The 57671-nt window shown below is 38.1% G+C and carries 56 protein-coding genes and 2 pseudogenes (2 of these 58 cut by a window edge); 51 read left to right on the top strand and 7 right to left on the bottom strand.

All coding sequences use genetic code 11. The annotated features are described in order from the left end of the window. The 14 genes from recN to Q5794_RS22780 all read left to right on the top strand — a co-directional run. A protein-coding gene (gene recN, locus Q5794_RS22845) for a DNA repair protein RecN (RefSeq protein ID WP_214984307.1) crosses the window boundary here: on the top strand, positions 1-1078 show its 3' portion. Its footprint begins 650 nt before the window's first position; the window shows 1078 of its 1728 coding nt (coding positions 651-1728); its start codon lies beyond the left edge, outside the window; the stop codon is at positions 1076-1078. 182 nt (positions 1079-1260) lie between these two features. Then, positions 1261-2541: a SpoIVB peptidase gene (gene spoIVB / locus Q5794_RS22840; protein WP_214984308.1), complete on the top strand. Its 1281-nt coding sequence runs from the start codon at positions 1261-1263 to the stop codon at positions 2539-2541. Positions 2542-2768: 227 nt separating this feature from the next. Beyond that, on the top strand, positions 2769-3557 hold the full coding sequence (spo0A, locus tag Q5794_RS22835; protein WP_098779129.1) for a sporulation transcription factor Spo0A: 789 nt from the start codon (positions 2769-2771) through the stop codon (positions 3555-3557). A 171-nt stretch (positions 3558-3728) separates the two neighbouring features. Next, a complete protein-coding gene (locus tag Q5794_RS22830) occupies positions 3729-4703 on the top strand; it encodes a tyrosine-type recombinase/integrase (RefSeq protein WP_374989246.1) in 975 nt (324 codons plus the stop codon). Positions 4704-5507: 804 nt separating this feature from the next. Further along, positions 5508-6407 (top strand): hypothetical protein, encoded by a 900-nt coding sequence (locus Q5794_RS22825; RefSeq protein ID WP_374988454.1) that lies wholly within the window; start codon positions 5508-5510, stop codon positions 6405-6407. A gap of 21 nt (positions 6408-6428) precedes the next feature. After that, positions 6429-6764 (top strand): hypothetical protein, encoded by a 336-nt coding sequence (locus tag Q5794_RS22820; protein WP_214984311.1) that lies wholly within the window; start codon positions 6429-6431, stop codon positions 6762-6764. A 798-nt stretch (positions 6765-7562) separates the two neighbouring features. After that, positions 7563-7907, top strand: a complete 345-nt coding sequence (locus tag Q5794_RS22815) for a DUF3846 domain-containing protein (RefSeq protein WP_214984312.1) — start codon at positions 7563-7565, stop codon at positions 7905-7907. A 1166-nt stretch (positions 7908-9073) separates the two neighbouring features. Beyond that, entirely contained in the window at positions 9074-9373 is a 300-nt protein-coding gene (locus tag Q5794_RS22810) for a helix-turn-helix domain-containing protein (RefSeq protein ID WP_214984313.1), read from the top strand. Beyond that, the gene (locus Q5794_RS22805; RefSeq protein WP_214984314.1) at positions 9354-9773 is read left to right on the top strand and encodes a phBC6A51 family helix-turn-helix protein; all 420 of its coding nucleotides are present in this window, start codon (positions 9354-9356) and stop codon (positions 9771-9773) included. Before Q5794_RS22810 ends, Q5794_RS22805 begins: the two co-directional genes overlap by 20 nt. Positions 9774-9801: 28 nt before the next feature. Continuing rightward, positions 9802-10422, top strand: a complete 621-nt coding sequence (locus Q5794_RS22800; RefSeq protein WP_374988453.1) for a hypothetical protein — start codon at positions 9802-9804, stop codon at positions 10420-10422. A 223-nt stretch (positions 10423-10645) separates the two neighbouring features. Then, on the top strand, positions 10646-11224 hold the full coding sequence (locus Q5794_RS22795) for a hypothetical protein (RefSeq protein ID WP_374988452.1): 579 nt from the start codon (positions 10646-10648) through the stop codon (positions 11222-11224). Positions 11225-11239: 15 nt separating this feature from the next. After that, a complete protein-coding gene (locus tag Q5794_RS22790) occupies positions 11240-11599 on the top strand; it encodes a hypothetical protein (protein WP_214984317.1) in 360 nt (119 codons plus the stop codon). An 11-nt stretch (positions 11600-11610) separates the two neighbouring features. Beyond that, a complete protein-coding gene (locus Q5794_RS22785) occupies positions 11611-11733 on the top strand; it encodes a hypothetical protein (protein WP_374988451.1) in 123 nt (40 codons plus the stop codon). 34 nt (positions 11734-11767) lie between these two features. Next, positions 11768-11974: a hypothetical protein gene (locus tag Q5794_RS22780; RefSeq protein WP_214984318.1), complete on the top strand. Its 207-nt coding sequence runs from the start codon at positions 11768-11770 to the stop codon at positions 11972-11974. Positions 11975-12059: 85 nt separating this feature from the next. Here Q5794_RS22780 and Q5794_RS22775 read toward each other — a convergent pair whose 3' ends face one another. Further along, a complete protein-coding gene (locus tag Q5794_RS22775) occupies positions 12060-12245 on the bottom strand; it encodes a hypothetical protein (protein ID WP_214984319.1) in 186 nt (61 codons plus the stop codon). 1868 nt (positions 12246-14113) lie between these two features. Between Q5794_RS22775 and Q5794_RS22770 the strand changes: the two genes are divergently transcribed. The 6 genes and pseudogenes from Q5794_RS22770 to Q5794_RS22745 form a co-directional block, all read left to right on the top strand. After that, the gene (locus tag Q5794_RS22770) at positions 14114-14470 is read left to right on the top strand and encodes a hypothetical protein (protein ID WP_214984320.1); all 357 of its coding nucleotides are present in this window, start codon (positions 14114-14116) and stop codon (positions 14468-14470) included. A gap of 270 nt (positions 14471-14740) precedes the next feature. Further along, entirely contained in the window at positions 14741-15421 is a 681-nt protein-coding gene (locus Q5794_RS22765) for a sigma-70 family RNA polymerase sigma factor (protein ID WP_374988450.1), read from the top strand. Between the two features lie 29 nt (positions 15422-15450). Continuing rightward, complete coding sequence (locus Q5794_RS22760) at positions 15451-15654, top strand: hypothetical protein (RefSeq protein ID WP_214984322.1); 204 nt, start codon at positions 15451-15453, stop codon at positions 15652-15654. Positions 15655-15720: 66 nt separating this feature from the next. Then, entirely contained in the window at positions 15721-16590 is an 870-nt protein-coding gene (locus Q5794_RS22755) for a hypothetical protein (protein WP_214984323.1), read from the top strand. Between the two features lie 152 nt (positions 16591-16742). Continuing rightward, a complete protein-coding gene (locus tag Q5794_RS22750) occupies positions 16743-17126 on the top strand; it encodes a DUF3883 domain-containing protein (protein ID WP_214984324.1) in 384 nt (127 codons plus the stop codon). A gap of 183 nt (positions 17127-17309) precedes the next feature. Further along, positions 17310-17402: pseudogene (locus Q5794_RS22745) on the top strand (sporulation transcription factor Spo0A); the annotation flags it as partial. 391 nt (positions 17403-17793) lie between these two features. On the opposite strand, the gene Q5794_RS22740 reads toward Q5794_RS22745, so the two are convergent. Together Q5794_RS22740 and Q5794_RS22735 are read right to left on the bottom strand one after the other, a co-directional pair. Continuing rightward, positions 17794-19125 carry a peptide MFS transporter gene (locus Q5794_RS22740; protein WP_025750490.1) on the bottom strand — a complete coding sequence of 444 codons (1332 nt, stop codon included), beginning with the start codon at positions 19123-19125 and terminating at the stop codon, positions 17794-17796. Positions 19126-19437: 312 nt separating this feature from the next. Beyond that, on the bottom strand, positions 19438-19590 hold the full coding sequence (locus Q5794_RS22735) for a YycC family protein (protein WP_013059130.1): 153 nt from the start codon (positions 19588-19590) through the stop codon (positions 19438-19440). 124 nt (positions 19591-19714) lie between these two features. Here Q5794_RS22735 and Q5794_RS22730 point away from each other — a divergent pair. Then, positions 19715-20442 (top strand): annotated as a pseudogene (locus Q5794_RS22730) (glycerophosphodiester phosphodiesterase). A gap of 12 nt (positions 20443-20454) precedes the next feature. On the opposite strand, the gene Q5794_RS22725 reads toward Q5794_RS22730, so the two are convergent. Then, a complete protein-coding gene (locus tag Q5794_RS22725; RefSeq protein ID WP_013059128.1) occupies positions 20455-20706 on the bottom strand; it encodes a DUF2627 domain-containing protein in 252 nt (83 codons plus the stop codon). A 175-nt stretch (positions 20707-20881) separates the two neighbouring features. On the opposite strand from Q5794_RS22725, the gene Q5794_RS22720 reads away from it, so the two are divergent. The 18 genes from Q5794_RS22720 to Q5794_RS22635 all read left to right on the top strand — a co-directional run bounded on the left by Q5794_RS22720 (position 20882) and on the right by Q5794_RS22635 (position 41437). After that, entirely contained in the window at positions 20882-22951 is a 2070-nt protein-coding gene (locus tag Q5794_RS22720; protein ID WP_374988449.1) for a sigma 54-interacting transcriptional regulator, read from the top strand. Between the two features lie 237 nt (positions 22952-23188). Next, complete coding sequence (yqiS, locus tag Q5794_RS22715; RefSeq protein ID WP_028410667.1) at positions 23189-24100, top strand: phosphate butyryltransferase; 912 nt, start codon at positions 23189-23191, stop codon at positions 24098-24100. A gap of 12 nt (positions 24101-24112) precedes the next feature. Next, positions 24113-25216 carry a branched-chain amino acid dehydrogenase gene (bcd, locus tag Q5794_RS22710; RefSeq protein WP_013059125.1) on the top strand — a complete coding sequence of 368 codons (1104 nt, stop codon included), beginning with the start codon at positions 24113-24115 and terminating at the stop codon, positions 25214-25216. Positions 25217-25312: 96 nt separating this feature from the next. Next, the gene (gene buk / locus Q5794_RS22705) at positions 25313-26392 is read left to right on the top strand and encodes a butyrate kinase (RefSeq protein WP_370511583.1); all 1080 of its coding nucleotides are present in this window, start codon (positions 25313-25315) and stop codon (positions 26390-26392) included. Positions 26393-26420: 28 nt separating this feature from the next. Next, positions 26421-27842, top strand: a complete 1422-nt coding sequence (gene lpdA, locus Q5794_RS22700) for a dihydrolipoyl dehydrogenase (RefSeq protein ID WP_214984327.1) — start codon at positions 26421-26423, stop codon at positions 27840-27842. Positions 27843-27862: 20 nt separating this feature from the next. Then, positions 27863-28855 (top strand): thiamine pyrophosphate-dependent dehydrogenase E1 component subunit alpha, encoded by a 993-nt coding sequence (locus tag Q5794_RS22695; protein WP_014458261.1) that lies wholly within the window; start codon positions 27863-27865, stop codon positions 28853-28855. 12 nt (positions 28856-28867) lie between these two features. Then, positions 28868-29851 carry an alpha-ketoacid dehydrogenase subunit beta gene (locus Q5794_RS22690; protein WP_013084975.1) on the top strand — a complete coding sequence of 328 codons (984 nt, stop codon included), beginning with the start codon at positions 28868-28870 and terminating at the stop codon, positions 29849-29851. Between the two features lie 15 nt (positions 29852-29866). Next, positions 29867-31126, top strand: coding sequence for a dihydrolipoamide acetyltransferase family protein (locus Q5794_RS22685; RefSeq protein WP_214984328.1), 1260 nt, complete (start codon positions 29867-29869; stop codon positions 31124-31126). A 260-nt stretch (positions 31127-31386) separates the two neighbouring features. Next, a complete protein-coding gene (locus Q5794_RS22680) occupies positions 31387-33426 on the top strand; it encodes an acyl-CoA mutase large subunit family protein (protein WP_374988448.1) in 2040 nt (679 codons plus the stop codon). Then, the gene (gene scpA / locus Q5794_RS22675; protein WP_214984330.1) at positions 33419-35569 is read left to right on the top strand and encodes a methylmalonyl-CoA mutase; all 2151 of its coding nucleotides are present in this window, start codon (positions 33419-33421) and stop codon (positions 35567-35569) included. The genes Q5794_RS22680 and scpA overlap by 8 nt, the downstream gene beginning before the upstream one ends. A 13-nt stretch (positions 35570-35582) precedes the next feature. Continuing rightward, a complete protein-coding gene (locus tag Q5794_RS22670) occupies positions 35583-35798 on the top strand; it encodes a hypothetical protein (protein ID WP_374988447.1) in 216 nt (71 codons plus the stop codon). After that, a complete protein-coding gene (meaB, locus tag Q5794_RS22665) occupies positions 35752-36582 on the top strand; it encodes a methylmalonyl Co-A mutase-associated GTPase MeaB (protein WP_374988446.1) in 831 nt (276 codons plus the stop codon). Before Q5794_RS22670 ends, meaB begins: the two co-directional genes overlap by 47 nt. A 193-nt stretch (positions 36583-36775) precedes the next feature. Then, the gene (locus Q5794_RS22660) at positions 36776-37213 is read left to right on the top strand and encodes a BrxA/BrxB family bacilliredoxin (RefSeq protein ID WP_013059116.1); all 438 of its coding nucleotides are present in this window, start codon (positions 36776-36778) and stop codon (positions 37211-37213) included. A 281-nt stretch (positions 37214-37494) separates the two neighbouring features. Further along, the gene (locus tag Q5794_RS22655) at positions 37495-38298 is read left to right on the top strand and encodes a transporter substrate-binding domain-containing protein (RefSeq protein ID WP_029320256.1); all 804 of its coding nucleotides are present in this window, start codon (positions 37495-37497) and stop codon (positions 38296-38298) included. Between the two features lie 31 nt (positions 38299-38329). Beyond that, a complete protein-coding gene (locus tag Q5794_RS22650; protein WP_013059114.1) occupies positions 38330-38989 on the top strand; it encodes an amino acid ABC transporter permease in 660 nt (219 codons plus the stop codon). Further along, positions 38982-39704: an amino acid ABC transporter ATP-binding protein gene (locus Q5794_RS22645; RefSeq protein WP_057243198.1), complete on the top strand. Its 723-nt coding sequence runs from the start codon at positions 38982-38984 to the stop codon at positions 39702-39704. Before Q5794_RS22650 ends, Q5794_RS22645 begins: the two co-directional genes overlap by 8 nt. A 159-nt stretch (positions 39705-39863) precedes the next feature. Continuing rightward, a complete protein-coding gene (locus Q5794_RS22640; protein WP_192996058.1) occupies positions 39864-40814 on the top strand; it encodes an aromatic acid exporter family protein in 951 nt (316 codons plus the stop codon). A 98-nt stretch (positions 40815-40912) separates the two neighbouring features. Further along, positions 40913-41437, top strand: coding sequence for a L,D-transpeptidase (locus Q5794_RS22635; protein WP_214984332.1), 525 nt, complete (start codon positions 40913-40915; stop codon positions 41435-41437). Positions 41438-41512: 75 nt separating this feature from the next. Here Q5794_RS22635 and prli42 read toward each other — a convergent pair whose 3' ends face one another. Beyond that, entirely contained in the window at positions 41513-41608 is a 96-nt protein-coding gene (gene prli42 / locus Q5794_RS22630) for a stressosome-associated protein Prli42 (RefSeq protein ID WP_149917156.1), read from the bottom strand. Positions 41609-41756: 148 nt separating this feature from the next. Here prli42 and mce point away from each other — a divergent pair, with 148 nt between their 5' ends. The 12 genes from mce to rnz all read left to right on the top strand — a co-directional run bounded on the left by mce (position 41757) and on the right by rnz (position 55926). Further along, complete coding sequence (mce, locus tag Q5794_RS22625; RefSeq protein ID WP_192996062.1) at positions 41757-42182, top strand: methylmalonyl-CoA epimerase; 426 nt, start codon at positions 41757-41759, stop codon at positions 42180-42182. Further along, a complete protein-coding gene (locus tag Q5794_RS22620; RefSeq protein ID WP_013084963.1) occupies positions 42175-43725 on the top strand; it encodes an acyl-CoA carboxylase subunit beta in 1551 nt (516 codons plus the stop codon). The genes mce and Q5794_RS22620 overlap by 8 nt, the downstream gene beginning before the upstream one ends. 25 nt (positions 43726-43750) lie before the next feature. Beyond that, positions 43751-44869: a tripeptidase T gene (locus Q5794_RS22615; RefSeq protein WP_025750472.1), complete on the top strand. Its 1119-nt coding sequence runs from the start codon at positions 43751-43753 to the stop codon at positions 44867-44869. 225 nt (positions 44870-45094) lie between these two features. Next, on the top strand, positions 45095-46456 hold the full coding sequence (locus tag Q5794_RS22610; protein ID WP_214984333.1) for an NAD(P)-dependent oxidoreductase: 1362 nt from the start codon (positions 45095-45097) through the stop codon (positions 46454-46456). A 21-nt stretch (positions 46457-46477) separates the two neighbouring features. Next, positions 46478-47758, top strand: a complete 1281-nt coding sequence (preA, locus tag Q5794_RS22605) for an NAD-dependent dihydropyrimidine dehydrogenase subunit PreA (RefSeq protein WP_374988445.1) — start codon at positions 46478-46480, stop codon at positions 47756-47758. A gap of 19 nt (positions 47759-47777) precedes the next feature. Further along, positions 47778-49196, top strand: a complete 1419-nt coding sequence (hydA, locus tag Q5794_RS22600; protein ID WP_374988444.1) for a dihydropyrimidinase — start codon at positions 47778-47780, stop codon at positions 49194-49196. A gap of 33 nt (positions 49197-49229) precedes the next feature. Then, positions 49230-49442: a hypothetical protein gene (locus tag Q5794_RS22595; RefSeq protein ID WP_214984335.1), complete on the top strand. Its 213-nt coding sequence runs from the start codon at positions 49230-49232 to the stop codon at positions 49440-49442. Between the two features lie 395 nt (positions 49443-49837). Continuing rightward, positions 49838-50029, top strand: a complete 192-nt coding sequence (locus Q5794_RS22590) for a hypothetical protein (RefSeq protein ID WP_013059103.1) — start codon at positions 49838-49840, stop codon at positions 50027-50029. Positions 50030-50168: 139 nt separating this feature from the next. Next, the gene (locus Q5794_RS22585; protein WP_214984337.1) at positions 50169-51800 is read left to right on the top strand and encodes a PucR family transcriptional regulator; all 1632 of its coding nucleotides are present in this window, start codon (positions 50169-50171) and stop codon (positions 51798-51800) included. 207 nt (positions 51801-52007) lie between these two features. Next, positions 52008-53477 (top strand): CoA-acylating methylmalonate-semialdehyde dehydrogenase, encoded by a 1470-nt coding sequence (locus Q5794_RS22580; RefSeq protein WP_050688178.1) that lies wholly within the window; start codon positions 52008-52010, stop codon positions 53475-53477. A gap of 92 nt (positions 53478-53569) precedes the next feature. After that, the gene (locus Q5794_RS22575; RefSeq protein WP_214984338.1) at positions 53570-54928 is read left to right on the top strand and encodes an aspartate aminotransferase family protein; all 1359 of its coding nucleotides are present in this window, start codon (positions 53570-53572) and stop codon (positions 54926-54928) included. Between the two features lie 68 nt (positions 54929-54996). Beyond that, complete coding sequence (rnz, locus tag Q5794_RS22570) at positions 54997-55926, top strand: ribonuclease Z (protein WP_214984339.1); 930 nt, start codon at positions 54997-54999, stop codon at positions 55924-55926. A gap of 27 nt (positions 55927-55953) precedes the next feature. Here the strand turns inward: rnz and namA are convergent, their stop codons facing one another. After that, positions 55954-56970, bottom strand: coding sequence for an NADPH dehydrogenase NamA (gene namA, locus Q5794_RS22565; protein WP_214984340.1), 1017 nt, complete (start codon positions 56968-56970; stop codon positions 55954-55956). Between the two features lie 136 nt (positions 56971-57106). Next, positions 57107-57671, bottom strand: partial view of a pyrroline-5-carboxylate reductase ProI gene (gene proI / locus Q5794_RS22560; RefSeq protein WP_013059097.1) — the 3' portion only. Its footprint extends 284 nt past the window's final position; 565 of the gene's 849 nt are visible here — the last part of the coding sequence; the start codon falls outside the window, past its right edge; its stop codon occupies positions 57107-57109.

Here is a 57671-nt window from a genome sequence, read left to right as displayed (position 1 = left end):
GCGTTTGAAGATTTCTAACTTTGAAAAGATCTATACGTCACTAAACGATGCGTACAATGCGCTGCACGGTGAACATCAAGGTTTAGATTGGGTCGGTGTAGCAATGAATCATACGGAGGATATTTCGTCACTGGAAAAAAACTATGCCGAAATTTCTGAGATCATTTCATCGAGCTTCTATCAGCTAGAAGACGCATCTTATAAAATTCGTCAGCAGCTTGATTTATTAGAATTTGATCCCAAACGCTTAGACTTTATTGAAGCGCGTTTAAATGAAATTAATCACTTAAAGCGTAAATACGGTCAAAGTGTAGATGAAATTCTAGAATATGCAGCGCAAATTGAAGATGAAATTGATCGTATTGAAAATCGAGATACGCATGTGAGCAAGATCAAAGAAGAGTTAAACAGTGTAGCACAGGATTTATTAGTAGAAGCTAATAACGTTTCAGCTATTCGAAAAAAACTTGCTCAAGAGTTAACGGACAGCATCCATCATGAGCTTCAAGAACTGTATATGGCTAAGACTGTATTTCAAATTAAATTCTCTGTTGTAAATGCAGGTAAAAATGACGTTGAATTAAATGGAGAAAGAATAAAATTCACCAAAGACGGCATTGACAACGTAGAATTTTATATTTCTACCAATCCTGGTGAACCTTTAAAGCCTCTTGCAAAAGTAGCATCAGGAGGAGAACTGTCAAGAATTATGCTGGCGTTAAAAAGCATCTTCTCTAAGCATCAAGGCGTGACGTCCATTATCTTTGATGAAGTTGATACAGGCGTAAGTGGAAGAGTAGCTCAATCGATCGGTGAAAAAATACATGCTATTTCTGTTGATTCACAAGTTCTCTGTATATCTCATCTGCCTCAGGTAGCAGCGATGGCAGATACTCATCTCTTTATTGCTAAAGAGATAAAAGGTGATCGTACAACGACGTCTGTTCTTCCATTAACCCTTGATGAAAAAGTAAAAGAAATTAGTCGAATGATTGCAGGAGCTGAAATTACAAGCTTAACGAGGGAACATGCCAAAGAGCTTTTAGATTTAGCGGATAAGATGAAGCACACCATTTAAAAAAACACCTTTTAACACGTAACAGTATGTGTTAAAGGTGTTTTTTTATACAAAATGGAGGAACTGAAAATGTTTCCTTGCACTTCTTTTCATTTTTCTCTGAACTTCTGTTATAAATGCGCTCTAAGAAGGCTAAATTAAATGTGTAGCCATTTAGGCGAGGAAGCGAGGAGAGTGAAAACATGCAAAATCGATACAGACATATAATTGGTGCGATTCTCCTTGTTTCGTTCATTTTTGTAGGATTTATTCCAGTTGTGCAACAATATATACACATTCCAAAACAAATCGTCTTATTTGAACAGCAAAAAGAAAAAATTAATGCGACATTACCGCTTAGCGTAGAAGCTTCATCACCTGTTTACGATGTAACAAGTAACAAGGCGAAGCTGACCATAGCAGGCAAACAGGTAGGCAAAGAAGAGTTGATGCTTCATTTGGCCGGTATTCCTGTAAAGCGTGTAGACGTGCAGGTATTATCTGATTTTAAAGTCATTCCAGGTGGACAATCAATCGGTGTGAAATTAAATTCAAAAGGTGTTCTTGTTGTAGGCTATCATCAGGTAGATACAGCAAAAGGTAAAAGATCGCCTGGCGAAATTGCGGGTATTCAAGTTGGAGATATGATTACGAAGATTAATGGTAAAACCATTGAAAAAATGAGTGATATTACACCGTTTATTCAGCAGGCAGGAAAAACGGGTGAACCATTAAATCTGCATATTTTAAGAGAAAAAAAGCAGTTTGACACTAAGCTGTATCCGTTAAAAGATAAGCAAGATTATGCTTACAGAATCGGTTTATACATCCGTGATTCGGCTGCAGGAATTGGCACAATGACTTTTTATGATCCAAAATCTAAAAAATACGGCGCTTTAGGCCATGTTATTTCGGATATGGATACAAAAAAGCCAATCGTAGTAGAAGATGGACAAATTGTCCGTTCGACCGTTACATCAATTGAAAAAGGTTCTAACGGCGTTCCCGGCGAAAAGCTAGCAAGGTTTTCTGAAGATAGACAAATCATTGGAAATATTACACGAAATAGTCCTTTTGGTATTTTTGGAAAATTGTCTTCAACGATGGAAAACGGAATAATGGATAAAGCAATGCCAATTGCCCTATCTCATCAAGTAAAAGAAGGACCGGCTAAAATTCTAACGGTAGTAGATGATGATCAAGTGGAAGAATTTGATATTGAAATTATGAGTACTATACCTCAAAAGTTTCCGGCTACTAAAGGAATGGTTATTAAAATTACAGATCCTAAATTGCTAAAGAAAACAGGTGGAATTGTTCAAGGAATGAGCGGTAGCCCGATTATTCAAAACGGTAAAGTCGTTGGAGCGGTTACCCATGTTTTTGTAAATGATCCTACCTCGGGTTACGGTGTCCATATTGAATGGATGCTTAACGAAGCAGGAATCGATATTTATAAAAATAATCGAAAAAAAGCGAGCTAATGTTGTCATTAGTTCGCTTTTTTTGATAAAAATTATTGTCGTAAATGTAAGAGAAAAACGTCGAAAAACAAAGAAAATAAGAGAAAATCGAATAAATTCTATTTAAAAGACTTTTTTCTAAAAAAATAAAGGAAATAATGTTGCATTGTCGAATTTGTCCTTTAGAATAAAGAATAGAGACACGTAGGAAACGACGTATAACATAAAGGACTGAGGAGGAAGCTGCATTGAAAAAAATTAAAGTATGCTTGGTTGATGATAATCGGGAACTAATTGGTTTGCTTGAAGATTATATTTCAGAGCAAGAAGACATGGAAGTAATCGGAGTAGCTTACAATGGACAAGAGTGTTTATCCATTTTAAAAGATAAAGATCCGGATGTTCTTGTATTAGACATTATTATGCCGCATCTAGATGGATTAGCAGTTTTAGGTCAGTTAAAAGAAATGAAAAAAGAAAATTATCCAAATGTCATTATGCTAACAGCATTTGGGCAAGAAGACGTAACGAAAAAAGCGGTTGATTTAGGAGCTGCTTATTTTATTCTAAAGCCGTTTGATATGGAAAACTTAGTGAATCATATTCGTCAAGTTAGCGGACAAACATCTTCATTTATGCAACGTTCATCTTCTTCCATGCGTTCACATCGCGACAGCAAACCAGCAAATTTAGATGCAAGCATTACGAGCATCATTCACGAAATTGGTGTACCTGCTCATATCAAAGGCTATTTGTATTTGAGAGAAGCCATTTCAATGGTATATAAGGATATTGAGCTGCTTGGGTCGATTACAAAAGTACTGTATCCTGATATTGCAAAAAAATATAATACAACGGCAAGCCGCGTTGAGCGCGCTATTCGTCATGCCATTGAAGTAGCATGGAGCCGAGGAAACATTGATTCCATTTCTTCATTATTCGGATATACTGTCAGCATGTCAAAAGCGAAGCCGACAAATAGTGAATTTATCGCCATGGTTGCGGATAAATTACGTCTTGAACACCGTGCTTCCTGAGAGAGTTAGGACGCTTGAGGTGACTGCTTTCAGCGTATTCTCCGAAGGATTGTAGGTGATTGCAAATTGACCGATAAACTTCTATTTAGACCTATAAATATCATAGTTGCTTTACAAATAATACCGTCTTTTATTGGTTTACTAAAAATCAATGAAAGGCGGTTTTTTGTTGTGAACAATTATGAATTACAAGTTGAAAATTTCATGTTGTACTGTTCAAGCAGAAATTTATCTCAGAAGACGTTAAAAAGCTATGAACAATCATTACGATTATTTGGTTTATATCTCTCTGATGTATTTCAAATAACTGATGTAGAGAAGGTGAAGTCTGTTCATATTCGTAAGTACATTCAATACCTACGAGAAAGAGGTAAGTATACAGTCTCTCGTAATGTAATGGCAAATGATATAAATTTTCCTCAGAACAGAACGGATTTTTCAAAACCTATAAGTGATAGTACGATTGCTAATTATTTACGAAACATAAAAGTGTTCTTTAATTACTTATACGATATAGAAAAGGAAATCAAACAAAATCCTGTTAGTTCAATTGAGAATATTAAACCTCTAAGAAAGCAAAAAACTTTATTAGAAGAAGATGAACTTATAAAGGTACTCCGTCAATGTGATACAACTACTTTCTATGGATATAGAAATTGGGTCATCATAAGACTACTTCTTGATACAGGAATGCGTATATCGGAATGTTTGTCTTTAGTACCGGAAGTATTGGACTTTAAAAACAAATCTATATTGATTCAAAATCCTAAAAATAAAAAGCAAAGATATGTGTATTTCTCCCATAGAATGTCCAGCGACTTAAAGCGTTGGTTACTTTATCGCGACCGTTACTCAAATAGTGATTATCTATTTCCTACGATAAGAGGAACGCAGTTAGAAGTCCGTAATTTTGAGAAAACATTAAGAGAAATAGGTAAACGAGTTAATGTTTCTATACACCCTCATCAATTACGAAATAATTTTGCGAAGTATTACTTGCTTCATGGGGGCGATTGGGCAACTTTGTCACGTATTTTAGGACATTCAAGTGTGGAGGTGACTCAAAAGGCATATTTAGATTTCGCTGATAAAGAAGTAGGACAAAAATATCAAAGGCATTCCCCTTTAAATAATTTAAAGTTATAAAAAGAAAAAGCCACGCGTTCGCACCGCGTGACTCAAAACCAATATACAGCTAAATACAGGATATCCCATACATTTAGCACCTTCATTATAGGATTTTAAAAAATATAATGCAAGGGGTTTAGTTCCTTATTGTCTTTTTTTAGGAACTATTGTAGGGATTCCCAACGTGGAATGACCTAACACACGTAATTTAAACTTGAACAGGTGAGATTCAGCCAATGTCGAAAAGTGGAATCGTAGTTGCATTATGAGTGATTTCCTTGTTTACCTCGCAACTAGACTAGGTGAGAACAACCATAAATGGTTCGGTTTGGTAGCTAGGTGCATTGAGGTGCAGGTAGCAACGAATAGACTTAAAAGCATGTAGGACTAGCTTTGCATGTAGAAAGTTCGTTGTTGGAGAAATCTAAACGTTCAGACAAGGTTATACAGTGGAACTCCTCAGCAACTCGGTTCAATTCAGTAAATAGAACGGCTACTTTGATTACACTTATTTTTTTAGTGTATCAAAGGTAGTCATTCTATTGACCAATGTTTCCTAGACAATCTGGATTAATTCAGTGAAAGTGAAAACATAAAGTCAAGTCTAAATAATGATTGCATGCTAAAATAAAGTAAAGCACTTTTTGAAAGATAATAACTAAATTTTATTATTAGAGAACAGTGAGGGTAGGAAGGATAGACAGTAAAAAAGGAATAAAACATTATGGGAACAGGTAAAGATAGTATCCTTACATATTAAAGTGGAACTTCCTGTATAATTGTTAGATAAGACTAAAAGAACATATAGTGGAGGAAGTCAAAGTGATATATGACCTTACGACATTTGAAGGGAATTTAAAATCAGTTAGTAGCTATTTATCTTTAAGTGAAGAGACAGTAGTAGGTTATATTACCAACAAAGGGTACGAGGAAGTAGAGGTAGATAGTTTCTTAAGCGATTTTAAAATTGAAGATAGTCAATTATTGAATGAAGACTTATGGTTAACTTCGCTTCATGTAACAAATAATAATGACAAATGTAAGTCAATAGAGAAGTACGGATTAGTTAACTTACAGGAAACGTTAACATTAGATACTCCTTTAAGTGAATATTTAAAGAGATATGATATATCCGTAAATATTGAGAAGAAAAGAATATATAATCAAGGGGAAATCATTGATATTAGCAAAAAATATGACGGCATAGAACGTCATGAAGGAAGAAGAAGAGAAGGGTTAGATAGAACTGTTAGAAAGTTATTTCATGATTTTCAGGTCAACGGATTCTTCTATAGTGAGAATGTTCTAAACTATGGCGGTGGAGTTCATCATCGACCAGAGTTCTTAGGGGATTTAGCTATGCTTTTAGGGAACAGAGATATTGAATATGATTGGTATAGAGATATTGAATATGATTGGTATAGAGATGTTGAAAGAATCCCCTATATACTTAAATTTAATGCACCAATTTCGCAATTTGCTAATGATACTTTTGATGTAAGCGATGAACAATATAATTATTTAGAGAAAACAGATATTGAGGTAATGAAGCGAAAAAAAGTAATTCAAAAGTCGTTGTATTATCTGAAAAATAAATTAGACAAAGGATACATAAGTGATTTTTATTCTTATCTTAAATTTCATGCTTCAGTACCACCTTCAAATATAATTTGTATATATACTCAAGATGAATATAACAAAGAGTGTGAGGTTCACAAGTAATACATAGGGAGAAGGGTAGAAATGGAAAAGTATGAGAAGGAAATAAGAGATATTCTAACGTCAGTAAGTGAACTGTCTTCTATGATGAAAAAGGATAATGTTAGATTAGATAACATCGCTGAATTGGTTGAAAGCAACGCTAAGAAAGCTGAAAGTATTCTTGCTACGATGGAGGAAACCAGTAAGAGTTTAACCCAATTAGAAGCGACAATGGATAAAATAGACAAAGACGATTTGAAGAAGCTTAACCAAAAAGTCGAAATAATAGAGATTTTGAACCGTATTAATGACCGTCTAGAAAGCCGTACACCAGTTTCAGAACATTTTGAATCTTTTTATAAAGAAGAAGATGAATAAAACGAATATAGGGCATTCTTGTGCGTCTTAGTGGATGTCTGAACAAAGAGGTGAAACAAGATTAAATTATTCTTAGTTATAATAGGTTGTGCGTTGTTTGGTTTGGTGATTGACTTTATTAAAGATTTGTATTCATGGTCTATGGGTATGTTAGCTGTTGTAATATTTTTAGCGATTTTTAGGGTAGTTGAGTTATATATCAGGAAAAAGAATAATGATTCGAGTATGTGAAAGCTAAGAAGGCGGGCTTTAATATAACAATTAAATAAGTTAAGTCGTCACTTTGACGCTTTAACAAATAGGTAGTGGTTTACAATACGTATCTTAAAGAAGGGTAGCGATTCCCAGTACCTTTATTGGTAGCTGAATACACTACGTACATACGCGAAAATAGGTAGCGTAAGGGCGGCCCCTAAAAGTACAATTATTACTGAAAAGAAAAATATTAATAAAAGTATTAAGTAATATATTCAGTTATAAAAATTTAAATATTAATCTAAAACAATTATGACTACGTAAAATTAATAATCATCTAAAAATATTCGTATGTCCTTTATTCGCCTTTTAAGACCAATGGAAATACCTCTTTGATGAAATAAATTTGGTCTAATGGCTGATAAAAAGTCCGTACAAAGGAAATACAGGCTTCTCAATGGTATGTATGAATGTCTGGAATACTGAATGTTTACTAGTTGGGGATAATGAAGTTTAATTGTTAGAATGAAGGACACAGCCGTAAGAATGCAGGACATTGAAGTACTTAAACCGAATTATTAATACATAAAGGAGAGGTTTGAAATGGCTGACGAATATGTAAAAGAAGAATTTATCACATGTGCTTTACTGGACGTAGGAGAAGAACCCAAAGTAGTGCGGGCAGTAAATGAGTTAGACGCCTTCCAATCGGCAGTTGATGGAGATATAGAAGTGATTACATTGACACCCGAACGAAATATCTTAATGGTTGTTAACGCAGAAGGTAAAATGAAGAAATTAGAAGATAACTTGTCACTGGGGAACGATGTTGTGGTAGGGAACGCGGTTATCGTGGGTTGCGACCCCGAAGAAGTAGAGTTTCGAAGCCTAACAAATGAAGAATTACAAGTGGCGTTAGACTTTTTACACACATCAAAAATTCGATAATACAGGAACAAGGGCGGGTTATTTTTACCCGTCCCTTTTTGTATTTGTGCGAAATTGTTCCATTATCACAAGATTTATGTCACATAATTTGTGTTAAGTTAATATATTTGTCCCAAGATTTGTGATAAATAAAAATGCCTTGTGTCTTTAGTACGATAAAGGGTGTTGATATACCAAGGGTTCTTTAGTCCGTTAAAGTCACAAGGTTATAAAGTGGATACTGAATGGAATAAAATGTCTACAAGCAATTTTGTCTATTTTCGCCTTTTGTAACAAAAACTTAATAATTGATATAATCGTTGGGGGAGTAAGGGCGAAGGCACTAGTAGAAAATGTGATTGAAAAAAGTTTCATTTGAAGGTTGTATAAAGTGCGTTTTGTCGGTACTAAGTAATAGAACCACTAAAGATAACGGTAATAACGCTAATAAAACGTTAAATAAGTTCTTTAAGAAATAGGCGTTAGCCTCGACGATAGTCGATAAGTCTTTAATGAATAAGTCTGTTCTTGTTAGAAACAATGAATCAAAAAGACATTAAGCCTAACGGCTGTTCTTCACTTCGTTCAGAACTCAATATTACAAAGATTAGATATTGTAATAGATTTTTCTATACAATAAGAAGTGATAACGTTAGTAAGTTTTGAGGGATTTTGTAATTCCTCTTTTTATAGATTTCCTAATATATCTCTCTCCTGCGTCGTTCTCTTGTCCATAGGAACGGCGTTTTTACATCTGTTTTAGAGAGAATGACAATTGAATAATGATAATTGCATACCGCGAAGCTTGAATGTATTTGTATTGAAAACCCTCGATTCCTTAACTGGATTCGGGGGATTTTTTTCATGTCTTCATAGTGACGTATTGTAGAATCAATAAATTTATCAGAAAAATGAAAAAAATCTTGTTTCTTGTTGTAAAAAGGGCAATTTGAAGGCTATAAGCATAGGAAGATATTTAGTAAGGAAGAGACACGGCAACTCTTCCTTCGGATAACAATGTTTCTGCAATGTGCGATTAAATCTATTTCCATTCCTTTACTATCACGGAAGGACAAAAAACAGGTTAGAGAATAGGTGATTTTCTCCTAACTGTTTTCGTCTATTCTCTTTTTTTACCTAAAGTTGCACATGCCACCACATCAAATATTAAACGGAGGAATACATACATGAAGACAATTAACGGAGTATTAGAAATTCAAAATAAAATGGTCGTTCGCGGAAAGACGATTAAGCTTCTACGAATTATTAAAGATACAACATTAAAACAAATGGAAGAAGAGACAGGGATTAGTATTTCAGTTCTATCAGCTATGGAGAATGAAGTACGTAGCGTATCCAGTGTTAATCAATTAAAAGTTACAAAATTTCTATTAGATGACCTGGGATATACACCTGACGAAATCGTTGTAATTCAATCATTCATTACGTATAAGGAGGGATTCAAAGATGGAAAAGGGCAGTCATAAAGTATTAACGCCTAAGGATATTGACGAAATGACAGAGATTTATCAACGTCAATTCAAAGGGGAGACTATCGTTTCTATTTGTAAGGACATGGGGATTGACCGACGTACTTATTACCGTCGCCGAGATAATCCGCAATGGAAACAGATTGAAAAACAGTTAGTAGATAAGCTGATTGATAATGCTTACGAGGACATTATGAGTACGGTTATCCTTGAAGCTAAAAAAGGAAGCCATCCACACGCTAAGTTGTACCTAGACGCTACTGGACGTTTGAAATCTACTAAGGAAGTTCGTAGAGAACAGGAAGAACGACGTATCAACAGTTCTACTAGTCCATTAGATATTCAAGAATTAAAACGAATGGTTGAAGAAGACAAGAAGCTTCGACGTATTAAATAAATAACCGCATACAAAGGGGAAATCAAATATGGCATTGTTTAAAGCAGATACACTGAAAAAGGTAAATTCAACAAAAGAAAAGCTCAATACAAAGAAAGCAGAATTACAAGAAAAACGTATTAAGATTGTTCAAGAAAGAGACATGCTGCGTTCGGCTTTGGAGAACGATTTACAGCGTCAAATTATGGAGGGAACAAGTCCCGATAGAAAGCTACAAAGTGGCTTTGATAAGGTAAATGCAGACTTAGAACGTATTAACCATCAGCTGGCAAGCATTGACGGTATCTTGTCAAAGGAATTACAGAAGCATAAGGATGACATCAAAAAGGAATCTGATAAAGTCGTTTCTACTTATCGAGAACAAGAATCCAAGATTGATGAAGACTTGAAACAAATCAAATTACAATACTTCGAAAAGTTAGCTGAGTATCACGAAGTATATCTAACTGCTAGTCGTAAATATTCAGAGTTCGGAAATATTATGGAAACGTTGGAAATTCCAAAACGTCCAGTCGATAAGCACATATCTTTCAATATGGAACAAAAATGGAACAACGATTATCAAGCTATGTTTAGTACGACAGAATTACGACAAGCCTACGACGGAAAAGTTCCTTATTCTGCAAAGCACTATAAAAATGGCAAGTAAATTAAACACTCACTTATTTTAAGTAGATAAAAAAGACACTCAAGGCGAGGGAATAGCGAAAAGCTACCTCGTCTTTTTTATTAGGAAATCTATAAAGCGAGGAAAACATATGGACAAAATTCCGACTTTACACGGCGTTGACGCCATTACATGGACAGTATTTATCATCATTTCAATTCAACTTATTTTCTAAAACAGATATAAAACAAAGGGGCGGTCAAATATGGCAATAATCACTAAAAAGACGTATAAAACAATTATCTTTACAGATGAACATGGAACTTTGATAAGTCGGCTTTGCACAGATTGCGGGCGATTAAAAGGCTATGAATCATTCAGCAAAATGAGAAATGGATTCGGGGGAAAACGACCAAATTGTAGTAGCTGTTATCGCAAAAAGAATACAAAGACATCAGTTATTAGAAAAAACCGATACCGTGCAAAACAAAATGGTTTACCTTCGACAATGACGTTGAAACAGCTTACAAATGCTAAGGAAGAACAAGGAAATGAATGTTTGTTAAGTCATTCAAGAAACTTAGTAGCTGAACACCTAATACCTTTATCTTGGGGAACTGGTTTAGGTGATGATTATAGAAATATTGTCTATATGGATAAGGGCTTAAACTCTTCTAAAGGTAATAAAAACATGTTCATTTGGATTAAATCCCAACCACATTACATTCAACGTCGATTCTATAATAAATTGATTCCAATGGTTGCAGAACGTAACGGAATGACGGCGAAAGAATACGAAGAGTACGTAAATAAATGCTACGAGGACTATATCAATAAAAAATAAAGGAGTTAATCAATCATGAAAACAAATCAAATTATCGAGGACTTGAAGGAAAAGGCATTATCTGGGGATACAGAAGCAAAATGCGAATATACGGAATATGTACGGAAAGGACTTGCCCCACGTTTTAACGGTTATGTAAGTGCAGATGAAATCCAATCTTCACTAAACAAAATGACGGCTGGCTACGAAGCTACCGCCAAAGCCCGTGAAGACGATTTATTTATTAATAAGCCTCGTGAACTTACGGAAGAAGAAGTAATGAAAGCTAATCCAATAACAAAAATCTCTTATGGCTTTGCGAGACGTACCGAAGCTGTGGCTGAACGAAAGGAAAGACGCCGTGAGTACATGCGTAATCTAGACAAAAAACAATAATGGAGGAATTAATGATGGCTAAACGCGGTCAACGTAGCACTGCTAAACGAAAATCGAAGGTATATAAACCTAGTACACCTAAACAAATGGTGGAAGCACATAATACATTTCATAATAAGAGAACGGTAAAATAAGCCGTTCTTCTTTTTTATTTAGGAGGAATCAGTAATGGGAATGAATTACGAAGTGTATCGAGAGTTACTAAGTATGTTGGATATGGAAGAAGTGTTTAAAAGAAATCCAATTCATATAGAAATATGCAAGCGTATAGGTGCGGAACTAAGTAAAGAAACGTATTGGAAACATCCCGATTATGAAGAACCGCAAACACGGGAAGAAGAACTACGGGTTCTTCGTTCTTTACTGGAAGATTAATATAGAGAAAGAAAAGACGTAAGAGGGTTTAACGCCTTCCTACGTCTCTTTTTTGTATGAATTTCTGAATAATATTATACAACTTTTATTTTCGGTTTCTTACTTCTTCCTCTAATTCATTCAATACAAGGTTAATTCCTTTTGTTCCTACTTGTGACTTAAAAACCTTTTTCATTTCATATTGTTTAGTAAATGTCTTAAGTTTGTTAGTAACTTCTTTTAGTGAGAAGTATGTAACGCGAGTATGCGTACCTTCTGTTTTTTCTTTCACAAAATCATCAAATAATGAATTAGATTTTTCTACTTTTACTTCATCTTTCTTTTCACCTCCAAGACTGCCCGTATTATTCTACGTCTAGTCATCTTAAAACATTGACATAAGTAATCTTGCTACAATTACAAATAACTCAGGACAGAATGTAATACTGAAATTCTTGTATTGGATTTTCATGTAGAAGTATTCTCCTTTCTATGTTTTTGCTTACCTATATGTACAGCCATTGAACGTAAAGTAAGACAAACAAAAAATATAGAGAATGCGATATATGTAAATAACGGATAGATTACGTGATAGATAACAATATTTAACCGTTAATTATGAAAAGGGGAATAACGAAGAGAAAACGTTGCTTAACGAAGACAACATGACAAAACGCTAATATCTCACAAAGTGAAGCATGCATGTATCAAATATACAACATAGGTTTGTGCACCAATCATCAATAAACCTATATATATCAAGGCTTTAACGCTTATTTCATACGTGCATTTCTATAGCCTAGTGAGACATAGTTAATCATTTCTTTACTTCTATAGTCAACGGTTGATTCTACAAATATTTCTAGGTGATGGTTATAACTTATTCTAAATAATAAAGGTTATATCATTTACTTAAAGTGTAGACAAATTATTCGTTTTTCTACAAAGTACATAACCCATAACACTCTAATGTCGAATAAGTTTTAGGTATTACATTCATAACCTCTAAAACGTTCGCAAAAGTCATGTGCTACAATACACCCGTTCGTATATTTTTTTGATACTTAAATGAACTATTGAATGCGTTCGCCAATTGAATATACAATCTGTTCGCAAAGGTATACTTTAGTGAACTATTATTCAGAAATACCTATCTTAATTTTTACAGGGAGGGGTAACTTATAGAATGGTATAGATGTAAATAAACAGGACTACTCTTTTATGATAAATGTTACTAATTTTATAGGGGGTACTTGTTTTACCGCGGTAGGCGTTCTAAAGGAACGGGGCATAGTTTTAACGTGACTACTGCTTTATGTACTAGGATATTTTATAGATGGCACAGGTTTAACTAGACAAACTTTAACTGGCTATATACCTTACTACACGTCCTCTAGTGTACATATTATACGTATTACTACAGATTCTAATAGCTTATTCTCACCCCATTAATTTAACTACTACCATTGTAGTTAAGATTCTATATACTCCACCCTATACACTCTTATGTACGTTGTATTATGTACTACATAATCTATATCATAAGTTAGAAGAACCATTGATACAACATTGTAAGACTAATAAAATCAACTGTTTAGTTTCCTCAAAAGTCTTGTTCAAAAGCAATTCAACTTCATTTGTTAATTCAAATCATTTCTTCTTAATTAAACTTCAATTCAAAACAATTCAAATCAATTCAAAACATTTTATTTTTCATTAAACATTTAACAGATTATAGAACGTTGCATAAATAATTTGTATATAAAACTAAATGTTAATGATATTTAGACCTTCCCTCATGGGGGACGCCCCTGCCAGTATCTCCACGCCCCTGTACTCTATAATTCGTATTCCAAAATGTAGGGCTAGTGTCCAAAGTCTAACTTAATCGCCTTCTATCAGTAGCTATCCGTTATTCATTCCTCTTTTAACAGTTAGGACACGAAGTGCCTTTGTTAACTAACTGTCTCCAATCGTTTCTATGCAGGTATTCACCCTTTGAAAAATCCGAAATTCTAAAAAATATATTTTCGCACAAAAAATAACGCTGTAATGTGCACTTTTTCTGTCACATTTTCTAGGCACTTCTTCCAATAGGGTGCGAAGGAGGCAGTAAGAAACCTCCGAGAAACAATATAAAAGAAAAAGGAGACTAATGAAATGGAACAAAAATTTAGAGAAAAATTAATTATGGCGGATAACGAACAAGGAAGAATAGCACGTGATGAAATACTAGACCGATGGGAAGCCACAGAACGAGAGAAACAGTACTTTGAAAATTTAAAAATTGCATTGAAGAATTGTGATGAAAAACATTTGTATAAAACAATGGAAGAATTTACTGGTCGTAAATTAACTAAGAAAGAGAAGGGATTTTACAATCAGTTAATCAACAAGGAGAAAAAACATCAAGCTAAATTAAAGAAGCTGGAACGAAAAAGAATCAGATTAGAACGTGAAAATAAGATTCTCAGACGTTTACACGGAGAAGAATCTACAGAATGCAAAGGAAAATAGAAGCCTAGAGTTTTACCTGTAAAATACGTTGAATGGACAAGGTGCAAAACGCTTTGTCCTTTTTTATTTGTAACAAAGTGGTCTCTTCAAATCATCCATTCTGGTCACTATCCCTACATATTTACCACAACTATTAATTATTAGTTAGGCGTTATTAGGAACTTCTTTCGTTCACTTACATTCACTCAATACACGGTTTTAATCAGAGTTCGCACAAATAAACGAAAAAAGTTAAAAAAATATCAATTATTTTTGGAGGAAAGTACAACTATGAGAAAATCAGTAATTCAACAAGAACAGGAATCTAAATTAAGACGCATTCACCGTATCTATAGAACGGAATCCAAAGTCAAAAAGATTTTGGCATTAGAAAAGAAATGGGAAGAATACTCGATGTTAAGACTAGACGAGGGGGAGGACGCTTTTCGTATTCTCTATAATTACTCAGTAATGAGAGGGTTAATAAGATATAGCGTGAACCAGTTCATGAAGGATTGGGGAAGACATGGTTTTAGTCGTGAAGATTTTGAATCAATATTTATTGAGAAGTCTTGGGAGGTAACCATGTCTCATTCTTGGAATGATGAATATTATTTGTTTGAGAAATTATCAAATGCTTTTAAGCAAAAAGGATTCAATTTTATTAGAGACAACCTAAGAACTGATAAGAGAAAAGCCAACTATAGCACAGTTAGCTACAAGGATATGAGTTCGTATAGATTCGAAAATGAGGTGGAAATTAAAATAATGATTGAACAAGTATGTAGTAAACAAGAACAAGCCTTACTTCTTACGTACCTAGAATATCCAAGTCTATCCTACACGGAACTGGGAAGAATTCATGGGATAAATCATCATACAAAGGTGAAGCGAATTTTAAAAAGCGGTTTAGAAAAAAATAAAACAAAAATAACATATAATTATATGAAATATATACCATTTAGACTATAATTAAGCATAGGAAAAAAGGATGAGAGAATATGAAAAAGAAATACGAAGTTACATTTAAAATGGTTAACGGTGAAATTGGACATTTAATAGAAGAAACTTCTCTTATCCGTGCGAGAAATTCAATTGAAAATAAGTTTGAAGACGGAGAAGATAGTCCAGTCCTAGAACTAGCCGATGATTTAGTTATTGTGAAAGCGAATGTACAGTATTTCACTGTATCTGAAAGAGATTAAACAAAGAAACAGGATGTTAACTTATTGGAGATAGCATCCTGTTTTTTGATTAGGGGGTATTTAAATTTGCTTAACCGTGATGTTGTAAATTCTAAAATAATTAAAAGTCCTTTTAGTGAAAGAACAAATAAAGCAATAGATGATTTTTTAACCTATTATAAAAATAGCAAGCGTTCGCAATCTAGTTATAGAAGTGGTATTAACAAATTACTATTAGATGACCTTCCAAAGGAAGCACATGAGATTACTTTTGGAGATTATATGGAGGTTATCCCTCAAAACAAAAATGACAGAACTCCTCAAGATACATATAAAGAAATGTTTATTAAGTTCTTATTTGTATTTGATTATCTTGAAGACTCAAGAGGATTTAGTTCAATTTGGATTAAAGAAGATATTATCAAGGGATTTACTGATAGAAATGACACTCAGAAAAAAACTATCGTGAGTAAAAATATTAATGATTCCCTAACAGTTCCAGAATTAACAGCGATTCAAAGAGTATTAAATGAATCTTTTACTAAGCTTGAAATGCAAAAAATGGATTTCTGCTGGCATATGTTATTCCAAGAAGGTTGTATAGTGGAAGAATTGAAAGAAATAAAAAGTGAGAATCTTGTAAGTGGAGTAATAACTACTAATACAGGTGACAAATACAACATCCCCTCACGCTTTTATCCTATGTTCGAGAAATTGAATGAGAGAGAAAGTAGCTATACAGGCTTTTATACGGTAAATACATTAATAGCTGAACTAGGAGAAATGGCAAAATTAGAACGTAGGCTAACACCTATAATTATAAAGAAAACCAGAAATTCTAGTATGGTAAAGTGTTGCAACTGTGGAGAGACGTATTGGAATACTATAAATTATTGGGTAGCTGTCAACAGTAGACTAGTCTGCGTGAATTGTGCAGAAGAGATTAAAAAAAACTAGATTTTGACCATCACGTCGTAGATATTCCTAACCAAGGTTTTACAGCGATTTCAAAAGAACATGAAATTAATTTATCGCCTGTTCTATATTCATATAACGAACTAAAAAAGCGTATTAAGAGTAAAACTATAGATTATTTAAAATTACATGAATTGCAAATTGAAATAGGAAAATTAGGTGAAGCTTTTGTATATGAAAAAGAGTGTGAAAAATTAAAAGGTACAAAGTATGAAGCGAAGATTGACAACAAAAAAGCAATTGACCCAATGAATGGTTATGATATTCTTTCGTTTGATAAAGACGGAAAGCCACTTTATATAGAAGTAAAAGCTACTGCAGGATTAGAAGATAGGTTTTATCTTTCAAATCATGAATATCAAACCGCAGAGAAAATGAAAGAAAACAATATGAACTATACAATTTACTTTGTGAAAGAGGTCATGTCAGATAATCCTAAATTGATAAAAATTCATGATATCACAGACAATGAAGAATATAATTTTGAAGAGATGAACTGGAAAGTAACCAGAATATAAGAAGAGTTTAAACATTATTGTATTAAAATTCCTTGACGTTATACTATTTTTATTGGTAGGATATTACTATATTGTTAATGAAGGTTTACCAACGAAGACTAAGTTTGTAAACCAATAAAGACGCTATAAAGTAACGTATGGTATTGTCTATATATAATAGAAGAAACTCGATTTAACGCGGTTTTTGCGAAAAGTATGTCAAAAGCGAAGCCGACAAATAGTGAATTTATCGCCATGGTTGCGGATAAATTACGTCTTGAACATAAAGCGAGTTGAAAGGGATAGGACTGCTGGAATTACGGGGTTTTGAGTGAGCTGATACCTTTTGTAATACAGAGTACATGCCGATAAACTTTTGGAATTTACACTAGATAGTAAACTGAAAACCAATAAACTTTTTAATGCAGGGCCAATGAATTTTAATCATTCATTGGTCTTTTTATTTTGTTTTAAGAGGTGAAAATATTGAGGTTAATGGAACGTGCATCTTGTTTTTCTTCATATCCATAGTGGTTTATTTTATTGAAATAATTTATTTAATTGTTATGAGGGTTTTGTACTTGAAAAAAGATTTAGAAGATGCATTAAAAAATTTATCTCCATATTTTAAATGGGATATGGATAAGTAAATTATAAAAAAAGCAGCCTTCAGAAAAGGCTGCTTTTTTTAATCCATTAATTTAGCAATCGGTTTTGAAAGGAACAGAACAATAATTCCAAGTACAATTGTTACAGCTCCGATTAAGCTGAAGATATCGAAATAACCTAAAGACTGTGTATAAGATGCAAGAACACCCGCTAGCTTATTAGCAACAGCAGAGCTTGCCATCCATACGCCCATTAAAAGAGAAGCAAGCTTTAATGGAGCTAGTCTACTTACCATAGACAACCCTACTGGCGAAATCATAAGCTCAGCTAGCGTGTGCAGGAAGTAAGTGAAAATCATGAACAGGATATTTACTTTTAAAGCTGGGTCATTACCAGTATACATAACGGCTGGAATCAAAATTAAGAATCCTAATCCGACTGTTACAAGTCCCATACCCATTTTTGTTGGCGTTTTGAAATCACCGCGTTTTGAATTTCCTAGCTTGTACCAAACTAGCGACATAATTGGTGCTAAAATCATGATAAACAGCGGATTCAATGATTGGAACCACTCTGTTGGAACCGTGAAACTACCTATTTGACGATTAATTTGATCTTGAGCATATAGCGTTAAAGAACTTCCGGCCTGTTCAAAAGCTGTCCAGAAAGCAATAACAACGAAGGCTAGAATAACGATAGCAACCGTTCTTTTCTTTTCTCGTGCTGTCAGCGGAGCAGTTGATGTTTGAGATGCCGCTGCGTGAACTTTTCCTGTAGGCTCTTTCCCGATATCACCTAAGTAGCGATTAGCCAGTAGGTTAAATAAAATTTGTCCAACAACCATTCCGATAGCTGCTGTTAAAAATCCGTATTTGTAACTCATTAATCCAACAACTAACGGTGCGAAAAATGCACCAAAGTTAATACCCATATAAAAAATGGTAAAAGCACCGTCACGGCGAGGATCATTTTCTTCATACAGATCTCCGACCAATGTGGAGATATTTGGTTTGAAAAATCCGTTTCCGATAATTAATAAAGCAAGTCCGATATACAAAGCGGCTACGCTTTGATGAATAAAGATGGAAAAATTCCCGAGTGCCATAATCACACCACCGATAGTGATGGCTAGCCTTCTTCCGAGGAAGCGGTCTGTTAAATATCCGCCAATCATCGGCGTAATGTAAACAGCACTAGTGAATGTTCCATATAAGCTCAGTGCAGTTGCTTTATCTACCCCGAGTCCACCTTGAGCAGCGGTAGCAGTTAAATAAAGAACCAGAATGGCTCTCATTCCATAATAACTAAATCTTTCCCATGCCTCAGTAGCGAATAATAAGTACAGTCCAGGAGGGTGTTTTTTCCTAGACCCATTTGGCTGCTGATTTTCGTGTTGTACAGCTGCTTGCATAATGAAGTCCCCCTAAATTTTTCTCATACTATTTAATTCTTTTGTTTGAATTGATCAAAAAATCAGAATATAAGTACTGGAATAAATATAATGTATTTTTATTTTAGTAGAAAAACAATAATTTCGTCAATGAAATTATATGGAAAAATCAAAAAATAATTAAATATACACAAAAAAGTATTAAATTACTTATTTAAAAGCATTTTTAAAAATACATTTATATTATTAAATATTCTAATATATGTTATGGGAAATGAAGTGAGAAGATAATACTATTTTTGAAAATGAAAATTCGAAAGAAAAAAGGATCTGTTATTCAGATCCTTTTTTATCTTCGCTCGCATTTAATTCAGCAAGTTTCTGCAGCAAAATATGCTGAGGCATATGCATTAATTGCTCGAGGGGGATATTTAATTGTTCCGCTAATTTTACGGCTGTATCCGGTGAAATTTGCAGTGGTCTCATACACAACGACCTCCTTTTGCATATAAAGTAATGAAAGTAAAAAAGTATAAACAGTAAATTCGTGCTTTCACTATTAAGTAATGCTAAAGTTAATAATAAGTGATAATAGAGGAGTTGAGCAAGTATGTTTGTAATAGGTCATCGCGGCGCAGCTGGAACGTTTCCTGAAAATACGATGATTTCCTTCAAAGAAGCAGCGAGAGTTGGAGCACACGGAATTGAACTTGATGTGCATATGACAAAGGATGGAGAACTTGCTGTAATTCATGATGAAAAAGTAGATCGAACGACGAATGGAAAAGGGTATGTAAAAGATTTTACGTATCAAGATTTACGAAAATTAGATGCGAGCTATAAGTTCAAAAAAAGTATGGAGTATGTAAAATCCCCACGTTAAATGAAGTAATGGAGTGGGCTTCAAGTGAAGGAATTAGCGTAAATATTGAGTTGAAAAACAATATATTTGACTATCCATACTTGGAAATGAAAGTCTTAGATTTAATTTATTTATACAAGATGAAGGATCGAACGATGATTTCATCTTTTAATCATAACAGCTTAGCCCGAATTGGTTCTCTGGATTCTACGATTGAAACAGCTATTTTATATTCTTATCCGATGTATGAGCCTTGGGTATATGCGCAGCATCTTGGCGCAAAAGCTCTTCACCCTAATCAGCGTACCGTTAATGAAGTAAATGTAGCCGCTTCAAAAGATTGTCAAATTCCAGTGCGACCTTACACAGTAAATGATGTAAAAGTAGCTGAGCAGCTTCGGAAATATGGATGTGAATCCGTTATTACCGATTATCCAGAAAAAATGGTGAAGCAATTTGGAGGGCGCTTTTCGTAAAAAAACATCGCATTAATGCGATGTTTTTTTATCTTTTTGAAATCTGTTTTGAACTTTGTTTCGCTTGCGGTCTCTGTGCAGAATAAAGCCAGCAACAAATCCAAGGCCGATTAAAAATAATAGAAGACCGACTGAAAATTGCAAAAATAAAGAAGGGAACGGGGATTGCAGGATGCCAAAAATCATATCTCTCATAAGTTTAATGCCATAGCCAGCGAGTATACCAGGAATAAGTAAGATTAGCAGTGCGATAATTCGAACCATAACTGCTCCTTTCGCTTCTCTTTTTTAAAATGAATGCGTTTACATTGTGAAAGCGTTATACTTGAATCATAAAAGAACTAAATAAATTGTCAAGAGCGTTTCTTTTTTTATATGATAGGTATATGCAATATTTTGCACGGGATATGTACATATTAAGTAGAAAAGGTGAAAAAATATGCAAAATGTGTTGATCGTTGGAGGAGGAAAAGGCGGATTAGCTATTCTGAAAATCTTGTTGGAAACAGAATTTATGAAAGTGATTGGTGTAGTAGACGTACGAGCTAACGCGCCGGCTGTTTTGTATGCGCAAGAACAAGATATTTCAACCGGAATGAATTGGGAGCCTTATATGACAAAGCAGCTCGATGTCATTGTTGAAACAACAGGTAAACAAGGCGTCTTTCAACAATTGCAGAGAAGCAAACCCGCTGATGCACTGGTAGTGCCGGGATTGGTTGCTGAAATTATGGCAAATCTGATGGAGGAAAAAGAAGAGTTAATTCAGCGGTTAAAGCAAGAATCGTATAAATATGATCTTATTTTTAACGCAGCTCATGATGCGATGGTCGTGATTGATAGGAATGGATATATTACGCTATTTAATCAAAGTGCCGAGCGTTTGACGAACTTTTCACACAGAGATGTAATTGGTAAGCATCTTCATGAAGTCATTCCAAATAGTAAACTTGTTGATGTTCTTCATACAAAAACGATTGATCAAAATAGTGAATTTGTGTTAGAAAGCGGACGGAAGGTAATTACGACTAGAATACCAATACTCGACGAGAATGGAGAGCTGTTTGGGGCCTTTTCGATTTTTAAAGATATTACGGACGTTGTCGGATTGGCAGAAGAAGTTACGAACTTAAAAGAAGTACAAACTATGCTTCAAGCTATTATTCAATCTTCTGAAGAAGCTATTTCGGTTGTCGATGAAGAAGGAAGAGGGATTTTAATTAATCCTGCTTATACGAGAATTACGGGTTTAAAAAAGACGGATATTATTGGTCAGCCCGCGACTGCCGATATCTCTGAAGGAGACAGTATGCACATGAAGGTGCTGCAAACAAGGCGTCCTGTTCGAGGTGTAAGAATGAGGCTCGGTCCGAGTAAAAGAGACGTAGTTGTGAATGTTGCACCCGTTATTGTTGATGGAAAATTAAAAGGCAGCGTTGGCGTTATTCATGATATGTCTGAAATTCAAGAGCTTACAAATGAACTCAAAAGAGCGCGTCAAATTATTCGAACGCTTGAAGCGAAATATTCATTTGCTGATATCATTGGTCAATCTGAAGAGTTTCAGTTAGCAATTGAGCAGGCTAGACTTGCTGCTAAAACACCAGCTACTGTTTTGCTTAGAGGTGAATCTGGGACGGGTAAAGAGTTGTTTGCACATGCTATTCATAATGCGAGCAGCCGAAAGTTTAATAAATTTGTCCGGATTAACTGTGCTGCGCTTTCTGAGTCTTTGCTTGAAAGTGAACTTTTTGGGTACGAAGAAGGAGCTTTTTCCGGGGCAAAAAGAGGCGGGAAACGCGGTGTTTTTGAAGAAGCCAATAACGGTAGCATCTTTTTAGATGAAATCGGGGAGCTCTCAGCTCATATGCAGGCTAAGCTGCTTCGGGTGCTTCAAGAAAAAGAGCTTATTCGCGTTGGAGGAACGACTCCTATTCCGGTGAATGTTCGCGTTATTGCAGCTACGAATGTGAATTTAGAAAAAGGAATGGCTGATGGAAGCATCAGACAGGACTTGTATTATCGGCTAAACAAAATTCCGATTCACATACCTCCTCTTCGGAAGAGAAAAGAGGATATTGGTGCGCTTGTTACACACTTAATTACAAAAATTAATCAAGATTATGGCCGGCATGTTGAAGGAGTAACAGAGCGGGCTTTACAGTCATTAAGATCATACGACTGGCCAGGAAACGTCAGAGAGCTTGAAAACATATTAGGCAGAGCTATTATTTATATGCACTATACAGAAACAATGATTGATTCTGTTCATCTCCCTTCACTTGAAGGCAAGGGCAAAAAAGAAAAAAATCAGGTGAATGAAGAGGTAATGTTCGAAGGGAAGACTTTAGCGCACATGATGGAAAATTACGAAGCGGAACTTATTCAAAAAGTGCTGCTTGCAAACGAGTATAACCGAACGAAAACAGCAAAACAGCTCAATATTTCCCTGCGTTCTTTATATTATAAGTTGGAAAAATACAATCTTGCAAATAACAGCATGCAATAAAATGCATGGTGTGCAATTTATTGCATATAAATAGAGAGGTATTCTTTTTTTCTATTTGTTGTTAGAATCAATAAAAAATTTTTTTGTGCGTAAGAACGGATATAAGCAGCTATATTATGTAATATATGCAGAGGATGGCACAAATCTTGCATGTATTTTAGGTGACTGCATAAACGCGCAGTATGCTCTTTAAAACGGAGCAAAAGAAAGAATGAAAAAGGAGAGGTCGAACATTCCATGACTCTTGCTACCATCTTATCTCGGGTTGCTAAGCAGTCTTCTTTGACTGTTGCTGTTGCTGCAGCTGAAGACTTAGAAACAATTGAGGCAGTGTATGAAGCTGTGTCAAGGGAAGTTTCTGAATTTATTTTGTTTGGCAACGAAACGACAATTAATGAATTATTCAGGCAGTACCGCCCATCCTTACTCACTCATAAGGCTGTGACGGTCGTACATACGGAGTCCGTTTTAGAAGCGGCTCAATTGGCTGTGCGTTCAGTTCAGCAAGGTCAAGCTCATATCGTAATGAAAGGGAATTTATCCACATCGCTTATCTTAAAAGCTGTGTTAAATAAAGAGCATGGTTTGCGTACGGGAAATGTTTTATCACATGTAGCTGTGTTTGACGTTCCTCACTATGACCGTCCGATTCTTGTAACAGATGCAGCTATGAATATTACGCCATCTCTAGAAGAGAAAGTTCAAATCATTCAAAATGCGGTGAACGTTGCCCACTCGATTGGGATAGAGATGCCAAAGGTAGCTCCTATTGCAGCGGTTGAAGTTGTGAACCCTTTGATGCCTGCAACAGTAGAGGCTGCACTTCTTACACAGATGAACCGCAGAGGACAAATTAAAGGCTGCGTTATTGATGGACCTTTAGCACTCGACAATGCCATTAACATAGAAGCAGCCAAGCAAAAAGGCATTCAAAGTGAAGTTGCCGGTCAAGCAGATATATTACTCGTTCCAGCAATTGAAACAGGGAACGTCTTATATAAATCCCTCATTTATTTTGCTAAAGCAAAAGTTGGAGCTATTCTAGCAGGAGCAAAAGCTCCGGTCGTTTTAACATCCAGAGCAGATTCATCAGAAAGTAAATTATACTCACTGGCGCTTGCTATCAGCGTCGCTCAACAGAATTCTTAGGAGGCACTAACAATGAAAATTTTTGACTATATGGAAACATACGATTACGAGCAGTTATTATTTTGCCAAGATAAAGATTCAGGCTTAAAAGCCATTATTGCCATTCACGATACAACAATTGGACCAGCTCTAGGCGGTACGAGAATGTGGACATATGAATCAGAAGAGGCTGCAATTGAAGATGCGCTTCGTCTATCACGCGGAATGACTTATAAAAATGCAGCAGCAGGCTTGAATTTAGGAGGAGGGAAAACGGTCATTATCGGAGATCCTCGCAAAGACAAAAATGAAGCGATGTTCCGTGCATTTGGTCGCTTTATTCAAGGGTTAAATGGTCGATATATTACAGCAGAAGATGTGGGCACAACGGTAGAGGATATGGATATTGTATATGAGGAAACGGATTATGTAACGGGTGTATCTCCTGCTTTTGGTTCATCAGGCAATCCATCACCAGTCACAGCCTACGGCGTATACCGAGGAATTAAAGCAGCAGCAAAAGAAGCATTTGGAACAGATATGCTTGAAGGCAAAGTAGTAGCTGTCCAAGGTGTAGGAAACGTAGCGTATAATTTATGCCGCCACCTTCACGAAGAAGGAGCGAAACTTATTGTAACGGATATTAATAAAGAAGCTGTTCAGCGTGCGGTAGAAGAATTTGGTGCGCAAGCAGTAGACCCGAATGATATTTATGGTGTAGAATGTGATATCTATGCTCCTTGTGCACTCGGAGCAACGATTAACGATGAAACGATCCCTCAAATAAAAGCAAAAGTTATTGCAGGGGCAGCTAATAATCAATTGAAAGAAACGCGTCATGGTGATTTAATTCATGAATTAGGCATTGTATATGCACCGGACTATGTTATTAACGCAGGAGGCGTTATTAACGTAGCTGATGAGCTAGTTGGATATAACCGTGAGCGTGCGCTGAAAAAAGTTGAAGGTATTTATGATAATATTGAAAAGGTAGTTGAAATCTCAAAGCGAGATGGCATTCCAACCTATCTAGCAGCAGATCGCTTAGCTGAAGAAAGAATTGAAAAGCTGCGTCGTTCACGCAGTCAATTTTTACAAAATGGACAGCATATTTTAAGTAGACGTCATACGCGCTAATGTTTGAGCTGAAGGCTAGGCAAAAGGAATAAATGAAATCCTTTCGACCTAGCCTTCGTTTATGAGAATGATAAGGTAGGAGGACATGTGTTGGATATGCACGAATATCGAATGCTGATAATAAATCCGGGTTCAACGTCCACAAAAATTGGCGTGTTTCACAACGATAAACCAATTTTTGATCGAACAATCCGCTACGATTCACAGCAAATGAATCAGTTTGAGACGATATATGCACAGTATGAGTTCCGTAAAAACTCGATTTTAGAGGCACTTGATGAAGAGGGGATTAATTTATCTAAATTAAGTGCAGTATGTGGAAGAGGAGGGCTTTTACGCCCGATTGAAGGCGGCACATATGAAGTAAATCAAGCCATGCTCAAAGATTTAAAAGACGGTTATGCCGGCCATCATGCTTCAAATTTAGGCGGGATTTTAGCTTTTGAGATTGCGTCTGGATTAAATATTCCAGCGTACATTGTTGATCCAGTGGTGGTAGATGAGCTAAGTGACATCGCTCGTATCTCAGGAACTCCTTTTATGGAAAGGAAAAGCATCTTTCACGCGCTGAATCAAAAATCGGTTGCTCGAAAAGTGGCTAAAGAAATGAATAGCACATATGAACAAATGAACGTTATTGTTACCCATATGGGTGGAGGCATTACAGTGGGAGTTCATCAACGGGGAAAAGTAATTGATGTGAACAATGGCCTGCACGGTGACGGTCCTTTTAGTCCAGAGCGCGCTGGCGGTGTACCGGTTGGTGAATTAGTTCGTCTTTGCTTTTCAGGTCAGTATTACCGCGAGGAGATTATGAAAATGCTTGTAGGAAAAGGCGGGCTTGTCGGTTATTTGGGCACATCTGACGTGCAGAAAGTCGAAGCGCTAGTGAAAAATGGGAACGAAAAAGCTAAGCTTATCTACGAAGCAATGGCTTATCAAATTTCGAAGGAAATTGGAGCTGCCAGTACGGTATTGCATGGAAAAGTAGATGCCATTATTTTAACGGGAGGCATTGCTTATTCAAAAGCGTTTGTTGAGCTGATTATTAATCATGTAAAGTGGATTGCAGATGTCATTGTTTATCCTGGAGAAAATGAGCTTCAAGCGCTAGCTGAAGGGGCTCTCCGAGTGCTTACAGGTGAAGAAGAAGTGAAGGAATATAAAGGCGCTTAATAGCGTTTGCAGAAAGGTGTGAAGCAGTGTGGCAAAAGAATATGATTTGGTCATTCTCGGCGGTGGAACCGGAGGGTACGTAGCAGCTATTCGTGCCTCTCAGTTAGGTCTATCGGTAGCGGTTGTGGAAAAAAATAAGTTAGGCGGCACATGCCTGCACGCAGGGTGTATCCCAAGCAAAGCTTTACTAAGAAGTGCAGAAGTCTATCAAACGGCTAAGAAAAGCAGTGAATTTGGCGTAGAAACGTCCAATGTACTATTGAACTATGCACGTGTACAAGAACGAAAGTCAGAAATTGTTTCACAGTTACATAATGGTGTCAAACAGCTAATGAAAAAAGGTGAAATTGACGTATATGAAGGAATTGGACGTATTTTAGGACCTTCTATTTTTTCTCCTATGCCAGGAACCATCTCCGTCGAATTAAAAAGCGGTGAAGAAAACGAAATGCTTATTCCAAAGAATGTAATTGTCGCAACAGGGTCTCGTCCTAGAACATTACCTGGTTTAACGATTGACGGAGAGAAAGTAATCACTTCAGATGAAGCATTAAAGATGGAAACACTTCCTGCTTCTATTATTATTGTGGGAGGCGGCGTCATTGGAATTGAATGGGCGTCCATGCTCAGAGATTTTGATGTTGATGTAACAGTTGTTGAATACAGCGATCGAATTTTACCAACAGAAGATCAAGATATCTCCCGTGAAATGACGAAGCTTTTAAAAGCAAAAGGAGTTACCATTATTACTTCTGCTAAAGTAATGGCCGATACACTGTCTATTGGTGGTCAGGTGAAAATTTCGGCTCAAGTAGGGGACGATATGCAAGAATATGAAGCAGAAAAGCTGCTTGTATCTGTAGGGCGTCAAGCGAATGTCGAAGGAATTGGTCTCGAGAATACCGATATTGTAGTAGAAAAAGGCGTGATTGCCACGAATGATTTTTATCAAACGAAAGAATCTCATATCTACGCAATTGGAGATGTGATTGGCGGACTGCAGCTTGCACATGTAGCTTCTCACGAAGGAATTGTAGCTGTTGAGCATTTACATGGTGAAAAGCCTTTGAAGATTGATTATACAACAATCTCTAAATGCGTATACAGCAGCCCGGAGGCAGCAAGTGTAGGATTAACAGAACAAGAAGCAAAACAGCAAGGGTTTCAGCTGAAGGTTGGAAAATTTCCGTTTAAGGCCGTTGGAAAAGCTCTTGTATATGGAGAAGCAGAGGGATTTGTTAAAATTATTGCTGATGCCGACACAAATGATGTTCTTGGTGTGCATATGATTGGACCTCACGTGACGGATATGATCTCTGAAGCGGGTCTTGCAAAGGTATTGGATGCTACACCATGGGAAATTGCTCATACCATTCATCCTCACCCTAGCCTTTCAGAAGCGATGGGAGAAGCTTCATTAGCTGTAGATGGAAAAGCGATTCATTTTTGATGATTAAAGGAGGTTTAAACATGACAAAAAACCGTCATGAATCATTAGGATTAACTGATGAACAAGTACTTGAAATGTACCGCACTATGCTGCTTGCACGAAAAATTGATGAGCGTATGTGGCTATTAAATCGTGCAGGGAAGGTGCCTTTTGTTATTTCATGCCAAGGTCAAGAAGCCGCTCAAGTTGGCGCAGCTTTTGCCTTAAATAGAGAGAATGATTACATATTACCTTATTACCGCGATCTGGGTGTTGTGCTAGCATTTGGAATGACCGCGCGCGATTTAATGCTTTCTGGGTTTGCTAAAGCCGAAGATCCAAACTCAGGAGGTCGTCAAATGCCAGGTCACTTTGGCCATAAGGAAAAGCGAATTGTAACAGGATCTTCTCCAGTTACAACACAGGTTCCTCATGCAGTAGGAATCGCTTTAGCAGGACGATTGGAGAAAAAAGACTTAGTAACGTTTGTCACGTTTGGAGAAGGATCTTCTAACCAAGGAGATTTCCACGAAGGCGCGAACTTTGCAGGTGTTCATAAGCTTCCTGTTATCTTTATGTGTGAAAATAACAAGTATGCGATTTCTGTTCCGGTTGAAAAGCAGCTAGGCTGCGCAAAAGTATCTGATCGTGCGATTGGATATGGTATGCCAGGCTACACAATTGATGGAAACGACGTCCTTGAAGTATACCGAGTGGTAAAAGAAGCAAGAGATCGTGCATCCAGAGGAGAAGGGCCTACTCTTATTGAAACTGTTTCAGAGCGTTTGACTGCCCATTCAAGTGATGACGATGATCGTGCATATCGCGGAGCAGAAGAATTGTCTGAAGCTAAAAAGAGCGATCCGCTTGCGTACTTTGCGGCTTATTTAAAAGAGGTTAACGTGTTAACCGATGAACGAGAAAAACAAATGCTTGATGATATTATGAACATCGTTAATGATGCAACAGATTATGCTGAAAACGCTCCTTATGCAGAAGCGGAATCGGCTTTAAAATACGTGTACGGTGAGTAAGGAGGAGAACATATGCCGGTTATTTCATATATTGATGCAGTAACAATGGCCATTCGTGAAGAAATGGAAAGAGATTCCCGCGTGTTTGTATTAGGAGAAGACGTAGGGAAAAAAGGCGGCGTATTTAAAGCAACCAACGGACTGTACGAACAGTTCGGGGAAGAAAGAGTCATTGACACACCTCTTGCAGAGTCTGCTATTGCAGGGGTAGGAATCGGAGCGGCAATGTACGGCATGCGTCCGATTGCTGAAATGCAATTTGCTGATTTTATTATGCCTGCAGTCAATCAAATTGTGTCAGAAGCAGCGAAAATTCGCTATCGTTCTAACAATGATTGGAGTTGTCCAATTACAATTCGAGCTCCTTACGGCGGCGGAGTTCATGGTGCTCTTTATCATTCTCAATCTGTTGAAGCACTATTTGCCAATACGCCAGGGTTAAAGATTGTGATGCCTTCTACGCCTTATGATGTAAAAGGATTATTAAAAGCAGCTATTCGTGATGATGATCCAGTTCTTTTCTTTGAGCATAAGCGTGCGTACCGTTTGATTAAAGGAGAAGTACCTGAGGATGATTATGTACTTCCGATTGGCAAAGCAGATGTAAAGAGAGAAGGAGACGACATCACGGTTATTACATATGGTCTTTGTGTACACTTTGCTCTTCAAGCTGCTGAAAAACTAGAAGCAGACGGTATTTCAGCACACATCTTAGATTTAAGAACGGTCTATCCGCTTGATAAAGAAGCTATTATTGAAGCAGCCTCTAAAACAGGTAAAGTACTGCTTTTAACGGAAGACAACAAAGAAGGCAGCATCATGAGCGAAGTAGCAGCTATTATTGCTGAACACTGCTTATTCGATTTAGATGCGCCAATTCAGCGCCTTGCTGGACCTGATGTTCCAGCTATGCCGTATGCACCAACAATGGAAAAATATTTTATGGTGAATCCAGATAAAGTAGAAAAAGCAATGAGAGAATTAGCTCAATTTTAAAAGGAGTTGTATCAATTGGCTATTGAAAAAATTACGATGCCGCAGCTCGGTGAAAGTGTAACAGAAGGTACAATTAGCAAATGGCTCGTTTCTGTTGGAGATCACGTAAATAAGTACGACCCGTTAGCTGAAGTCATGACGGATAAAGTAAATGCTGAAGTGCCTTCTTCTTTTAGTGGAACAATTAAAGAGTTAATTGCAGGTGAAGATGATACTTTGCCTGTAGGAGAAGTGATTTGTTTAATTGAAGTAGAAGGAACTGTACCTCAAAAAGAACAGAAAACGTCTGATAAGACTGTAGAAGAATCAGCGTCAAAACCAGCGGACAGTCAATCCAATAAAAGCCGATACTCTCCAGCTGTTATGCGTCTGTCACAAGAACATAATATTAATTTAGATACCGTGACAGGAACAGGGGCGGGCGGCCGCATTACGAGAAAAGATATTTTAGCTGTTATCGAAAAAGGCGGAGCTGCTGAAGTGAAAGAAACACCTGCATCAACAGTTCAGCCAGAAGCACCTGTAGCGGCAGCTGCTCCAAAAACGCAGCAGCCCGCGCCGGTTGTGTCTGCAGCAGGAGATCAAGAAATCCCTGTTACAGGCGTGCGTAAAGCTATTGCAGCAAATATGCTTCGCAGCAAGCACGAAATTCCGCATGCATGGACAATGGTTGAAGTTGATGTAACGAACTTAGTTTCTTATCGTGATTCATTAAAGACGGAGTTCAAACAAAAAGAAGGTTTTAACTTAACGTATTTTGCATTCTTCGTAAAAGCAGTGGCTCAAGCTTTAAAAGAATTCCCTCAAATGAATTCAATGTGGGCAGGAGACCGTATTGTTCAGAAAAAAGACATTAATGTGTCCATTGCTGTTGCAACAGACGATGCTTTGTTTGTGCCGGTTATTAAACAAGCCGATGAAAAGACAATCAAAGGCATTGCGCGTGAAATTACAGAGCTCGCGCAAAAAGTTCGTACGGGTTCATTGAAGTCTGAAGACATGCAGGGGGGAACGTTTACTGTTAACAACACAGGCTCATTTGGTTCCGTGCAATCAATGGGGATTATTAATTACCCGCAAGCGGCTATTTTACAAGTAGAATCTATTGTAAAACGTCCGGTTATTATTGATAACATGATTGCTGTTCGAGATATGGTTAACTTATGTTTATCACTTGATCACCGCGTGTTAGACGGCTTGGTGTGCGGCAGATTCTTGGCAAGAGTTAAAGAGATTTTAGAATCTACTTCTAAAGAGAATACGTCCGTCTATTAAAACAGAGGATGGCACAAAAATATTTTAGCTGAAGGAAGATCCGAACGATGAATTGAGATTCTTGATAGAGAATCCAACTCGTTCGGATTTTTTTATGGTGATGGTAAACGTAGGTTAATTATGTCTCGGCCTCTTTTTATTTTGAAGCAATGATTGAACAATTTGTAAAAGATGTATTAAAATAAAATAAGAATCATCAAACTTCAAAGTGTAATCATCTCGGTTTAGCAGGCAGCTATTAACTGTAAAGGGGCATGGAAATGAAAACAAATACATTATCATTTCATGAATTTACACGTACACCTAAAGAAGATTGGGCACAGGAAGTTAGCAAAAATACCGCGATCTCTTCAAAAGAAACGTTAGAAAATATCTTTTTGAAACCGCTTTATTTCGAAAGTGATACGGCACATTTAGACTACTTGCAGCAGAGTCCGGCGGGAATAAATTGTTTAAGAGGAGCCGGTAAAGAATCATACATACTAGGAGAATGGGAAATCACCCAAAAAATCGATTTACCTTCTATTAAAGAAAGCAATAACCTTCTTTTACACAGTTTGAGAAATGGACAAAATACGGCCGCTTTTACGTGCAGTGAAGCAATGAGGCAAGGGAAAGACGTTGATGAAGCAACTGAAGCTGAAGTAGCCTCAGGCGCTACAATTTCTACTTTAGAGGATGTTGCTCATTTGTTTCAGCATGTAGCTCTTGAAGCGGTGCCTCTATTTTTAAATACGGGATGTACATCCGTTCCACTTCTTTCGTTTCTAAAAGCATACTGTGTTGATCATAACTTTGATATGAGACAGCTAACAGGTACGGTTGGAATGGATCCGCTCGGCACCCTTGCTGAATATGGAAGAGTTCCACTTGCTACTCGAGATTTATACGATCATTTAGCTTACGCAACGCGTTTGGCTCACAGTAATGTTCCAGAGCTCAAAACGATCATTGTATCAAGCATTCCTTACCATAACAGCGGTGCAAACGCTGTTCAAGAACTAGCTTATATGCTTGCTACAGGGGTGCAGTATATTGATGAATGCATAAAACGCGGTTTGTCCTTACATCAAGTTTTACCTCACATGACCTTTTCTTTTTCAGTTAGCTCACATTTATTTATGGAAATATCAAAACTTCGTGCTTTTCGCATGCTTTGGGCAAATGTGGTTCGTGCTTTTGATGACACGGCCGTTTCAGTGCCGTTTATCCATACGGAAACGTCACATCTTACACAGTCTAAAGAAGACATGTATACAAATGCATTAAGGAGCACGGTTCAAGCATTTGCTTCTATTGTAGGAGGAGCGGATAGTCTGCATATTGAACCATATGATTCCGTCACATCTTCATCTTCTCAGTTCGCTCATCGCCTTGCACGTAACACTCACTTAATTTTGCAGCACGAAACACATATATCAAAAGTAATGGATCCTGCCGGAGGCTCTTGGTACGTTGAAGCCTACACACATGAATTAATGACAAAAGCTTGGGAGTTATTTGGCAACATTGAAGACCACGGCGGAATGGAAGAAGCTTTAAAACAAGGGCGAATTCAAGATGAAGTTGAACAAATGAAAGTAAAAAGACAAGAGGATATAGAGTGCCGAATTGAGCGCTTGATCGGAGTCACACACTATGCTCCTAAGCAACAGGATGTATCTCAAGAGATAAAAAGCACGCCGCTTAAAAAAGAAGAAATAAAAATGGATAAATACAGTGATCAGAACGCTTCGGAAATTTCATCAACTCTTTCGCTAGAGGACTATACAAAGCTAGCATCTAAAGGGGTAATAACAGCAGGGTGGATGCTAAAACAAATGGCGAAGCAGACACAGCCTGACAGTGTTGTGCCGCTCACTAAGTGGAGAGCAGCAGAGAAGTTTGAAAAAATACGGGTTTATACAAAGGGGATGAGCATCGGCATTATGGAGCTCACCGATCCTAGCAGCCGTAAAAAAGCTGAGATTGCCCGGTCTTTATTTGAAAGCGCAGGCTTTGCGTGTGAAACAATTAAAAACATAGATTCTTATGTGGAAATAGCAGATTGGATGAATGAACAAAAGCACGAAGCATTTGTGATCTGTGGAAGTGATGAACTCGTGGAAAAGCTCTTAACAAAAGTGATGACTTATTTTGAGGAAGATTCCGTTTATGTGTACGTAGTGGGGGAAGAACATGTATCACGCAAAACGCAGTGGCAGCAAAAAGGTGTAATGAGCGTCATACATCCTAAGACGAATGTTATTCAATGCGTTAAGAAGTTATTATGTGCTTTGGAGGTAGAAGTTCATGTATAAAAAGCCTTCTTTTTCTAATATTCCATTATCATTTTCAAAGCAGCAAAGGGAAGATGACGTGACTCAAAGTTCATTCACTGCTTTTCAAACAAATGAACAAATTGAATTAAAATCAGTATATACAAAAAAAGACAGAGATAGCCTCGACTTTATTCACTTTGCACCTGGTGTCCCACCGTTTGTGAGAGGACCGTATGCAACGATGTATGTGAAGCGGCCTTGGACTATTAGACAGTATGCAGGATACTCAACGGCGGAGGAAAGCAATGCCTTTTACCGCCGAAACCTAGCTGCTGGACAGAAAGGGCTGTCTGTTGCTTTTGACCTCGCTACCCACCGCGGCTATGACTCTGATCATCCAAGAGTTGTTGGAGATGTAGGGAAAGCAGGCGTGGCAATTGATTCAATGATTGATATGAAGCAGCTGTTTGAAGGGATTCCGCTTGATCAAATGTCCGTGTCGATGACGATGAACGGGGCGGTGCTTCCTATTTTAGCTTTCTACATCGTAACAGCTGAAGAACAAGGCGTAAAAAAAGAAAAGCTGGCTGGAACGATTCAAAATGATATTTTAAAAGAATATATGGTGCGCAATACGTATATTTATCCTCCTGAGATGTCAATGCGAATCATTGCGGATATTTTTAAATATACAGCGGAGTACATGCCGAAATTTAACAGTATTAGTATATCAGGCTATCATATGCAAGAAGCAGGTGCTCCAGCAGACTTAGAGCTTGCTTATACGCTTGCAGATGGACTTGAATATGTACGAACCGGCTTGAAAGCGGGAATTACAATTGACGCATTTGCTCCGAGACTATCCTTTTTCTGGGCAATTGGAATGAACTATTTTATGGAAGTAGCGAAAATGAGAGCAGGGAGGCTGCTGTGGGCAAAACTAATGAAGCAGTTTGAGCCGGATAATCCTAAATCTTTAGCTCTTAGAACGCATTCTCAAACGTCCGGATGGAGTTTAACGGAGCAGGATCCATTTAATAATGTTATTAGAACATGCGTCGAAGCTCTGGCTGCAGTATCAGGACATACGCAGTCGCTTCATACAAACGCACTGGATGAAGCGATTGCTCTTCCAACTGATTTTTCAGCTAGGATTGCCCGAAACACGCAGCTTTATTTGCAAAATGAAACGGAGATTTGTTCCGTTATTGATCCTTGGGGAGGATCTTATTACGTGGAATCATTAACGAATGAATTAATGATAAAAGCGTGGAAGCACCTTGAAGAAATAGAGCAGCTCGGCGGAATGACAAAAGCAATAGAAGCAGGCGTACCTAAAATGAAAATAGAAGAAGCAGCTGCGCGCAGACAAGCAAGAATAGACTCGCAGGCAGAGATTATTGTAGGTGTGAATCAGTTTCAGCCGGAGCAAGAAGAACCGCTTGATATTCTTGATATTGATAACACAGCAGTTCGAATGAAGCAGCTGGAAAAGTTAAAGAAAATACGCAGTGAACGTAACGAACAAGCGGTAGTTGAAGCGCTTAATCGACTGACTAATTGTGCCAAAACAGGTGAAGGAAATCTCCTTGCTTTTGCGGTTGAAGCTGCGAGAGCTAGAGCTACACTAGGCGAAATTTCAGAAGCTATTGAGAAAGTGGCTGGAAGACATCAGGCTACTTCTAAGTCAGTCAGCGGGGTATACAGTGCGGAGTTTGTGCATCGAGATCAAATCGAAGAAGTTCGAAAGCTCACGGCTGAATTTTTAGAGGAAGAAGGAAGACGCCCAAGAATTTTAGTCGCAAAAATGGGGCAAGACGGTCACGACAGAGGATCGAAAGTTATTTCAACAGCCTTTGCTGATCTTGGCTTTGATGTTGATATCGGCCCTTTATTCCAAACGCCTCAAGAAACAGCAAGGCAAGCTGTAGAAAACGACGTACATGTGATTGGCATAAGCTCTTTGGCAGCCGGGCATAAAACGTTACTGCCGCAGCTTGTTGAGGAGTTAAAGAAATTAGAGCGTGACGATATCGTTGTTATTGTCGGAGGCGTTATTCCTAAACAAGACTACTCATTTCTTTTAGAACACGGCGCTTCTGCAATCTTTGGACCTGGAACAGTAATCCCAAAAGCGGCCGTTTCCGTTTTATCTGAAATAAAGAAACGGTTAGAAGAATAGTTGGTGGAGACAATTGGTAAAATTAAAAACGGTACAAGATTATAAACAAGGGCTGCTTGAAGGGAAAAGAACAGCGTTAGCTCAAGCCATTACTTTAATTGAAAGTAAAGCGCTGAAGCATAAAGTAATAGCACAACAGCTGATTAAAGAAATCTATCCTCATACGGGGCATTCAGTGCGCATTGGTTTTACAGGCGTACCCGGAGCAGGAAAAAAGTACGCTGATTGACAAATTTGGGTCGTACCTATGCAAAAATGGCCATTCCGTTGCAGTTTTGGCAGTCGATCCAAGCAGTACCTTGTCTGGAGGAAGTATTTTAGGAGATAAAACGAGAATGGAGCTGCTTACCAAACAAGAGAACGCTTTTGTCCGTCCTTCACCTTCTCAAGGAACGCTTGGAGGTGTTCATCTTAAAACGAGAGAAGCCATTTTTCTTTGTGAAGCGGCTGGGTATAACATCATATTTGTCGAAACGATGGGTGTTGGCCAAGGTGAAATGATTGTAAAAGAGATGGTAGACTTCTTTGTTCTGCTCGCTTTAACTGGAGCGGGAGATGATTTGCAAGGAATTAAAAAAGGACTGCTTGAATGGGTTAATTTGATTTGTGTAAATAAAGCAGACGGGGATAATCGGCTAAAAGCAGAAGTTACCGCAAAAGAATACGAAAGCGTCATCGGTTTCCTTCACGGTCATTCTGGAGGATGGAAACCACAGGTTACCACAACTTCTGCTTATGAGGAAGCATCATTGCAACACTTGTGGAAGATAATTTGTAATTATAAGGAATGGATGAATAAAAATGATCTGTTTTATACAGTAAGGCAAAAGCAAATGAAGGCATGGTTACAAGCAAGTGTTAATGAATATTTACAAGAATCATTTTATGAACATCCTTTAGTTAAGCAAACGTTAGGGGATGTTGAAAAACAAATGATGACGGGAGATGTCACAATGGCTGAAGCTCTCGAACACTTGATTAAAACCTACCAGCAGGCGATGAAGGAAATATAAAAAAGGATCCTGCATTTTATGCGGATCCTTCTACACTAGGGAGTTAAGAGTATGGTTTTCTAGCTGTAAAAATAGTATCACCATTTCTTTTCCTGTTTAATCTTGATTACCAAGAAAAAATGAGTCAAAGCAATCGCCTTTTTAGTTTTCGTTTGCTATGATAAAGAATAGATAGCAAAAGGGAGGTATGAAAATGAATATCGATTTTAACTTGTTTATGAACGACGTTGTGCGTCAAGCCCGTAAAGAAATTACAGCTGCTGGTTATACAGAATTAACGACGGCTGAAGCGGTAGATGAAACGTTTAAAAAGCCTGGTACAACGCTTGTAATGGTGAATTCAGTTTGCGGTTGTGCAGGAGGTATTGCAAGACCTGCTGCAGCGCATGCTGTACATTATGATAAACGTCCAACAAACTTGGTTACAGTATTTGCTGGGCAAGATAAAGAAGCAACTGCGCGTGCACGCGAATACTTTGAAGGTTATCCGCCTTCGTCTCCATCTTTCGCTTTATTAAAAGACGGAAAAATTATCACAATGGTAGAACGTCACGAAATTGAAGGCCACGAGCCAATGTCAGTTGTGATGAAGCTGCAAGAAGCATTCGAACAGCACTGTGAAGAAGTGTAAGATAGAAGCCGTTTTGAACGGCTTCTTTTTTTATGCGTTTTTTTACCTATCTGTATGCAGGCTTTCTAGAGAGTGGAAAATGTTGAGAAAAGGTATTTTCAAATAGTGAAACTTATATTTAAAAAAGATATTGCATATTTATAATGTTGTGTTAAAATACATTTATATGAATATATATTTAAATTTCGACATTTACTTGCAATAGCAAAAAACTTATTTCATAATATTATTAATTTTTAAAAAATAATGTAAGGAATAAACTAGGGGGAACGAAGATGAAATTGAAGAAGTGGTTATCGGTAACGGCAATTGGTCTTTTAACAGCAGGCGTTTTAGCTGCATGCGGAGCAGGAGAAGGAACGTCTAATGGCGGAGCAAGCAGCGATGACAAAGATAAAAAAGTACTAGTAATGGGAACATCAGCAGATTACCCACCATTTGAATATATTGATACGGCAAAAGGTGATAGTGAAGCAATCGGATTTGACGTAGATTTAGCAAAAGCAATCGGTAAAAAGTTAGGCTATGACGTACAGGTGAAGGATATGGAATTTGGCGGATTAATTCCAGCTTTACAATCTAATAAAGTCGATTTAGTTTTAGCTGGTATGACGCCAACTGAAAAGCGTAAAAAGAACGTGGATTTCTCAGACGTATATTATGAAGCAAAAAACATGATTGTATCGAAGAAAGATGCGCCAATTAAAAATGCAGAAGAACTAAAAGGGAAAACAGTCGGTGTACAAACTTCTTCTATTCAAGCGGACGAAGCAAAAGAAATTGCAAAAGAAGTTGACGGAGTAAATGTAACAACACGTGACCGTATTCCAGAACTAATTCAAGAAATGAAATCAAATCGTATCGATGCAGCGATTATTGAAGATACAGTAGCTAAAGGGTATGTGAACAAAGACAAAAGCTTGCAAATGTCTGATACAGGACGTCCAGATTCAAGTAAAGGATCAGCAATCGCATTTCCTAAAGACAGCAAGCTAACGAATGACTTTAACCGTGAATTAAAGAAAATGAAAGAAAACGGTGAATTAGATAAATTAATCGTTAAGTGGTTTGACGACCAAAAATAAGAATGATAGTTAGAGAGGAATGGAACTGGGCATGAATTTGGATTTTTCGCAAATCGTGCCTTCTATGCCTTATATTTTAAAAGGGATAGGGGTAACGATACAGATAGTCCTAGCTTCAGCAATTTTAGGGTTTGTGCTGGGAGTTATTTTATCTTTATGTAAAATCAGCCGCAATAAACCTCTTCAATGGTTTGCGGATGCATATACGTCCGTGTTTCGCGGAACACCGCTTGTACTGCAATTATTATTAATATACTTTGGATTACCTCAGCTGCTCGGGTTTGATATTGCCCCGTTTCCAGCAGCCGTTGCTGCGTTCGGGCTAAACTCTGCAGCATATATATCTGAAATTATTCGCGCTGGTATTTTAGCTGTTGATAAAGGACAGCGTGAAGCGGCATTAGCGTTAGGAATTCCTTATCGCCGCATGATGGGACAAATTATTTTGCCACAGGCACTTAAAAATATTTTACCTGCTTTAATGAATGAGTTCATTACATTAACAAAGGAATCAGCTATCGTTACAGTTATTGGAGCACTCGACATTATGCGCCGTGCTTACATTGTAGGTGGAGAAAAATTCGCCTACCTTGAACCGTTAATCTTTGCAGGGTTGATTTATTATGTAATGGTAATGGGCTTAACGCTCCTTGGTAAAGCAGTCGAGAGGAGAATGAGAAAAGGTGATTAACGTTGAAAATTTACACAAATCATTTGGTAAAAATGAAGTTTTAAAAGGTATTTCAACTACGATTAAGGAAAAAGAAGTCGTAGCTGTTATTGGCCCTTCTGGTTCTGGTAAATCTACTTTTTTACGCTGTATGAACCTGCTTGAAGAACCGACGAGCGGATTAGTTTCAATTAACGGTCAAGTGATTACAGATAAAAAAACAAACATTATGCGTGTGCGTGAAAACGTAGGAATGGTGTTTCAGCATTTTCACTTGTTTCCACATATGACAGTGCTTGAAAATTTGACGTATGCTCCGATGACGGTAAAAGGCGTGTCAAGAGAAACGGCTGTTGCTAAAGGCAAAGAATTACTCCAAAAAGTGGGACTTGCTCAAAAAGCCAACGAGTTCCCAAGTCGCTTATCGGGCGGTCAAAAGCAGCGTGTAGCTATTGCAAGAGCCCTGGCAATGGAACCAAAAGTGATGCTGTTTGACGAACCAACCTCAGCATTGGATCCAGAGATGGTAAAAGAAGTACTAGATGTAATGAAGTCGCTAACAGAAACAGGAATGACGATGGTCATTGTAACGCATGAAATGGGATTTGCACGAGAAGTAGCGGATCGTGTGCTGTTTTTAGACGGCGGTGTGCTTGTTGAAGATGCGCCTCCGGCTGAATTTTTCTCAGCGCCTAAAAGCAAGCGTGCTAAAGATTTCTTAGAAAAGATTTTATAATAAAAAAGTGCAGGAAGAGTACGATCCTTTCTGCACTTTTTTTATTGAAATTTATACGGTACAGCAAGATTTAAGGTTGTGTTATTTTTCTATTCGTGTTAATAAAGAATAGAGTATTTTATCACACTAAAAAGAAACCAACATGTAGGAGTCTAGAAAATGAAATTTAAAATTGGGTACCGGACAATTAAAACAGCCGTCGGTACATCACTGGCTATTATTATAGCTCAGTTCTTTCACCTCGAGTTTTTTGTATCAGCTGGAATTATCACCATTTTGTGCATTCAAAATTCAAAGAAAAAATCGTTGCGAAGTGCAAGCGATCGTTTTATTGCTTGTTCTTTATCCATTCTGTTTTCGTTTATATTCTTTGAAGGGATTGCTTATCATCCACTTGTTATAGGACTGATGCTGCTTTTGTTTATCCCGGTTACGGTTATATTCAAAGTTAATGCAGGCATTGTTACAAGCTCCGTTATTTTGCTTCATATTTACTCCAAAGGCAATATGACATGGGGAATCGTCTTTAATGAACTTGGCTTAATTGTAATTGGGATAGGTGTTGCCCTGCTTGTGAATTTATACATGCCAAGTTTAGATCAAGAGCTTCGCACGTATCAGCAAGAAATTGAAGGGAATTTCCGGTCGATGTTAAAAGAAATTGCCCTGTATCTCAGAACCAATGACAGCAGTTGGGACGGTAAGGAAATTGCAGATACGGTAAAAATTTTAGAAAAAGCAAAAAGCCTTGCGTTTCGTGATGTTGAAAATCATTTTGTGCGTGGGGAAAATTATTATTACCGCTATTTTAAAATTCGTGAAAAACAGCTTGAAATTATTGAGCGAACGCTTCCTCTCATTACCGCTATTGATTTGGTGGTAGAACAGCGCTACATGATTGCCGATTTCATTGAAGAATTAAGTCTATCCATCCACCCCGGTAATACAGCAAAATTATTTTTAGCCAAACTTCAGCATTTACGAGAAGCGTTTGCAGAGATGCCGCTTCCCAAAACGCGGGAAGAGTTTGAAGCGCGTGCCGATTTACTGCACGTAGTCAAAGAAATTGAACAATATTTGGTTATTAAACAAACCTTAAAAATAAGTTAAACAGCATGCATGTTGTTTATCTTGCTTACGAACACTAAATAAGATAAGAGATATATCTCTTGTCTTTTACTTAGGACTAAAGTAAGGTGGTGGATTACGTGCATGTGTTTGCTTTTATCCTTTTACTACTATCTCCGGTTTGGCCATTAGGAGAAAATCCGTTGCCAAATGATCCTTATATTATTATTAATAAACAAAGCAATGAGCTTGCTTATATTCAAAATAAAGAAATTAAACAAATTATTAAAGTAGCAACGGGGAAAACAGTTGATCTGACGCCCGAAGGGGAGTTCACGGTAACAGTAAAAGCTGTTAATCCTTATTATCGGAGAAGTAACATTGAAGGAGGCGCTCCTCAAAATCCTCTAGGTGTAAGATGGATTGGGTTTGATGCAAGAGAGACTGACGGACGTATTTATGGCATTCATGGTACAAATCAGCCGGGTTCCATCGGTAAATATGTCTCGAATGGCTGTATTCGCGTAGAAAATCGTGAAGTAAGCCATTTATATGATCAAGTCCCGTTGGGTACAAAAGTATGGATTGTATCTACAAATCAATCTTTTGAAGAGTTAGCCGCTCAAAAAGGCATTGTGAATATACAGCAAAAGACTGGTGACTAGTGACCAGTCTTTTTTATATGTTTGCATTGCACACAGAAACAGCAGTGCAGCTATGTTTTTAGTCGTCAGTCCCGATTAAAACCACATGGCAAGTCCCGCTAAAAGCGTAGATATTAACATGACAAGAAGCATTAAAAACACAATGGTTTTTTGGATTTTCTTATTAGACATACAACCAAAGTCCTCCTACACGTTTTTTTCTTATTTTACATGTCTTCCGCTGCTTAGACAAGCAACTTTCTGTAGATACGCGAGCAGGAGATTTCTTTTGTTTTCAAGAATATGTGTAAATGAAAACGCTTTTTTAAGAGGTGAGAAAGTGATAAAAGGAATTGATCACATAGGAATAGCTGTAAAATCAATTGAAGGCAGCCTCCCGTTTTATGAAAAGGTATTAGGACTGTCTCTATTAAAAGTAGAAGAAGTAGAAGAACAAGGAGTAAAAGTTGCTTTTATTCAGTGCGGCAACGTAAAAATTGAATTATTAGAGCCGCTCTTTGAAGACAGTGCGGTCGGCGCGTTCATCCAAAAGAGAGGTGAAGGTCTTCATCATGTTGCTTTAGGTGTGCGCACGATTGAAGAACGGATTAACGAGTTAAAGGAAAAGGGTGTACAAATGATTGACGATGTTCCGCGAAAAGGCGCAGGGGAAGCATCCATTGCTTTTTTGCATCCAAAATCAGCAAAGGGTGTTCTTTATGAGCTCTGTGAAAAAACACTAGAGGAGGAAAAAAAACATGGTTGACATTTATGATAAATTAAATGAATTGTACGATAAGCGCCGGAAAATCGAGTTAGGCGGTGGAGACGAAAAAATTGAAAAACAGCACCATAAAGGGAAACTAACGGCACGCGAACGAATTGAAATTCTTTTGGATGAACATACATTTGTCGAATTAAATCCGTTTATTGAACATCGGTGTGCGGATTTCAGTATGAATAATCAAGTAGGACCAGGAGACGGGGTAGTAACAGGTTACGGCAAAATAAACGGTCGCTCAGTCTACTTGTTTTCGCAAGATTTTACAGTATTCGGGGGCGCGTTAGGTGAAATGCATGCTAAAAAAATTGCGCACGTAATGGACTTAGCGGCTAAAACAGGCGTGCCGTTTATTGGCTTAAATGATTCAGGCGGAGCTCGTATTCAAGAGGGCGTCATGTCTCTTGATGGATACGGTCATATTTTTTATCGAAATGCTATTTATTCGGGTGTCATGCCTCAAATATCCGTTATTATGGGTCCTTGTGCAGGCGGAGCCGTGTACTCACCTGCGATTACGGACTTTGTTTTTATGGTAGAAGAAACAAGTCAAATGTTCATTACAGGACCAAAAGTAATTGAAACGGTAACAGGAGAAAGCATTTCCTCTGAAAATCTTGGAGGAGCAGCTGTTCATAACGAAATTAGCGGTAATGCTCATTTTAGAGGTGCAACAGAACAAGAGGTGCTAGAACAAGTACGAACACTCTTAAGCTATCTTCCTCAGTCTAGCCAAGAGCAGCCTCCTTTAGCCTCAAAAGCAGAGTCTGATCATTATCGTCCGGATTTATTAGACGTTGTCCCGTTTGATGCCGTGCGCCCTTACGATGTGCGTCAAGTCATTCACCAAGTAGTGGACGAGCACTCATTTTTTGAAGTGCAAAAAGACTTTGCAAGAAATATTGTCATTGGTTTTGCCCGCATAGATGGAAAAGTTGTCGGACTTGTGTGTAACCAGCCTAAAGTAATGGCAGGCAGTTTAGATATTAACTCCTCAGATAAAGCAGCAAGGTTTATTCGATTTTGCGATTCATTTAATATCCCACTTATTACATTTGAAGATGTTACAGGTTTTTTCCCAGGTATCAAGCAGGAACATGGCGGAATTATACGTCATGGTGCTAAAATTTTATATGCATACTCCGAAGCTACCGTTCCGAAAATCACGGTGATTTTGCGAAAGGCGTACGGCGGTGCATACGTAGCTTTAAATAGTAAATCGATTGGAGCGGACCTTGTGTATTCGTGGCCCAATGCCGAAATCGCTGTTATGGGTCCTCAAGGTGCTGCAAATATTATCTTTGCAAACGACATTCGAGGTAGCGAAAACCCAGATGAAACAAGACACGAAAAAATTGAACAGTATCGCGAGAAATTTGCTAATCCTTACGTAGCGGCAAGCGCTGGAATGGTGGATGATGTTATTGATCCTCGGGAAACGCGAATAAAATTAATACAAGCGCTTGAAATGTTGCACAATAAAAAGGAAGAGCGTCCAGCAAAGAAACATGGTAACATACCATTGTAGGTTATTTTTGGAGGGATTACATATTATGATTAATGAACAACGAATCGTTGATTTATTTATTGAATTAGTACAAGTAGACTCAGAAACAAAGCATGAAGAAAAAATTGCTGTTGTACTAAAAGAAAAATTTACCGCATTAGGCGTCGAAGTAGTAGAAGATGATGCCAAAGAAAAAACGGGCCACGGAGCCAACAACTTAATCTGCACACTGCCAGCTACAAAAGAAGGAGTAGACACAATCTACTTTACTTCTCATATGGATACAGTCGTACCTGGAAACGGTATTAAACCATCTATTGAAGATGGCTATATTAAAAGTGACGGCACGACAATTCTTGGAGCGGATGATAAAGCAGGCTTAGCAGCAATGCTAGAAGCCATCACCGTATTAAAAGAAGAAAACATCGCGCACGGAAAAATTGAATTTATTATTACAGTAGGAGAAGAATCTGGCTTAGTGGGCGCTAAAGCTCTTGATTCTAGTCTCGTAACGGCAAAATTCGGCTATGCTTTAGATAGCGATGGCAAAGTGGGAGACATTATCGTTGCTGCGCCGACGCAAGCAAAAGTAAATGCAACAATTTATGGAAAAACAGCTCATGCAGGTGTAGCTCCTGAACGAGGTGTTTCTGCTATTACGATTGCGTCAAGAGCCATTTCTAAAATGCCGCTTGGACGTATTGATAAAGAGACTACAGCGAATATTGGACGCTTTGAAGGCGGAACGCAAACGAATATCGTGTGTGACCGCGTCGATATTTTAGCAGAAGCTCGTTCATTAATTCCAGAAAAAATGGAAGCACAAGTAGCGAAAATGAAAGAAGCGTTTGAAACAGCTGCACAAGAAATGGGCGGACGTGCAGAAGTTGATATTAAAGTGATGTATCCAGGCTTTAAATTTGGTGATGGAGATCATGTTGTCGAAGTTGCTAAAAAAGCCGTGGCTAATATCGATCGTCCTTCACGCCTGCTTCAAAGCGGAGGCGGAAGCGATGCAAATGTAATCGCAGGCTTTGATATCCCAACAGTAAATCTAGCAGTTGGTTATGAAGACATTCATACAACAAATGAAAAAATTCCGGTAGAAGAACTAGTGAAGACATCTGAACTAGTAGTGTCGATTATTAAAGAAGTAGCAAAATAATAGTTGCAGCCTTGCTTTTATATAAAAGCAAGGCTTTTTACATAGTGAATAGTAAATAGTCTGAATTTTTTAACATAATGTATAATGAAGAAAAGACGGTCGTTTTGTACAATAAAGTTAGTAATATATTTTACCAAAGTAGAGGTTGAAAATAACGTATATAAAAAATATGTAAGCGCTTTCAATTCGAGTTTTATCAACAGATATCCTTGGGAGGTTGATGCAATGCGATCACAGGAAAGTTTGCAGTCCATCATTCAAAGCTTTAATGAAGTAGAAAAAGGGTTGTCAAATAGAGAAGCAGTCGAAGAATCTAATCGATGTTTGTACTGTTATGATGCACCCTGTATTCAGGCATGCCCTACAGGAATTGACATCCCGACGTTTATTAAAAAAATTGCATCGGGCAATTTAAAGGGGTCTGCCGAAACGATTATGTCTTCTAATCCCGTAGGAGCAAGCTGTTCGAGAGTTTGTCCAACCGATGAACTATGTGAAGGAGCGTGTGTGCTTAACCACTCAACCAAACCAATTATGATTGGAGATTTGCAGCGCTACGCAACGGATTGGGCTATTCAAAATGAACAGGTGCTGTTTGAGAAAGGAAAAGCAAACGGCAAAAAGGTAGCAATTGTTGGGGGAGGTCCGGCTGGTCTCTCTGCAGCAAGAGAACTGGCGCGATTTGGGTATGACGTAACCATTTTTGAAGCGGAAAAACAAGCAGGAGGGTTAAATACATATGGAATCGTGTCGTTTCGTCTTCCTCAAGCGATTTCATTCTGGGAAGTTGAACAAGTAAAAAACTTAGATGTAAAAATTAAAACAAACGTAAGAATTGGAGAAGATATTCTTCCAAGCGAATTGCTGCAGTCGTATGACGCGGTTGTATTAGCTATTGGTATGAGCAAGGTGCCTTCTCTACATGTTGAAGGTGAAGAGCTAGACGGTGTGTATGACGCGATTGATTTTGTGAAAAAAACGAAGTCAGAAGCGTTATCAACAGAATTTGTGGGTAAGCGTGTTGCCGTCATTGGCGCGGGAAATACTGCGATTGATGGTGCTACGTGTTCCGTGCGCTTGGGGGCTGAAAATGTTCAAATTTTATACCGTCGTACACGAGAAGAAATGACGGCTTATGATTTTGAATTTGAATTTGCGAAACAAGATGGTGTTGAATTCCGCTGGTTAACGGCTCCCATACGAATTATTGGAGATGAAAATGGTAAGGTGAGCGGGATTGAATGTGTAAAAATGACGTTAACAGATCCAGATGCAGACGGCCGCAGGAAGCCTGTTCCTGTTGAAGGTTCAACGTTTACCATTCCAGTCGATGCTGTTGTTAAAGCAATTGGTCAAGAACGGTACCTGTCTTTGATTCAACAATTCCAGCTGCATCATGAAGACGGAGTTGTCTTAATTAATCAAGAGACGTTTCAAACATCAAATCCAAAAGTATTTGCTTGCGGAGACGTTATTTTTGGTAAAGGGCAAGGAGAAGCAATGGTTGTGACCGCTGCTCAGCAAGGAAAACAAACGGCGTTAAATATTCATATGCAGTTAACAAAAGAAACAATGGAAACAGCTTAAAATCAGGAGGAGGAGAAATCTATGGCAGATTTAACAACAAATTTAGCAGGTATTCAATCACCAAATCCGTTTTGGCTGGCATCCGCACCGCCAACCAATTCAGGTTATCAAGTGCAGCGTGCATTTGAAGCAGGATGGGGAGGCGTAGTTTGGAAAACGCTTGGTGATCCGATTTTAAATGTTTCCTCTCGATTTGCTGCCGTTGGCTTCAACGGTCAGCGCGTAGCCGGCTTTAATAATATTGAGTTAATCACCGATCGTCCGCTTGAAGTTAATTTGAAGGAAATCTATGAAACGAAAAAGAAGTTTCCTAACCACGCAATTATTGCCTCTCTTATGGTAGAGCCTCAGCAAGAAAAATGGCATGAGATTGTCAAAAAAGTAGAAGATGTAGGAGTGGATGGATTAGAGCTGAACTTTGGCTGTCCGCATGGAATGGCAGAACGAGGGATGGGTGCTGCCTCTGGGCAAGTCCCTGATTTGGTTGAAAAACAAACGTATTGGGCTAAAGAAGTTGCCCAAACGCCGGTTATTGTTAAGTTAACCCCAAATATCACTGATATCACCGTTACAGCAGAAGCAGCGGTTCGAGGCGGTGCTGACGCTGTGAGCATGATTAACACTATTAATAGTCTAGCAGGAGTAGACATTCATTCATGGAATACAATTCCACACGTAGCAGGAAAAGGCGCTCACGGAGGTTATTGCGGCCCGGCTGTTAAGCCGATTGCATTAAACATGGTCGCTGAATGTGCAAGAAGTCCGTTTATTAACGTTCCAATATCAGGTATGGGAGGCGTTTCGAACTGGCAGGAAGCCGTCGAATTTATGCTCATGGGTGCTACAGGTGTGCAAGTATGTACAGCTGCTATGCATCACGGGTTCCGCATTGTAGAGGATATGATTCAAGGTCTCAATTATTATTTGGATGAAAGAGGAATCGAAAAAGTAAGTGATATTGTAGGGAAAGCCGTTTCAAAATATTCCGACTGGGGCAACTTAGATCTCAATTATAAAGTAGTGGCTCGCATCGATCCCGATACGTGTATTAACTGCAATAAATGTCATATTTCTTGTGAAGATACTTCTCACCAATGTATTGATATGCTGAAAGATCCTTCAGGGAAATCTTATTTAAAAGTAAGAGAAGAAGATTGTGTAGGCTGTAATTTATGTTCGATTGTATGTCCGGTAGACGGGGCTATATCCATGGTTGAATTACCAAATGAACAGCCTCCAATGACGTGGAATGAACGCCAAGCTGCTTTACAAGCGACGGCTGCACAGCGATTAGACGTATAAAGAAAAAGGGGATGAAGAAATGAAGAAAATCGTTAAAAATGGTGTGGTAGTCACAGCAACAGATACGTATAAAGCCGATATTTTAATTGAAAATGGAGTTATTTCAGCAACTGGCTCGGCATTTGAAGAGCAGGGCTGTGAAGTGATTGATGCAAAAGGTAACTATATATTTCCAGGAGGCATCGATCCTCATACTCATTTAGATATGCCGTTTGGAGGCACCGTTACAAAAGATGACTTTGAAACAGGTACAAGAGCAGCAGCTTTTGGAGGTACGACAACTGTTATTGATTTTTGCTTAACCAATAAAGGCGAACCGCTGCAAAAAGCGATCGGCACATGGCATGAAAAATCAAAAGGAAAAGCGGCTATCGATTATAGCTTTCATCTAATGATTGGAGAAATCACGGAAGATGTATTAAATGAGCTTCCTACGATTATTGAAAAAGAAGGAATTACTTCTTTTAAAGTGTTCATGGCCTATAAAAATGTTTTTCAAGCAGACGATGCTACCCTTTATCAAACGCTAGTACAAGCTAAAAAACTAGGGGCGCTTGTGATGGTACATGCTGAAAATGGAGATGTTATTGAGTATTTAACGGCACAAGCACTAGAACAAGGACAAACCGATCCTATCTATCATGCACTGACTCGTCCTCCAGAAGTAGAAGGAGAAGCTACGGGAAGAGCCGCGGTGCTAACGGAGTTGGCTGACTCACAGCTCTATGTTGTTCACGTGTCGTGCGCTGAAGCAGTTAAAAAGATTGCTGAAGCAAGGGAAAAAGGCGTAAATATCTGGGGCGAAACGTGTCCGCAGTATTTGACGCTTGACCAAACCTATTTAGAAAAACCGAATTTTGAAGGAGCAAAATACGTATGGTCGCCGCCTTTACGTGAAAAATGGAACCAAGATGTTTTGTGGAATGCTCTGCGTAATAGCGACTTGCAAACGATTGGATCAGATCAGTGTTCGTTTGATTTTAATGGTCAAAAAGATCTGGGAAAAGGAGATTTTACGAAGATTCCAAACGGAGGCCCTATTATCGAGGATCGCATGAGTATTTTATTTTCAGAAGGAGTAGTGAAGAAACGAATTAATATAAATCAGTTTGTAAATATAACATCAACAAAAATTGCTAAGCTGTTCGGACTGTACCCGAAAAAAGGAACAATAGCGGTTGGCGCAGACGCGGATCTGCTTATATTTGACCCTTCTGTTGAACGTACGATTTCAGCGAACACGCATCATATGGCAGTCGATTATAGCGCATTTGAGGGAATGAAAGTCACAGGTGAGCCGGTTTCAGTACTTTGCCGCGGGGAATTTGTCGTAAAAGATAAGCAGTTTGTCGGTCAAAAAGGCTACGGACAATTTACAAAAAGAGCAAAGTTTAATGAGTTAAACACGGCTAACGATGCTGAAAAATTAATGTTATAAAAACAGATGAAGAAATAGATCGGGGGAAGGGAAATGTCAAGTTACCATGAATATATGGCAGAGCGAGAAAAGATTGATTTTTTGCTGCAAAAAGGATTTAAAATAATAGCCGTAACGGAGAATCTAAGCGGGGCATTTGTGACGTTTGAACGCACCGAAAATAACCAAACCGAACAAGAAACCCTTCATATATTGACGGCGGATGCTAGAAAATATTTTTCATCCGTACTGATTCAACAAGTATAAAAACGGAGGCTGGGACAAAATTATTTTAGCTGAAGGAAGATCCGAACGATGAATCGTTCGGATTTTTTTATTGATAGGGTGAACGTAGGTTTCATGTATGTAGGTGCTTCTGGCTGTTGATTGGAGTAATTTAATCATGTTTCAATCTCTTTATTTGTTTACTAATCCCTATAAGTTTTTTACTATATTGGCTGACAAAAGTGATCCGTTTTTGTGTTTTTTTCGTTTTGGATGTGAAACAAAATAACTAGATATTATCCATTCACTGTATTACAGTTGTTACATTTCGTTTACATCGAAAGAGAAAAGGTTTAGTTATCTAGTAAATTGTAGTAAATATTATAGTAGAACGTTTTCAAACTAAATCTATTAAATACGAAAAGGGTGTGACACGGATGGATCAAGCTACGCAGTGTATGACACAGGAAGAAACAAAAATTATTGATAAATTAAAAATGGAAATGTTAAATGCAGTGTCACTACAAGATTTGCGTTTTTATAAAAAAGAAATTCACCGAATTAAAGAACAAGCGGTTAAACGCCACGGTTTTTTTAATAAATTACAGCAAACAGCTCAGAAGCTGTAACGATCCATTATCGTTACAGCTTTTTTCGTTTCTTTCATTAAATATTTTATTTCTTCTAAATATTTAATATAATGTAAGAAGATATAGCTTTTGTTCTACACATATGCGAAATACGCGTTAATGATCCAGGAGACATGATGTGAAATTCGCTAGGGGCGGTGTTGACTTGAAATCATATTTAACAGTAACAGAGATTTTAACAAGGAAACATTTTGTAAACTGTGAAGTAATAGCTGGAGAGAAAGGGCTTACTAATTCTGTGAAGTGGGTGCACGTGATGGAAGTGACGCGCATTAATGAGCTACTAAAAGGAAACGAGCTCATTTTATCAACAGGGGTAGGCTGGGGAGAAGATTCTCAATCTTGTTTATCATTTCTTCAGCAATTAATTTCTTGTAAGGCATCAGGACTGTGTATTGAACTTGGCACTTATACTTCTAAGATTCCGCAAATTGTAATTGATAAAGCGAACGAATGTGATTTTCCGATTATTTTATTTCACGAGGAAGTTCCGTTCGTTGAAATTACGCAAGATGTTCACTCGCTTTTAATTAATCAGCACTATCAAATGATTTCCGATTTAGAACAGTATTCTCATAGGCTAAATCAGCTGCTGTTAACAGTTAATGACCCGGCCCTCATCTTACAGTGTTTATATGAATCTACGGGGCTTCTTGTCGGCCTTAAAGTTTCAAATGAATTGCTTACCTTTGCTCCGGAGATGGACTTGCTCAAACAGCAGCTTCTACTTCATTATATAAGCAGGGAAAATGAAAGTCCGCATTTTACTGAGCAGCCTATTCATTTATTAGGACAAGATTATGCTCAGCTGTATGTTGCTTCTATAAATGAAGCGTTAACAGAACTTGAAGTGCTCACCGTTGACCGAACGGCGACTGCACTTGCTCAGCATTTTTTGAAGGACCTGTATGTCGAAGAGAAAAAAAGAGTAGATGAAACCGAATGGATGACGAAATGGATGAACGGAGAGTTAACTCTTGAACAAATAAAAGACTCTATGCACGAAGTGTGTTCAGATTCGCCTATTCGCGGAGGTGTCGTTGTTTGCTGTAAGTGGCAAAGGCGGGATAAGTTTGATCGAACGTATTTTAAGCTGATCTTGCGAAGCATTTTTGAACAAGAAGGCTTTCACTTATTAGTCTCCGAGCGAAATCGCGAAGTATTATTTATTCTTTTGAACAAACGAATGGTTAGCACGTGGAGAGAGAGATTAGAAAACAGCCTTCATCGCTGGATGAATCAATATGAATCGGATGAAAATTCAAAGAGGAACGCCATTAGCTTTATCGGAATTGGCCAATACTGTGAACAGCTTGACTGCATGCATAAAAGCTATGAAACGGCTAAAGAAACGATTTCGATTCAAGAAATGTTGCAAAAACAAACCATTATTCATTTTTATGATGATTTGCATATGTACCGGATTATTTCGCTTTTACATCAGCATGAAGACTTACAGGAAGTGGTGTTTGAATATCTGCAGCCCGTTATTACATATGATGAAACGTATAATGCAAAACTCATGGAAACATTAAAAATTTATTTAGCATGCAACGGATCTAAACAAGAGACGGCTAAGCGTTTATACATTGTCCGGCAAACGCTGTATCACCGTATCGAAAAACTAGAAAAGCTGCTGGGTGAAGACTTTATGGAGCCGGAAAAACGACTGGCAATTGAGTTTATGATTATGGCATATGAATATTTGTTTATGATGAAAAAGTCGCGCGCGGAATTTATAAACGGATAAGTAAGCAGCTGGAAACAGCTGTTTTTTTATGTTGAGGCTGATTTTACTATATGTTCATTTTAGTTCATGCTTTCTCCGAGTTCACTGCGCAAAATGTGAAACGAGAATCTAGAGTTGTTTCACATTTTGTCTAATGCAACCACCATTTATTTATTCAATAATAAAGGTAGATTTGTCATTTCTTATTTTTTGAGGAGGCCAAGCGATATGTCAGTTGTGAATAATGATACGCAAGTTTTAAAAAATTACGTGGGCGGAAAATGGGTTGATACGGCAGGGGAAAAATTTGGAGAGGTAATTAATCCATCGACGGGCGAAGTCATTGCAAAAGTACCGCTTTCTACAAAAGAAGACGTAGCCAATGCGGTGGAAACAGCTCAAAAAACATTTGAAACATGGCGTAACGTTCCTGCTCCAAAACGAGCAAGATTAATGTTTGCGTTTCAGCATTTACTAGTTAAGCATCATGAAGAGTTAGCTAAATTAGTGGTACAAGAAAACGGCAAGGCTTTTAAAGAAGCTTACGGTGAAGTACAGCGCGGTATTGAATGCGTGGAGTTTGCCGCGGGTGCTCCTACTTTATTAATGGGGGAATCATTAAATAACATAGCGGAAGAAATTGATTCTGAGATGTTCCGTTTTCCACTGGGTGTCGTTGGCGGCATCACACCTTTTAACTTTCCGATGATGGTACCGCTTTGGATGTTCCCTCTTGCAATTGTATGTGGAAATGCGTTTGTATTAAAACCGTCTGAGCGAACACCGCTTTTAGCAACGCGACTTGCTGAACTTTTTACAGAAGCAGGAGCACCGGATGGATTATTAAATATTGTGCACGGGGCACACGACGTCGTGAACGGATTAATAGAGCATGAAAAAGTTAAAGCGATTTCATTCGTCGGATCGCAGCCGGTAGCAAAATATGTTTATGAACAAGCTGCTGCTCAAGGGAAACGAGTTCAGGCTTTATCTGGAGCTAAAAATCATCATGTTGTGATGCCAGACTGCGACATGGATAAAGCGGTATCACATATTATCAGCTCGGCTTATGGAAGTGCCGGCCAGCGATGCATGGCTTGCAGCGCTGTGGTCGTGGTTGGTGAAAAAGGCGATGAATTCGTCGCAAAATTAAAGCAAAAAGCAGATGAATTAATTATGGGAAGCGGATTTGATGATGAAGTGCTTCTAACGCCTGTGATTCGAAAAGAGCACCGTGATAAGGTGCTGGATTATATTGAACTTGGCATGAAAGAAGGGGCTGAACTCATTCGTGACGGACGTAAAGAAATGGATGAACATACGGAAGGCAACTTCTTAGGGGCAACAATTTTTGACCGCGTAACTCCTGATATGACCATTGCTAAAGAAGAGATTTTTGCACCTGTACTCAGCTTGCTTCGCGCTGACACATTAGATGAAGCACTTCGCTATATGGAAAAATCTCGTTTTGGAAATGGAGCAACGATTTATACAAAAGATGCAAAAGCGGTGCGTCAATTTAGAGAAGAAGCAGATGCGGGTATGCTCGGTATTAACGTAGGAGTACCTGCTACAATGGCCTTCTTCCCATTCTCCGGTTGGAAAGACTCTTTTTACGGAGATTTGCATGTCAACGGCAAAGATGGTTTGAACTTCTTTACACGTAAAAAGATGGTTACATCACGCTTTGACTTTTAACATATAGATGAATATAGCAAGTGGCTTCGGCATTTTGTCGAAGTCTTTTCATACAGGAAAAATACCGCGCTAGCGATTTGGGAGTGGATAAGATGGTACAGGTCAGTCAAAATGAAAAAGATCTGCGTGCAAAAGATGAGCAGTATGTATGGCATGGAATGAAACCATACAGTCCGGATGCAACTATGGTAGCTACAAAAGCAAAAGGTGCTTGGATTACAGATGAACAAGGAAATCGCTATTTAGATGCAATGGCAGGGCTTTGGTGTGTAAATACTGGGTATGGACGGGATGAATTAGCGCTCGCAGCCTATGAGCAGCTAAAAGAACTGGCTTATTTTCCACTCACTCAATCTCACGTACCTGCTATCAAACTGGCAGAGAAGCTAAATGAAATGCTAGGTGATGACTATGTTATCTTCTTTTCAAATAGCGGATCTGAAGCAAATGAAACGGCTTTTAAAATTGTGCGTCAGTACCATCAGCAAAAAGGAGAGCATTCTCGCTACAAATTTATTTCGCGTTACCGAGGGTATCATGGAAATTCAATGGGCGCACTAGCAGCAACGGGCCAAGCTCAGCGTAAATATAAATATGAACCGCTTGCCCCTGGCTTTATTCACGTTGCCCCGCCTGATTCGTACCGAGGGCAAGATGACTACGATGCACCGAAAGAAAAGCTTCAATCTGTAAAAGATATTGACAATGTTATGACGTGGGAGCTAAGTGAAACGATTGCCGCTGTTATTATGGAGCCAATTATTACAGGAGGAGGAATTCTTTTACCGCCTCAAAATTATATGAAAGGCGTAAAAGAAACGTGTGAAAAACACGGTGCACTTTTAATTGCAGATGAAGTTATTTGCGGCTTTGGACGTACAGGAGAAGCCTTTGGTTTTATGAATTACGATGTAAAACCAGATATCATTACCATGGCAAAAGGAATTACAAGCGCATATCTTCCGCTCTCTGCAACTGCTGTTAAAAAAGAAATTTATGAAGCGTTCAAAGATAGCGATCAGTACGAGTATTTTCGCCATGTTAATACATTTGGAGGAAGTCCAGCTGCGTGTGCACTGGCATTAAAGAATTTAGAAATTATGGAGAGAGAAAATCTTTTTGGTCGTTCTAAACAGATTGGGGCTTACGTATTAAGTGAGCTAAAGCCGCTTATTGATAGCCACCCATACGTTGGAGACGTAAGAGGTAAAGGGCTTTTAATTGGAATTGAACTTGTAGCTGATAAACAAACGAAGGAACCGCTAGACGTTAATCTTGTAAATGAAGTGATTGCTAAATGCAAAACCAAAGGAGTCATTATTGGGAAAAATGGAGCAACGGTGGCCGGCTATAATAATGTTCTCACGCTCTCGCCGCCTCTCAACATTGAGGAAAATGATATTGAGCTGTTATTAGCTACTATTACGTATGCGCTTGACAGCATCAAATAGGTAAGTTTGCAAAAAGCCTGTATAATATACTTACAGGCTTTTTGTGCGTGTGAAGGAGGAAGTAGAAAATGGAATTGTTATTTTTAGGAACGGGTGCAGGAGTACCGGCGAAACAGCGGAATGTTTCATCTCTTGCGCTCGAACTTTTGCAAGAAAGAGGGGCGGTGTGGCTTTTTGATTGTGGAGAAGCAACGCAGCATCAAATTTTACATACAACCGTTAAACCGAGGCGAATTGAGAAAATTTTTATTACGCACCTTCACGGTGATCATATTTACGGATTGCCTGGACTCCTTGGAAGCCGTTCGTTTCAAGGCGGAGAATCGCTGCTTACTGTATACGGGCCAAAAGGAATTAAAGAATTTATTAAAGTCACGCTGGCTGTAAGTCAAACTCATCTGCAATATCCTCTAGAGATTGTTGAAATAGAAGAGGAAAGTGAAAGTGGAACGATTTTTGAAGATGAAACTTTTTCAGTGGAGTTTGGCAAGCTTGAACATGGCATTTTATCTTATGGATATCGAGTTGTCGAAAAAGATTTGCCAGGATCACTGGACGTTCAGCGTTTAAAAGAGATGAATATTCCCCCGGGGCCTCATTATCAGCAGTTAAAAGAAGGGAAAGAAGTAGTATTAAAAGATGGGCGCCTTATTAATGGTCAAGAATTTGTAGGAGAGCCTAAAAAAGGGAAGGTTATCACGGTTTTAGGAGATACAAGAAAGTGCATGCAAAGTGTTCAGCTTGCTATGCATGCGAATGTGTTAATCCATGAAGCTACTTTTGCAGCGGGAGACGAGGAGCTCGCTTACAACTATTTTCATTCTACTGCAAAAGAAGCTGCTGAAATCGCTAACACAGCATCGGCCGAGCGTCTTATTTTATCTCATATTAGTTCGCGTTACCAAGGAGACGCAGTCAGCCGGCTAGCAGAAGGAGCAAAAGAAATTTTTCCGAATACCGACGTAGCAGAAGACTTGAAAAGGTTTACGATTTCATAAAAAAGACGAGGGTATCCTCGTCTTTTTTTACCATCCGCGTTCGTACTGCACGGGTGCTGAAATTGTTTCATTTAGTTCTTTTGCCGCCGTGCGCGGGAAGTACGGATCACGCAGAAGTTCGCGCGCAACAAAAATTAAATCAGCGCGTTCGCTTTGTAAAATCTCTTCTGCTTGTCGTCCAGTTGTAATTAATCCAACTGCGCCTGTATCAATATTTGCCTGCTGCTTAATTTTATCTGCAAACGGCACTTGATAGCCAGGGTATACGTTGATTGGAGCGTGTACAAGAGCTCCGGAACTAACATCAATTAAGTCGACGCCTTGTTCTTTCATCCATTTTGCAAATGCAACGTGATCATCGACTGTTAATCCGCCTTCTGTATAGTCAGAAGCAGAAACACGGACAAATAAAGGGCCGTCCCACTCTGTTTTCACAGCTTCAATAATTTCCTTTAAGAAACGATAGCGATTTTCTGCGCTGCCGCCATATTCGTTGCTGCGTTTATTGCTTAGCGGTGATAGAAATTGATGTACTAAATAACCGTGTGCCGCGTGAAGTTCGATAATATCAAACCCAGCTTCTTTTGAACGTCGAGCGCTTTCTTTAAAGGCAGAAATCGTTTCATGAATTTGTTCTGTGGTCATTTCCACAGGTTTTTTACTTTTATCATCAAAAGCAATAGCGGAAGGAGCATAAATATCGCCTTCAACAGTTGCTTTACGTCCTGCATGTGCAAGTTGAATGGCCGTTTTTGCACCGTTTTCTTTTAGCTGTGTCACAAGTTTCGTTAATCCATCTCTTTGCTCATCATTCCAAATTCCCAGGTCTTGAGCTGAAATACGACCTTGTGGCACGACAGCTGAGGCTTCAACCATAATGAGACCTACTTGTCCAACCGCACGAGTTGTGTAGTGAACCATATGAAAGTCGGTTATTACGCCGTCTTCCTTTTCGCATGAATACATGCACATTGGCGACATTACAATTCGGTTTTTTAATGTTACATCTTTCACTGTATAAGGTGAAAATAGTTTTGTTGTCATTCGGTTTAACCTCCAATTATTTCGATACTCTAAACAAAAGTTATTATATCACCGCATTGAATTTTCTTTCACATAATCTGCTTATCCATTTTTAATCATAAAAAACCTCTTTCTTTTTTTAGAAAGAGGTGAACCTCTACGAACGTTTACTCGAGATTTTTTCGTCAATCGTATCTCCTAAATATTTGGAGCGAATTGTAGCTTGTTCAATACACTGCATCATGGCTTCTTGGAAGTTATGAGAAATAAGCTGTTCGATTCCTGCTTCTGTTGTGCCGCCCGGACTCATCACTTCTTTTCGAAGTACGGCTGGCGTTTTAGGTGACTGTTTTAGCATTTCTGCAGCACCGATAAGAGTTTGAAGAATTAGTTCATTTGACACTGACGTATCCAAGCCTTGTTTTTCAGCTGCTTTTTCCATTGCTTCTACTAGATAGTAGACATACGCTGGGCCGCTTCCAGATAGTCCTGTTACAGCGTGAAGCTGCTCTTCCTCTACAGTTGTAACCGTACCAATCGTTTCAAATAAAGCAGTAGTAACGTTCATATGCTCTGCTGTAGCAAACTTGCCGGGTGCAATGGCTGTAGCCGATAATCCAATAGAGGCCGATGTATTTGGCATAGCTCTTACAACCGCTACTTCTTGGTCAAACAAGTTTACAATTGTGGCAGTCGATACACCTGCTAAAACAGAGAGAACG

It is taken from the genome of Priestia megaterium (assembly GCF_041941685.1).
Lineage (GTDB): Bacteria > Bacillota > Bacilli > Bacillales > Bacillaceae_H > Priestia > Priestia megaterium_C.
Note: the sequence above shows the minus strand (reverse complement) of the source record. Positions and strands in the feature narration are given on the sequence as shown.

What these genes read in the sequence shown, in the direction of transcription:
- Q5794_RS22640 (WP_192996058.1), top strand. Translation starts at nt 39,864, where the DNA reads ATGAAATTTAAAATTGGGTACCGGACAATTAAAACAGCCGTCGGTACA.
- yqiS (WP_028410667.1), top strand. Translation starts at nt 23,189, where the DNA reads ATGACTCTTGCTACCATCTTATCTCGGGTTGCTAAGCAGTCTTCTTTG.
- Q5794_RS22615 (WP_025750472.1), top strand. Translation starts at nt 43,751, where the DNA reads ATGATTAATGAACAACGAATCGTTGATTTATTTATTGAATTAGTACAA.
- Q5794_RS22795 (WP_374988452.1), top strand. Translation starts at nt 10,646, where the DNA reads ATGGCAATAATCACTAAAAAGACGTATAAAACAATTATCTTTACAGAT.
- Q5794_RS22770 (WP_214984320.1), top strand. Translation starts at nt 14,114, where the DNA reads ATGGAACAAAAATTTAGAGAAAAATTAATTATGGCGGATAACGAACAA.
- Q5794_RS22650 (WP_013059114.1), top strand. Translation starts at nt 38,330, where the DNA reads ATGAATTTGGATTTTTCGCAAATCGTGCCTTCTATGCCTTATATTTTA.
- Q5794_RS22720 (WP_374988449.1), top strand. Translation starts at nt 20,882, where the DNA reads ATGCAAAATGTGTTGATCGTTGGAGGAGGAAAAGGCGGATTAGCTATT.
- Q5794_RS22590 (WP_013059103.1), top strand. Translation starts at nt 49,838, where the DNA reads ATGGATCAAGCTACGCAGTGTATGACACAGGAAGAAACAAAAATTATT.
- Q5794_RS22575 (WP_214984338.1), top strand. Translation starts at nt 53,570, where the DNA reads ATGGTACAGGTCAGTCAAAATGAAAAAGATCTGCGTGCAAAAGATGAG.
- spoIVB (WP_214984308.1), top strand. Translation starts at nt 1,261, where the DNA reads ATGCAAAATCGATACAGACATATAATTGGTGCGATTCTCCTTGTTTCG.
- Q5794_RS22695 (WP_014458261.1), top strand. Translation starts at nt 27,863, where the DNA reads ATGACAAAAAACCGTCATGAATCATTAGGATTAACTGATGAACAAGTA.
- Q5794_RS22595 (WP_214984335.1), top strand. Translation starts at nt 49,230, where the DNA reads ATGTCAAGTTACCATGAATATATGGCAGAGCGAGAAAAGATTGATTTT.
- prli42 (WP_149917156.1), bottom strand. Translation starts at nt 41,608, where the DNA reads ATGTCTAATAAGAAAATCCAAAAAACCATTGTGTTTTTAATGCTTCTT.
- Q5794_RS22780 (WP_214984318.1), top strand. Translation starts at nt 11,768, where the DNA reads ATGGGAATGAATTACGAAGTGTATCGAGAGTTACTAAGTATGTTGGAT.
- Q5794_RS22790 (WP_214984317.1), top strand. Translation starts at nt 11,240, where the DNA reads ATGAAAACAAATCAAATTATCGAGGACTTGAAGGAAAAGGCATTATCT.
- Q5794_RS22815 (WP_214984312.1), top strand. Translation starts at nt 7,563, where the DNA reads ATGGCTGACGAATATGTAAAAGAAGAATTTATCACATGTGCTTTACTG.
- Q5794_RS22725 (WP_013059128.1), bottom strand. Translation starts at nt 20,706, where the DNA reads ATGGTTCGAATTATCGCACTGCTAATCTTACTTATTCCTGGTATACTC.
- scpA (WP_214984330.1), top strand. Translation starts at nt 33,419, where the DNA reads ATGTATAAAAAGCCTTCTTTTTCTAATATTCCATTATCATTTTCAAAG.
- Q5794_RS22690 (WP_013084975.1), top strand. Translation starts at nt 28,868, where the DNA reads ATGCCGGTTATTTCATATATTGATGCAGTAACAATGGCCATTCGTGAA.
- bcd (WP_013059125.1), top strand. Translation starts at nt 24,113, where the DNA reads ATGAAAATTTTTGACTATATGGAAACATACGATTACGAGCAGTTATTA.
- Q5794_RS22800 (WP_374988453.1), top strand. Translation starts at nt 9,802, where the DNA reads ATGGCATTGTTTAAAGCAGATACACTGAAAAAGGTAAATTCAACAAAA.
- Q5794_RS22805 (WP_214984314.1), top strand. Translation starts at nt 9,354, where the DNA reads ATGGAAAAGGGCAGTCATAAAGTATTAACGCCTAAGGATATTGACGAA.
- preA (WP_374988445.1), top strand. Translation starts at nt 46,478, where the DNA reads ATGGCAGATTTAACAACAAATTTAGCAGGTATTCAATCACCAAATCCG.
- hydA (WP_374988444.1), top strand. Translation starts at nt 47,778, where the DNA reads ATGAAGAAAATCGTTAAAAATGGTGTGGTAGTCACAGCAACAGATACG.
- rnz (WP_214984339.1), top strand. Translation starts at nt 54,997, where the DNA reads ATGGAATTGTTATTTTTAGGAACGGGTGCAGGAGTACCGGCGAAACAG.
- Q5794_RS22735 (WP_013059130.1), bottom strand. Translation starts at nt 19,590, where the DNA reads ATGAGACCACTGCAAATTTCACCGGATACAGCCGTAAAATTAGCGGAA.
- Q5794_RS22740 (WP_025750490.1), bottom strand. Translation starts at nt 19,125, where the DNA reads ATGCAAGCAGCTGTACAACACGAAAATCAGCAGCCAAATGGGTCTAGG.
- Q5794_RS22620 (WP_013084963.1), top strand. Translation starts at nt 42,175, where the DNA reads ATGGTTGACATTTATGATAAATTAAATGAATTGTACGATAAGCGCCGG.
- Q5794_RS22765 (WP_374988450.1), top strand. Translation starts at nt 14,741, where the DNA reads ATGAGAAAATCAGTAATTCAACAAGAACAGGAATCTAAATTAAGACGC.
- buk (WP_370511583.1), top strand. Translation starts at nt 25,313, where the DNA reads ATGCACGAATATCGAATGCTGATAATAAATCCGGGTTCAACGTCCACA.
- Q5794_RS22820 (WP_214984311.1), top strand. Translation starts at nt 6,429, where the DNA reads ATGGAAAAGTATGAGAAGGAAATAAGAGATATTCTAACGTCAGTAAGT.
- Q5794_RS22580 (WP_050688178.1), top strand. Translation starts at nt 52,008, where the DNA reads ATGTCAGTTGTGAATAATGATACGCAAGTTTTAAAAAATTACGTGGGC.
- Q5794_RS22680 (WP_374988448.1), top strand. Translation starts at nt 31,387, where the DNA reads ATGAAAACAAATACATTATCATTTCATGAATTTACACGTACACCTAAA.
- Q5794_RS22760 (WP_214984322.1), top strand. Translation starts at nt 15,451, where the DNA reads ATGAAAAAGAAATACGAAGTTACATTTAAAATGGTTAACGGTGAAATT.
- Q5794_RS22610 (WP_214984333.1), top strand. Translation starts at nt 45,095, where the DNA reads ATGCGATCACAGGAAAGTTTGCAGTCCATCATTCAAAGCTTTAATGAA.
- namA (WP_214984340.1), bottom strand. Translation starts at nt 56,970, where the DNA reads ATGACAACAAAACTATTTTCACCTTATACAGTGAAAGATGTAACATTA.
- Q5794_RS22660 (WP_013059116.1), top strand. Translation starts at nt 36,776, where the DNA reads ATGAATATCGATTTTAACTTGTTTATGAACGACGTTGTGCGTCAAGCC.
- Q5794_RS22810 (WP_214984313.1), top strand. Translation starts at nt 9,074, where the DNA reads ATGAAGACAATTAACGGAGTATTAGAAATTCAAAATAAAATGGTCGTT.
- Q5794_RS22785 (WP_374988451.1), top strand. Translation starts at nt 11,611, where the DNA reads ATGATGGCTAAACGCGGTCAACGTAGCACTGCTAAACGAAAATCGAAG.